This window comes from Pseudomonas sp. ERMR1:02, assembly GCF_002277815.1.
Lineage (GTDB): Bacteria > Pseudomonadota > Gammaproteobacteria > Pseudomonadales > Pseudomonadaceae > Aquipseudomonas.
Map to the genome: position 1 here is coordinate 1 of NZ_NKJI01000028.1, position 52,727 is coordinate 52,727.

70 protein-coding genes, 1 tRNA gene and 4 pseudogenes (1 of these 75 running past the window's edge) are annotated in these 52,727 nt (G+C 56.8%); 21 read left to right on the forward strand and 54 right to left on the reverse strand.

Annotation, left to right across the window (positions count from 1 at the left end; genetic code table 11):
- A partial coding sequence (locus CES87_RS32740; RefSeq protein ID WP_218196425.1) for a hypothetical protein occupies positions 1 to 183 on the forward strand: 183 nt, incomplete at its 5' end.
- Positions 184 to 1,144: 961 nt separating this feature from the next.
- Entirely contained in the window at positions 1,145 to 1,483 is a 339-nt protein-coding gene (locus CES87_RS29420) for a hypothetical protein (RefSeq protein WP_128608865.1), read from the forward strand.
- 268 nt (positions 1,484 to 1,751) lie between these two features.
- Here the strand turns inward: CES87_RS29420 and CES87_RS33815 are convergent.
- Positions 1,752 to 1,985, reverse strand: a pseudogene (locus CES87_RS33815) (hypothetical protein).
- A gap of 325 nt (positions 1,986 to 2,310) precedes the next feature.
- Between CES87_RS33815 and CES87_RS29430 the strand changes: the two are divergent.
- Positions 2,311 to 2,520 (forward strand): hypothetical protein, encoded by a 210-nt coding sequence (locus CES87_RS29430; protein ID WP_128608866.1) that lies wholly within the window; start codon positions 2,311 to 2,313, stop codon positions 2,518 to 2,520.
- A 161-nt stretch (positions 2,521 to 2,681) separates the two neighbouring features.
- On the opposite strand, the gene CES87_RS29435 is transcribed toward CES87_RS29430, so the two are convergent.
- Positions 2,682 to 3,500 (reverse strand): hypothetical protein, encoded by an 819-nt coding sequence (locus CES87_RS29435; RefSeq protein ID WP_128608867.1) that lies wholly within the window; start codon positions 3,498 to 3,500, stop codon positions 2,682 to 2,684.
- A gap of 197 nt (positions 3,501 to 3,697) precedes the next feature.
- On the opposite strand from CES87_RS29435, the gene CES87_RS29440 reads away from it, so the two are divergent.
- Entirely contained in the window at positions 3,698 to 4,042 is a 345-nt protein-coding gene (locus tag CES87_RS29440) for a hypothetical protein (protein ID WP_256591138.1), read from the forward strand.
- 175 nt (positions 4,043 to 4,217) lie between these two features.
- Here CES87_RS29440 and CES87_RS29445 read toward each other — a convergent pair whose 3' ends face one another.
- The 36 genes and pseudogenes from CES87_RS29445 to CES87_RS29620 all read right to left on the reverse strand — a co-directional run bounded on the left by CES87_RS29445 (position 4,218) and on the right by CES87_RS29620 (position 30,795).
- A complete protein-coding gene (locus CES87_RS29445) occupies positions 4,218 to 4,643 on the reverse strand; it encodes a cell wall hydrolase (protein WP_128608869.1) in 426 nt (141 codons plus the stop codon).
- 68 nt (positions 4,644 to 4,711) lie between these two features.
- Positions 4,712 to 5,122: a hypothetical protein gene (locus CES87_RS29450; RefSeq protein WP_128608870.1), complete on the reverse strand. Its 411-nt coding sequence runs from the start codon at positions 5,120 to 5,122 to the stop codon at positions 4,712 to 4,714.
- Positions 5,123 to 5,130: 8 nt separating this feature from the next.
- Positions 5,131 to 7,116 carry a hypothetical protein gene (locus CES87_RS29455; RefSeq protein WP_128608871.1) on the reverse strand — a complete coding sequence of 662 codons (1,986 nt, stop codon included), beginning with the start codon at positions 7,114 to 7,116 and terminating at the stop codon, positions 5,131 to 5,133.
- Positions 7,117 to 7,183: 67 nt separating this feature from the next.
- Positions 7,184 to 7,660 (reverse strand): hypothetical protein, encoded by a 477-nt coding sequence (locus CES87_RS29460; RefSeq protein ID WP_128608872.1) that lies wholly within the window; start codon positions 7,658 to 7,660, stop codon positions 7,184 to 7,186.
- Positions 7,661 to 7,693: 33 nt separating this feature from the next.
- Positions 7,694 to 10,755: pseudogene (locus CES87_RS29465) on the reverse strand (host specificity factor TipJ family phage tail protein).
- The gene (locus CES87_RS29470) at positions 10,752 to 11,135 is read right to left on the reverse strand and encodes a hypothetical protein (protein WP_128608873.1); all 384 of its coding nucleotides are present in this window, start codon (positions 11,133 to 11,135) and stop codon (positions 10,752 to 10,754) included. The pseudogene CES87_RS29465 and the gene CES87_RS29470 overlap by 4 nt, the downstream one beginning before the upstream one ends.
- Positions 11,098 to 11,262 carry a hypothetical protein gene (locus tag CES87_RS33820; protein ID WP_256591139.1) on the reverse strand — a complete coding sequence of 55 codons (165 nt, stop codon included), beginning with the start codon at positions 11,260 to 11,262 and terminating at the stop codon, positions 11,098 to 11,100. Before CES87_RS33820 ends, CES87_RS29470 begins: the two co-directional genes overlap by 38 nt.
- Positions 11,263 to 11,272: 10 nt before the next feature.
- The gene (locus CES87_RS29475) at positions 11,273 to 11,611 is read right to left on the reverse strand and encodes a DUF1833 family protein (protein ID WP_256591140.1); all 339 of its coding nucleotides are present in this window, start codon (positions 11,609 to 11,611) and stop codon (positions 11,273 to 11,275) included.
- Between the two features lie 105 nt (positions 11,612 to 11,716).
- The gene (locus CES87_RS29480) at positions 11,717 to 14,044 is read right to left on the reverse strand and encodes a phage tail tape measure protein (RefSeq protein WP_256591141.1); all 2,328 of its coding nucleotides are present in this window, start codon (positions 14,042 to 14,044) and stop codon (positions 11,717 to 11,719) included.
- Positions 14,045 to 14,307: 263 nt separating this feature from the next.
- Complete coding sequence (locus CES87_RS29490) at positions 14,308 to 14,775, reverse strand: phage tail assembly chaperone family protein, TAC (protein WP_128608874.1); 468 nt, start codon at positions 14,773 to 14,775, stop codon at positions 14,308 to 14,310.
- 10 nt (positions 14,776 to 14,785) lie between these two features.
- Positions 14,786 to 15,277 carry a phage tail tube protein gene (locus CES87_RS29495; RefSeq protein WP_128608875.1) on the reverse strand — a complete coding sequence of 164 codons (492 nt, stop codon included), beginning with the start codon at positions 15,275 to 15,277 and terminating at the stop codon, positions 14,786 to 14,788.
- Between the two features lie 63 nt (positions 15,278 to 15,340).
- Complete coding sequence (locus CES87_RS29500) at positions 15,341 to 15,709, reverse strand: DUF3168 domain-containing protein (protein WP_128608876.1); 369 nt, start codon at positions 15,707 to 15,709, stop codon at positions 15,341 to 15,343.
- The gene (locus CES87_RS29505) at positions 15,709 to 16,194 is read right to left on the reverse strand and encodes an HK97-gp10 family putative phage morphogenesis protein (RefSeq protein ID WP_128608877.1); all 486 of its coding nucleotides are present in this window, start codon (positions 16,192 to 16,194) and stop codon (positions 15,709 to 15,711) included. The genes CES87_RS29500 and CES87_RS29505 overlap by 1 nt, the downstream gene beginning before the upstream one ends.
- Entirely contained in the window at positions 16,187 to 16,525 is a 339-nt protein-coding gene (locus CES87_RS29510; protein ID WP_128608878.1) for a phage head closure protein, read from the reverse strand. Before CES87_RS29510 ends, CES87_RS29505 begins: the two co-directional genes overlap by 8 nt.
- On the reverse strand, positions 16,525 to 17,001 hold the full coding sequence (locus tag CES87_RS29515; protein ID WP_128608879.1) for a head-tail connector protein: 477 nt from the start codon (positions 16,999 to 17,001) through the stop codon (positions 16,525 to 16,527). The genes CES87_RS29510 and CES87_RS29515 overlap by 1 nt, the downstream gene beginning before the upstream one ends.
- Positions 17,002 to 17,003: 2 nt before the next feature.
- A complete protein-coding gene (locus CES87_RS29520; protein WP_128608880.1) occupies positions 17,004 to 17,231 on the reverse strand; it encodes a hypothetical protein in 228 nt (75 codons plus the stop codon).
- A 53-nt stretch (positions 17,232 to 17,284) separates the two neighbouring features.
- Entirely contained in the window at positions 17,285 to 18,535 is a 1,251-nt protein-coding gene (locus tag CES87_RS29525; RefSeq protein WP_128608881.1) for a phage major capsid protein, read from the reverse strand.
- A 9-nt stretch (positions 18,536 to 18,544) separates the two neighbouring features.
- Positions 18,545 to 19,252, reverse strand: coding sequence for an HK97 family phage prohead protease (locus CES87_RS29530; protein WP_128608882.1), 708 nt, complete (start codon positions 19,250 to 19,252; stop codon positions 18,545 to 18,547).
- Positions 19,249 to 20,586, reverse strand: a complete 1,338-nt coding sequence (locus CES87_RS29535) for a phage portal protein (protein ID WP_256591142.1) — start codon at positions 20,584 to 20,586, stop codon at positions 19,249 to 19,251. Before CES87_RS29535 ends, CES87_RS29530 begins: the two co-directional genes overlap by 4 nt.
- Positions 20,579 to 20,743, reverse strand: coding sequence for a hypothetical protein (locus CES87_RS32510; protein ID WP_178081504.1), 165 nt, complete (start codon positions 20,741 to 20,743; stop codon positions 20,579 to 20,581). The genes CES87_RS29535 and CES87_RS32510 overlap by 8 nt, the downstream gene beginning before the upstream one ends.
- A gap of 7 nt (positions 20,744 to 20,750) precedes the next feature.
- On the reverse strand, positions 20,751 to 22,478 hold the full coding sequence (locus CES87_RS29540; protein ID WP_128608883.1) for a terminase large subunit: 1,728 nt from the start codon (positions 22,476 to 22,478) through the stop codon (positions 20,751 to 20,753).
- Positions 22,478 to 22,963: a phage terminase small subunit P27 family gene (locus tag CES87_RS29545; protein ID WP_128608884.1), complete on the reverse strand. Its 486-nt coding sequence runs from the start codon at positions 22,961 to 22,963 to the stop codon at positions 22,478 to 22,480. Before CES87_RS29545 ends, CES87_RS29540 begins: the two co-directional genes overlap by 1 nt.
- 167 nt (positions 22,964 to 23,130) lie before the next feature.
- Positions 23,131 to 23,547, reverse strand: a complete 417-nt coding sequence (locus tag CES87_RS29550) for an HNH endonuclease (RefSeq protein ID WP_128608885.1) — start codon at positions 23,545 to 23,547, stop codon at positions 23,131 to 23,133.
- A complete protein-coding gene (locus tag CES87_RS29555) occupies positions 23,538 to 23,726 on the reverse strand; it encodes a hypothetical protein (protein ID WP_128608886.1) in 189 nt (62 codons plus the stop codon). Before CES87_RS29555 ends, CES87_RS29550 begins: the two co-directional genes overlap by 10 nt.
- A gap of 63 nt (positions 23,727 to 23,789) precedes the next feature.
- On the reverse strand, positions 23,790 to 23,984 hold the full coding sequence (locus CES87_RS29560; RefSeq protein ID WP_128608887.1) for a hypothetical protein: 195 nt from the start codon (positions 23,982 to 23,984) through the stop codon (positions 23,790 to 23,792).
- A gap of 3 nt (positions 23,985 to 23,987) precedes the next feature.
- Complete coding sequence (locus CES87_RS29565; protein WP_128608888.1) at positions 23,988 to 24,317, reverse strand: phage holin, lambda family; 330 nt, start codon at positions 24,315 to 24,317, stop codon at positions 23,988 to 23,990.
- Between the two features lie 87 nt (positions 24,318 to 24,404).
- Entirely contained in the window at positions 24,405 to 24,677 is a 273-nt protein-coding gene (locus tag CES87_RS29570) for a DUF2513 domain-containing protein (RefSeq protein ID WP_128608889.1), read from the reverse strand.
- A gap of 174 nt (positions 24,678 to 24,851) precedes the next feature.
- On the reverse strand, positions 24,852 to 25,547 hold the full coding sequence (locus tag CES87_RS29575) for a hypothetical protein (protein WP_128608890.1): 696 nt from the start codon (positions 25,545 to 25,547) through the stop codon (positions 24,852 to 24,854).
- 3 nt (positions 25,548 to 25,550) lie between these two features.
- On the reverse strand, positions 25,551 to 25,865 hold the full coding sequence (locus CES87_RS29580) for a hypothetical protein (RefSeq protein ID WP_128608891.1): 315 nt from the start codon (positions 25,863 to 25,865) through the stop codon (positions 25,551 to 25,553).
- Between the two features lie 2 nt (positions 25,866 to 25,867).
- Positions 25,868 to 27,148, reverse strand: a complete 1,281-nt coding sequence (locus CES87_RS29585) for a site-specific integrase (RefSeq protein ID WP_128608892.1) — start codon at positions 27,146 to 27,148, stop codon at positions 25,868 to 25,870.
- Complete coding sequence (locus tag CES87_RS29590; protein WP_128608893.1) at positions 27,145 to 27,576, reverse strand: VRR-NUC domain-containing protein; 432 nt, start codon at positions 27,574 to 27,576, stop codon at positions 27,145 to 27,147. The genes CES87_RS29585 and CES87_RS29590 overlap by 4 nt, the downstream gene beginning before the upstream one ends.
- 192 nt (positions 27,577 to 27,768) lie before the next feature.
- The gene (locus CES87_RS29600; protein ID WP_128608895.1) at positions 27,769 to 28,572 is read right to left on the reverse strand and encodes a replication protein P; all 804 of its coding nucleotides are present in this window, start codon (positions 28,570 to 28,572) and stop codon (positions 27,769 to 27,771) included.
- On the reverse strand, positions 28,569 to 29,318 hold the full coding sequence (locus CES87_RS29605; protein ID WP_128608896.1) for a DnaT-like ssDNA-binding domain-containing protein: 750 nt from the start codon (positions 29,316 to 29,318) through the stop codon (positions 28,569 to 28,571). The genes CES87_RS29600 and CES87_RS29605 overlap by 4 nt, the downstream gene beginning before the upstream one ends.
- Positions 29,318 to 30,022, reverse strand: coding sequence for a phage antirepressor KilAC domain-containing protein (locus CES87_RS29610; protein WP_128608897.1), 705 nt, complete (start codon positions 30,020 to 30,022; stop codon positions 29,318 to 29,320). The genes CES87_RS29605 and CES87_RS29610 overlap by 1 nt, the downstream gene beginning before the upstream one ends.
- A 71-nt stretch (positions 30,023 to 30,093) precedes the next feature.
- Complete coding sequence (locus tag CES87_RS29615) at positions 30,094 to 30,516, reverse strand: phage regulatory CII family protein (RefSeq protein WP_128608898.1); 423 nt, start codon at positions 30,514 to 30,516, stop codon at positions 30,094 to 30,096.
- 66 nt (positions 30,517 to 30,582) lie between these two features.
- Positions 30,583 to 30,795 (reverse strand): Cro/CI family transcriptional regulator, encoded by a 213-nt coding sequence (locus CES87_RS29620; RefSeq protein WP_128608899.1) that lies wholly within the window; start codon positions 30,793 to 30,795, stop codon positions 30,583 to 30,585.
- 87 nt (positions 30,796 to 30,882) lie between these two features.
- On the opposite strand from CES87_RS29620, the gene CES87_RS29625 reads away from it, so the two are divergent.
- The 4 genes from CES87_RS29625 (at position 30,883) to CES87_RS32515 (ending at position 32,945) form a co-directional block, all read left to right on the forward strand.
- Positions 30,883 to 31,539 carry a LexA family transcriptional regulator gene (locus CES87_RS29625; protein ID WP_128608935.1) on the forward strand — a complete coding sequence of 219 codons (657 nt, stop codon included), beginning with the start codon at positions 30,883 to 30,885 and terminating at the stop codon, positions 31,537 to 31,539.
- Between the two features lie 156 nt (positions 31,540 to 31,695).
- Positions 31,696 to 31,947 carry a DUF1654 domain-containing protein gene (locus CES87_RS29630; protein WP_128608900.1) on the forward strand — a complete coding sequence of 84 codons (252 nt, stop codon included), beginning with the start codon at positions 31,696 to 31,698 and terminating at the stop codon, positions 31,945 to 31,947.
- Between the two features lie 387 nt (positions 31,948 to 32,334).
- Positions 32,335 to 32,772, forward strand: a complete 438-nt coding sequence (locus CES87_RS29635; RefSeq protein ID WP_128608901.1) for a TerB family tellurite resistance protein — start codon at positions 32,335 to 32,337, stop codon at positions 32,770 to 32,772.
- Positions 32,773 to 32,774: 2 nt separating this feature from the next.
- Positions 32,775 to 32,945 (forward strand): hypothetical protein, encoded by a 171-nt coding sequence (locus tag CES87_RS32515; RefSeq protein WP_178081505.1) that lies wholly within the window; start codon positions 32,775 to 32,777, stop codon positions 32,943 to 32,945.
- Between the two features lie 107 nt (positions 32,946 to 33,052).
- Here the strand turns inward: CES87_RS32515 and CES87_RS29640 are convergent, their stop codons facing one another.
- Both CES87_RS29640 and CES87_RS29645 read right to left on the reverse strand, forming a co-directional pair.
- Positions 33,053 to 33,268 carry a hypothetical protein gene (locus CES87_RS29640; protein ID WP_128608902.1) on the reverse strand — a complete coding sequence of 72 codons (216 nt, stop codon included), beginning with the start codon at positions 33,266 to 33,268 and terminating at the stop codon, positions 33,053 to 33,055.
- Positions 33,269 to 33,633: 365 nt separating this feature from the next.
- Entirely contained in the window at positions 33,634 to 33,864 is a 231-nt protein-coding gene (locus CES87_RS29645) for a hypothetical protein (protein ID WP_128608903.1), read from the reverse strand.
- A gap of 523 nt (positions 33,865 to 34,387) precedes the next feature.
- Here CES87_RS29645 and CES87_RS29650 point away from each other — a divergent pair.
- From CES87_RS29650 to CES87_RS29660, 3 genes are all read left to right on the forward strand, one after another.
- Positions 34,388 to 34,657: a hypothetical protein gene (locus CES87_RS29650; RefSeq protein WP_128608904.1), complete on the forward strand. Its 270-nt coding sequence runs from the start codon at positions 34,388 to 34,390 to the stop codon at positions 34,655 to 34,657.
- Positions 34,654 to 34,968, forward strand: a complete 315-nt coding sequence (locus CES87_RS29655) for a hypothetical protein (protein WP_128608905.1) — start codon at positions 34,654 to 34,656, stop codon at positions 34,966 to 34,968. The genes CES87_RS29650 and CES87_RS29655 overlap by 4 nt, the downstream gene beginning before the upstream one ends.
- Before the next feature lie 81 nt (positions 34,969 to 35,049).
- Positions 35,050 to 35,370, forward strand: coding sequence for a hypothetical protein (locus CES87_RS29660; RefSeq protein WP_128608906.1), 321 nt, complete (start codon positions 35,050 to 35,052; stop codon positions 35,368 to 35,370).
- Here the strand turns inward: CES87_RS29660 and CES87_RS29665 are convergent, their stop codons facing one another.
- On the reverse strand, positions 35,371 to 35,745 hold the full coding sequence (locus CES87_RS29665; RefSeq protein WP_128608907.1) for a hypothetical protein: 375 nt from the start codon (positions 35,743 to 35,745) through the stop codon (positions 35,371 to 35,373).
- Positions 35,746 to 35,846: 101 nt separating this feature from the next.
- Here CES87_RS29665 and CES87_RS29670 point away from each other — a divergent pair, with 101 nt between their 5' ends.
- The 4 genes from CES87_RS29670 (at position 35,847) to CES87_RS29685 (ending at position 39,075) form a co-directional block, all read left to right on the forward strand.
- A complete protein-coding gene (locus tag CES87_RS29670) occupies positions 35,847 to 36,440 on the forward strand; it encodes a hypothetical protein (protein ID WP_128608908.1) in 594 nt (197 codons plus the stop codon).
- A gap of 81 nt (positions 36,441 to 36,521) precedes the next feature.
- Positions 36,522 to 36,830: a hypothetical protein gene (locus CES87_RS29675; RefSeq protein ID WP_178081506.1), complete on the forward strand. Its 309-nt coding sequence runs from the start codon at positions 36,522 to 36,524 to the stop codon at positions 36,828 to 36,830.
- A gap of 4 nt (positions 36,831 to 36,834) precedes the next feature.
- Positions 36,835 to 37,212 carry a hypothetical protein gene (locus tag CES87_RS29680; RefSeq protein ID WP_128608909.1) on the forward strand — a complete coding sequence of 126 codons (378 nt, stop codon included), beginning with the start codon at positions 36,835 to 36,837 and terminating at the stop codon, positions 37,210 to 37,212.
- Between the two features lie 57 nt (positions 37,213 to 37,269).
- Positions 37,270 to 39,075, forward strand: coding sequence for a DNA cytosine methyltransferase (locus CES87_RS29685; RefSeq protein WP_128608910.1), 1,806 nt, complete (start codon positions 37,270 to 37,272; stop codon positions 39,073 to 39,075).
- 316 nt (positions 39,076 to 39,391) lie between these two features.
- Here the strand turns inward: CES87_RS29685 and CES87_RS29690 are convergent, their stop codons facing one another.
- A complete protein-coding gene (locus CES87_RS29690; RefSeq protein ID WP_128608911.1) occupies positions 39,392 to 40,030 on the reverse strand; it encodes a hypothetical protein in 639 nt (212 codons plus the stop codon).
- Between the two features lie 109 nt (positions 40,031 to 40,139).
- Here CES87_RS29690 and CES87_RS29695 point away from each other — a divergent pair, with 109 nt between their 5' ends.
- The 3 genes from CES87_RS29695 to CES87_RS29700 all read left to right on the forward strand — a co-directional run bounded on the left by CES87_RS29695 (position 40,140) and on the right by CES87_RS29700 (position 42,258).
- Complete coding sequence (locus CES87_RS29695) at positions 40,140 to 40,577, forward strand: hypothetical protein (RefSeq protein ID WP_128608912.1); 438 nt, start codon at positions 40,140 to 40,142, stop codon at positions 40,575 to 40,577.
- A 212-nt stretch (positions 40,578 to 40,789) separates the two neighbouring features.
- Complete coding sequence (locus CES87_RS33830; protein ID WP_256591144.1) at positions 40,790 to 41,206, forward strand: hypothetical protein; 417 nt, start codon at positions 40,790 to 40,792, stop codon at positions 41,204 to 41,206.
- Positions 41,107 to 42,258: a tyrosine-type recombinase/integrase gene (locus CES87_RS29700; RefSeq protein WP_256591145.1), complete on the forward strand. Its 1,152-nt coding sequence runs from the start codon at positions 41,107 to 41,109 to the stop codon at positions 42,256 to 42,258. The genes CES87_RS33830 and CES87_RS29700 overlap by 100 nt, the downstream gene beginning before the upstream one ends.
- Positions 42,259 to 42,340: 82 nt before the next feature.
- On the opposite strand, the gene CES87_RS29705 is transcribed toward CES87_RS29700, so the two are convergent.
- The 9 genes and pseudogenes from CES87_RS29705 to thrS form a co-directional block, all read right to left on the reverse strand.
- Positions 42,341 to 42,417 (reverse strand) — tRNA-Pro (locus CES87_RS29705).
- Between the two features lie 89 nt (positions 42,418 to 42,506).
- Positions 42,507 to 42,863, reverse strand: a complete 357-nt coding sequence (locus tag CES87_RS29710; RefSeq protein ID WP_003179985.1) for a MerR family transcriptional regulator — start codon at positions 42,861 to 42,863, stop codon at positions 42,507 to 42,509.
- Positions 42,844 to 43,146 carry an integration host factor subunit alpha gene (gene ihfA / locus CES87_RS29715; protein ID WP_002553164.1) on the reverse strand — a complete coding sequence of 101 codons (303 nt, stop codon included), beginning with the start codon at positions 43,144 to 43,146 and terminating at the stop codon, positions 42,844 to 42,846. Before ihfA ends, CES87_RS29710 begins: the two co-directional genes overlap by 20 nt.
- Before the next feature lie 3 nt (positions 43,147 to 43,149).
- The gene (gene pheT, locus CES87_RS29720) at positions 43,150 to 45,531 is read right to left on the reverse strand and encodes a phenylalanine--tRNA ligase subunit beta (protein WP_128608914.1); all 2,382 of its coding nucleotides are present in this window, start codon (positions 45,529 to 45,531) and stop codon (positions 43,150 to 43,152) included.
- Positions 45,532 to 45,557: 26 nt separating this feature from the next.
- Positions 45,558 to 46,462 (reverse strand): annotated as a pseudogene (gene pheS, locus CES87_RS29725) (phenylalanine--tRNA ligase subunit alpha).
- A gap of 220 nt (positions 46,463 to 46,682) precedes the next feature.
- The gene (rplT, locus tag CES87_RS29730; RefSeq protein ID WP_007905879.1) at positions 46,683 to 47,039 is read right to left on the reverse strand and encodes a 50S ribosomal protein L20; all 357 of its coding nucleotides are present in this window, start codon (positions 47,037 to 47,039) and stop codon (positions 46,683 to 46,685) included.
- Between the two features lie 28 nt (positions 47,040 to 47,067).
- The gene (gene rpmI / locus CES87_RS29735) at positions 47,068 to 47,262 is read right to left on the reverse strand and encodes a 50S ribosomal protein L35 (protein WP_002553160.1); all 195 of its coding nucleotides are present in this window, start codon (positions 47,260 to 47,262) and stop codon (positions 47,068 to 47,070) included.
- Positions 47,263 to 47,322: 60 nt separating this feature from the next.
- A pseudogene (gene infC / locus CES87_RS29740) lies at positions 47,323 to 47,873 on the reverse strand (translation initiation factor IF-3).
- Positions 47,873 to 49,795: a threonine--tRNA ligase gene (gene thrS / locus CES87_RS29745; RefSeq protein WP_128608915.1), complete on the reverse strand. Its 1,923-nt coding sequence runs from the start codon at positions 49,793 to 49,795 to the stop codon at positions 47,873 to 47,875. The pseudogene infC and the gene thrS overlap by 1 nt, the downstream one beginning before the upstream one ends.
- Positions 49,796 to 50,167: 372 nt before the next feature.
- On the opposite strand from thrS, the gene CES87_RS29750 reads away from it, so the two are divergent.
- Positions 50,168 to 50,470, forward strand: a complete 303-nt coding sequence (locus tag CES87_RS29750) for a hypothetical protein (RefSeq protein WP_128608916.1) — start codon at positions 50,168 to 50,170, stop codon at positions 50,468 to 50,470.
- Positions 50,471 to 50,750: 280 nt separating this feature from the next.
- The gene (locus CES87_RS29755; protein WP_003179963.1) at positions 50,751 to 50,963 is read left to right on the forward strand and encodes a cold-shock protein; all 213 of its coding nucleotides are present in this window, start codon (positions 50,751 to 50,753) and stop codon (positions 50,961 to 50,963) included.
- A 71-nt stretch (positions 50,964 to 51,034) separates the two neighbouring features.
- On the opposite strand, the gene CES87_RS29760 is transcribed toward CES87_RS29755, so the two are convergent.
- Together CES87_RS29760 and CES87_RS29765 are read right to left on the reverse strand one after the other, a co-directional pair.
- Positions 51,035 to 51,355 carry an I78 family peptidase inhibitor gene (locus CES87_RS29760; RefSeq protein WP_128608917.1) on the reverse strand — a complete coding sequence of 107 codons (321 nt, stop codon included), beginning with the start codon at positions 51,353 to 51,355 and terminating at the stop codon, positions 51,035 to 51,037.
- 167 nt (positions 51,356 to 51,522) lie between these two features.
- On the reverse strand, positions 51,523 to 51,828 hold the full coding sequence (locus CES87_RS29765; protein ID WP_128608918.1) for a hypothetical protein: 306 nt from the start codon (positions 51,826 to 51,828) through the stop codon (positions 51,523 to 51,525).
- A gap of 132 nt (positions 51,829 to 51,960) precedes the next feature.
- Between CES87_RS29765 and CES87_RS29770 the strand changes: the two genes are divergently transcribed.
- Positions 51,961 to 52,170, forward strand: a complete 210-nt coding sequence (locus CES87_RS29770) for a hypothetical protein (RefSeq protein ID WP_128608919.1) — start codon at positions 51,961 to 51,963, stop codon at positions 52,168 to 52,170.
- 21 nt (positions 52,171 to 52,191) lie between these two features.
- On the opposite strand, the gene CES87_RS29775 is transcribed toward CES87_RS29770, so the two are convergent.
- Positions 52,192 to 52,727, reverse strand: partial view of a nucleoside hydrolase gene (locus CES87_RS29775; protein WP_128608920.1) — the 3' portion only. Its footprint extends 493 nt past the window's final position; only the last 536 of its 1,029 coding nucleotides appear in the window; its start codon lies off the right edge, out of view — the gene reads right to left on this strand; its stop codon occupies positions 52,192 to 52,194.

A 52,727-nucleotide genomic window follows, 5' to 3' on the forward strand; every position in this document is an offset into this window, starting at 1 on the left:
TGTTCGGGCTTACGGGTAGCAAATGGGAATCTGGAGAAAAATAAGATGGGATTAGTTAACTGGATGACGACCCTCACCGACAGGGAGGTTTATGCTTTTGTATGGGGCTTGGTTGTCGTATTAGTCCATGGCTGTACAGAGAGTGGAAAGCCTACAATGAAAAAGCAAAAGCATCTACGATGAAGTTTTATTAATTGCAAAGAGCAACATTTCTAACATCCTAAAAGCTTCTAATGAAACGTTCGAGTTTCTTCATCGCCTAAGAAAAAATCGCCGTCCACACCCGTTATAACTGGCACCATAAAATATCTGGAGGACGTCGATAGCAAGGTTATAAATCCGGCGTACAAATCCGCAGAAGAATTTCATGCCGCACTACTAAATTATGACAAGAGAAATATAAAGGAACTTAGGAAATATCTAAAGCGTGCGAAGGGAATGGAATTCAACACTGGAGAGTCGCTGAATGGCATGATTAGGAAATATGCAGTATTGGAGGAAACGGTTGCCGGTAGTCCTAAGATCCAATAGCACCAACAACGGTGGCCATAGGAAAGCTTAACCGTTAAAATTCACGCAATTCGAACGCTAGACAGGGTTAAAATCCCCCCGGCTCCACCATTAGAGACACCAACGAAGCCCGCCCAGTGCGGGTTCGCTGCATCTGGGTTTCAAATGTTGCTGAACATTGTTGTGGATTCATGTCGATTCATACAGGCTTCAGCGAAATTTCAGCAACGTCCTCGGTGGCGCCCTGCCTGGCGAAAGTCCAACACAAGATCACACCTCAGCAATGCAGCAGTATCCGAAGCTGCCGGCGGTTCGCCATTCAAGGGCACGAACAGCCCCACCATGTCAAGGTGACCTCGAAACCAACACAAGAATATGATTTACAAGGAAAAATGTAATATTTTCCGGACGTGAAAAACAGCCACATCCCCTATAAGAATCAACAACTTAGCGTTGTATATTCCTACAGTAGTCCCCTTCCCCGGCGTTCTGCCGACACTCATGTAGCGACAGCCCGGCCGAGCAGGTCGGAGAGCACCATGGCGGGCGGGTGGTTGCTGTGAATCTGGTGAAAGCATCTGTACAAGTGGCAGAATGCCGCTTCTAGGATACACAGCCGTCAGGGAGTCAAGTAATGCTCGGAGTTGAAGTTTTTGAAACCGCCTACCATGAGCTGGCCAGCAGATACGAAAGCCTGACTAAGGATGTGTATCTGGTCCCGGCCGATCAGATGAGGGAATGCTCCGATCTGCTAGGTCTCTGCCAAGTTGAATACGACGAAAAACTCTACTTCAACGACGAATCGGCGGACATAGAGATTTACGGTCGGGGAGACGCCGGAGGCGTAACCATAAATTTCCTCTTGAAAGGGAAGGCCGCAGCGCCGTGTTCATCAACGAAAATTGTCTTCCCGATGGAACTCGCGAAGATCTCATCTGGCTGTGGCGGTACAACTCACTGCATCATGAGCTGATGCATGCGCTTGATTTCAACAAGCAAAAAAATTTCAACACTGCTCGCCGGACACTGGACCTTGTTGGCGCCGAGGTTTTTGCTGATCACAAGACACTTATGCATCTTAAGTCCAAGAGCTCGTGCGGGTTCATGAAAATTGCGTTGCAGCAATACGCTATCAATACCCAGTCAATGGGCGAAAAAGGCGGAATCAGATCAGATATCTATGCCCGACTTACCAGAAAGATCGATAGTAAGACCATTGGTCACTGGGCGACAATGAAGATCTAAATAGCAAATACCCGGCACGCTGCGGTCGCAGCCTCCAGCAGCTTTTCAGATCCTACCCGCTGCCTTCTCTCAGCCAGCAGAGCTCGCACCTTCACATCCAGGCTGTCGGTCTTTCGCAGGCCGGCATCCGCTCAAAGTGGTATCGCTAATTCCGGCACACGACATGGCACCTGCACTTGGACCTCGACGCGAACGTACTGGATATGCGGCCGGGGTCGAGCAGCGCGGATCTGCGGAAGTCACCGACAACGTGCGCCGAGCCCTAGTCGCAATCAATCGCTATGAGGAATCAAGAGGACGCTTGCGGTGATTATGGCGCCAGAGTGACAATCGACAGGAACAGAATTACACCGCGATTCTAAAGGGGTAAGGCAAAGTAACAATAGTCAATGAATCCGGTCACTTGCTTACTCAGACTTACCCGGTTTCGACCTGCTTTACACGGTCATTGGTACAAAATTGGTACGAGCTTCATTCCCTCATCCGGTGCCCTGCCGACCGTTCGTCAGTTTGTTAAAGGTGCTACGCTCTTTCTCATCAGCTGAGGATTTGCCCGTGCCGAACTCCGATCTGCTCCCTTCCCTGCTCTTCAAGATTAACGAAAACCAACTCGCCCTCGAGGCAGCCATCATGGAGTTATCGAATTGGGTCGAGCAACGTGGCGCGGCCGATGTTGCCGACAACGTGCGCGGTGCCCTGGAAGCAATTGACCGCAATGAGGAGTTCATCAAGATGACGCTCGCGGTGATGATGGCGCCGGAGTGATCACCTCGAGCAGTCTCTTCGCCGTTATGTCTTCAGGCATGCCGCATTACTGATGATTCGGCGGGGCTATGGTCGTTGGCTGCTTTGCCGGATGTTGCGGCTGGCAAAATGCAGAATTGCTTGAGGCGCTTAGAAAGCCCTTGGCCAACGCGATGAGGCTTCTAGAATTTCATACTTTGCCTCTTCGAACTGCTTCGTAGATTCAAATTTACGAGCAAAAACCCACAGCTTTTCATGCCCCCTATGAACAGTGCTGCCATCCTCTCTAACAAATCAGGGCAGCTCTCAGGGTAGATATGAACTACGAGACCTTGCATATACAACCGGTAGAACTCAACTGAGCGCGTACCCTCTTCAAACTCTAGATCCATCTTCTGAAGAGTTGGAGTGTAATTATGGCAAAAACCCAATGTACTCATTTGATCCAAAACAATTGGATGATAGCCAAAGTGACCCGAATTTTTCTCTACTATCATTCGACCAATTCGTTCTAGGTCGACACCATTATTTGGCAAATAGGAAAATTCTTTAATGGTGGTTTTCAGCGACCGCCACAAAATACTGAGAAAAAACAATCTCAGCTTTTCGGAATTCACACCGTCTAAAAGACGAACTCCCATACTGGACCCTTGTTCAGGCGGGACGGCATAATCCGTCAACTTTAGTTTCTCGCGTCCTTCCCACCCGCTCCATATCAACTTATGCCTTCTCAGCTCCTCTATGCCAGCGGTATCAATCTCACTGAGAATTTTTTCACCATCTCGACTTACAAGCTGCTGATCGTACCAACTAGTAAAGCGCCGTATCGGGCGCGAGCCCCTTCCCGACTCGATAAACCTTTCCCCTTTTATTGAAGGAGATGTCAGAGACAAAGGGATCAAGTGTGATTTGGCGTAGGTGCCTTCTACCCCCAAGAGCGCGCATACCCCCGTTTTCGGTAAAGTATTAGCTTTCTTCTTCTTGCGATTTTCGCTTGCCATATTCACTGCCTAGCACGGAACAAAGCAGGATCATAAATGTTAATGGCAGAAAAATGGCAACTTGAGCATTGTATGCATGAGCTACGTGGATTAGACCGAACACCACCTCCGCCAATCTGCCCCCCCGTCGCTTCACTCTCGCGAAAATCCGAAACCTCGATTACTGTATATCCAAACAGTACAATCAAGGCGTGATCGTGGAACCGTACGAAATCGAAGATACCAGCGGCTGGCTCGGTTGCCCGACGCCGCTCGAAACCTGCCGGCATCAACTCCGCATGCTTGAGAACGAAGTCGAGGAACTGACCCTGCAACTGCGCCAGGCGCGGCAAAACATCTTCAAGCTGGTTGAGATGCACGCCGAAGCCATCAGGCAGCGGGATGATGCGATGGGGAGTTTGCGGGAAAGATCCGGGGAATCGGCGACCCTGTGCAAGCAACTGTACGATCTGGACATCTCAGCGAGACTTCATCAGCGTGAGTCTGAGCGACTACGCGGGATATTGGACGGGCTGATCGCTCAGCCGAAAACGGTTCCGTGAACACGCAGTGGTTATAATTAGCGTGACATCCAATACATCACTGCCACCACGCCGATCACCCAAGCAAGTGTTAGTAGAACCGAAAGGCCAGCGAGTTGCTTGTTCATGTAACGCCTTAATGTACTGGGTGCAAAGTATCGCCAAGAATAGCTCACAGCATTTAGCGCGGCCGGATTCACGGCACGTCTTTGAAAAAGACGTGCCCGCCCAGCTTGAGGGCCTGCTTCGCCTTCGCAGCCCAAGCCGGTGGCGTTTTCATGCTTGTCGCGTAGTAGTGCGTGGCGCCGCCGGTGGGATCCGGCACTTTCCCGTCGATCACCTGTTCAGCGGCGATTCTCGCCTGGGCGAGTTCGCGAAACGGGATCTGCTTGGCGCCAGCCAGGTAGGCGTAGTTCGGATCGTTCCTGTTCCAGCAACTGAACTGATACGGTTTCTGGCACACGCCGGAATAGCCTTCACCCCACCAGGACTTGGCCTTGCCGTCGTTCACCCGGTTACGGATGGTCCAGGCTACGGCGATCTGGCCGGCCAGGGATTCGCCGCGGGCCTCGCCCCACAACGTGCGAGCGAGGATGTCGCGGTCTTTCTCGGATACGGTCATGCTTTTCTCCAGGCATGAAAAAGCCCGCAACTGGGCGGGCGATAATAAATAAGAAGGGTCGGAGCGGACTAAGTGACAGCCACCTTGGCTACGCTGTAGCCCGTGGACTTCACCGATAGACCAGTTGGAGGGACATACCCCGACACGGTCATCCCGGTCCCGTCCAGGTTGGTCTTGTGGTTGAGATCCGCCAATGCCGCGGCGACTTTTGCCGATCCGGCCGACGTCATCGCAACAATGTAGCCAGGCACGCCGCCGTTGTAGTAACGCTGGGCCAGGTCAGCAGCCGCCGACAGGCTCGGCGAGAAGATATAGCCGCCGCGCCAGTTGTCGTAGGCGCCGCTCGCCAACGCCAGAGGCTTGCCTTGTGCCAGCAGCTGGTGATAGGCCTTCTTTGAGTTCGCTTGGTGGAACATCAGCCCGCTTACGCCGCTGGCCGGCAGATAACCCGGTGCCGCGATGCCGTAGCTTCTATCCATCCATAACGTCAGATTGCGCTCGCTGCCGCGAAGGGACATCCCCAAGCATTCGGGTAGGTCGCCGGATTGCCGGAGTACTGGGCTACCGTGGGCGTGATCGCCACACGCCCGTTGTCTTGGCCGTTGAAGAAGTGAATCGTCTGGTCGTGTCCGGGGTCGTAGCACTGCAATCCGAAGTAGTTGCCAATCACAATGTCTTCGAGCGCGGTGATTTCTCCATGCACCTCGAAAGACCCGGGGCGGATGCGCAGCATAAGATCCTCGCGCAGGATATAGCGCCGCGCCGTGGTCATGGTGTTGTGACCCATGACGCGGTTGGCCCACTTGATCACCATTTCATCCGCTTGGCCATTGCCGGTAACCAGCAAGCCGCCGTCAGCATAGACAGACCGCTCAAGCTGCTCGGCAGTTGGCGTGGTGGTGTTGTTGATTGGGTGGTTACCACCGGTGGATTGCACGGTACCGCCGCCGTCACCGTTGTTTACCGCCGTCACCTGGTAAGGGCCAATCCAGTCAGTAAAGCGCGCTGCCAAGACGGTCCAGGTTCCGGACAGGGTTAGGGTGCTGCTCACTTGCTCGGCGATTTCCCCGATGTCATTCAGCAGGTTCGGGCCATAGCGCCCGATCTTGATCCGCATCAGCTTGGTATCTGAGTATCGCCATACCACCGTCAGTTCGTCCGCCGTGGCCGAATAGAGCAGACCCTTGGTTTTGGCGGCGACCGGCTTCTCTGCCGGACGATAGCAGGCCGGGTCGAAGATCCAGCTGTAGGCCGGATAGGACTGGTTGTTCAGTACAATCGGCGTGCCGTCGATCTCAGCCAGCACGGCCTTGTCGTAAGTGATCGCGACAGTAATGCCGCCCTGTGCCTGCGTAGTCTGCCGGTAATAGCGCGTGACCAACGTGCCTTCGCCAGGCACTTCCTGCCAAGAGTCCAGGCGATTGATCAGTGGAACGGCCGTCCCGGTGGTGTTGTAAGTAGCCGCATCGGCGATTTCAAAGATCATGCCGTAGTTCGGGCCGCCACCAAAGGCGGTCGTGCCGTTGGCCACGTAGGCCAGGCGCACCAGCTTTCCGTCTTCCACGCCGGTGATCTTGGCGTCCAAGATGGCTCGGTTCAGCCGGGACTCTGCCGCGCTAACGGCGCCCGCACGGCTGTAGCTCGCCAGTGGGAAGTTGACACCGACGTTAACCTTGAGCGAGTCCAGTACGCGAGCGGGCGCCATCGGCAGATAACAGACCGGGTCGATCACCCAGCTGTAACCGGGCAGCGTAGGGCCGTTGAGGACCACAGCCGTGCCTGCGGTCTGGTCAAACACCGCTTTGTCGTAGGTGATGGAAATCAACAAACCATCTACCGTGGTCGTACGGTAGATCCGTGTCACGATCGTTCCGCTGATCGCGACCTCAACCCAGGGAGTGACACGCGTGATGACCTGAGTCGCCACGCCGGTGCTGCCATACGTCGCAGTATCGGCCGCCTCAAAAATCATGCCGTAGTCAGGGGCACCGAACGCCGTAGTGCCGTTGCCGTACCACGCAAAGCGCACGAACTTACCCGCTGGGTTCCCGATCACTTTGATGTCGAGGACCGCCTTACTTGCTACCGGTAACTCAGCGCTGACTGAGCCGGCACGGTTGGCCGACTTCAAGGGGAACGCTTTCCCGGCGTTGATCGTCAAGGCGCTGACGGCGGCGTTCATCGCTTGGCCGATAGCTACTGCAGTGCCTGCGTCATTGCGGTACCGAGTATCAAGGTTGTCACCACCCGAGACGGTGAAGAAGCGATTGTTTGTGCCAGTACCGTTGGTTGCGGCCAGGCCATCGGCAATAGTGAGATATACACCGACGCTGGCTAGAAACTCGGCGTAGATCTTTTTCAGGGTTGGTTTGCTGATGCCGTTAATAACGACAAAGTCAGCGTTCGAAAGGAACAGCTCGTTGGCGTTCAAAACCAGCTGCTCAAACAATTGAAGGTCGGAAGCTCCGCTCATTGCGTGCCCTCTATAAATGCAAAAACCCGCACAGGCGGGCTCAAAAAAGCAGGTGGATGAAGTGGAGTTACAGGGCTCCGGGCCAGCTCTTCGTGTACCAGGCGTCGAGCTGATCGCGTAGCTCAGCGTTCATCACAGTAATGTCCAGTCCGGCGAGCAGGCTAACGAACTCGGCCTCGTCGACGATCGGGATTTCGAACAGTTCAGCCGGCACTGAAAAGCGCCAGTGATCCACACCTACGAGATCCGGCCCGCTATAGATGTCGGTGAAGCGAACTTTCGTCGGTGTAAGCCCCATCGGGCTCTTGATCGGACACCGGAACCAGTCGATGTAGTTGACCCCCCATTTGAACCAGCCCTGGAACAGCCGGGCTTGCTTCGCATCCAGAACCCAGGACAGGGTGACCGCAGTGGGAAAGCTTCGGAATCTGATGCGCTGAATCGCCCTTCCGCTCACAAATTGCGATCGGGCAATCGGGCTGACCGTTCTGAAGCCGTATCCTTCCCGTAAGGGAAGCGGCAGGTTGTCAGGGTATGTGAGCATAAGCTCGTCGTCCTTTTGTTAGAGGCCCCCATATCAAGCAGGTGCCGCGCTGCCGTCGTAGGTGTAAACGCGGGCATCGTAGGGCATACCCTTCATTGCCACGTTGCCGTTGGATGGAGATGAGCTATTGACCAAAACTGGATAAGCCCACTTGCTCACCGGCCCGACCAGCAACTGAGGCAGCTCCAAGGTCATGCTGGTGTCCGGCGCGAAGTCGAGATCGGCGATCTGCAGGTGGTATTCGTCAACCGCGATGACTGGGAACGGGCCAGAGAGAGAACCATCAGGACGACTAATGCCGACCCGGTACGCCTCGGGTGCCGACCAGTCGATCGGCTCGGATGACTCCAGCAGGAAGCCGCCGGTAACCGCCTGCACGCTGAGCAGTAAAGCGCTTTGGCAGAGGCCCGGAGTATCGCTGGCGACGGCGCAGAAGCTCAGGTAGCCCGAATTCATGCCGGCCAGCTCGGTTTCCCATGTGTAGGTGTCCTGGCGAAACAGCTGATGCCCGCGACGACGCATACCGAACTGGTACGCACGGTTACGATCACCTACCCCGGGCAGTTTGATTTTCTCGACCTTCAGTCCAGCATCTCCCGGCCAGCGACATGGCACCGTTCCCATGCCCACGTCAGGTTCGAGTAATACTCAACGTCGACCCCGTCGAAGTCGTTGATCGATGGCAACGGACCGTCGATCTTCAGGGGCTTGGTCATGTTCTGCGGTGAGTAGGTCTGCGTCTTCGGCCCGTAGGTGATATCGAATGCCGCGCGCGGTTCGTCACGCACTAGGCTGACCAAGCCGTTTTTGATGGTCAGCTCGGCATAGCCGCACGCCAGCGCGTCGTTGATCCGATCCTTGGCGGTGCTGGTGTCGTCGATCACCTCGTCGTAATACTGGCCGGCAGCCTCGAATACCGTGTGCAAGCGATCCCACTCGGGCAGGTCGATATCGGCGTCGGTGTATCCGAGCGACTTCAGCACGTTCAGGCACCAGGGCACAATGCCGCGCGTGGGTTGCGGCGCAGTCCAGGCACCACCGGTGTAGACCGGCAGAATCCGGGTGCCGATCAGATTGGCCTGACTTTCTGACTGAGCCGACAGGCGATCACCGCCGCGGATCTGCATCGCCATCACGGTCATGCCAGGGTAAGTGGTCGGTCGGATCTGACGCAGGCTGCGCAGGCTGTACCAGCTGATATCGTCCTGCTTTTCCGAGTCGATGTTGCCGGGTTGGCTGACGAAACGTTTCTTGATTCGTGCTTCTGGTCGCATCGGGTAAGGCAGGGTCGCTCGGTAGGTAACCCCTTGCGCGTCCCGCGTGCCGCCCCAGTGCTCCTTGTCGAGCACCGTCCATGCCCCGGCCGCATCCATGTCCCTGTACTCGAAGGTGTGAAACGAGCGGATCTCATAAATCTGCCCTTCACGACCGATGCCGCACAGACCATTGGCGTGAAACACAGTCCATTCAAGCTCTGTGACCAGCTCGCCCTTGGGTGCGCAGCCAAACGGCCCGCGATAACCGCCCGCAAGATTCGACGGGTCAAGGGTGATCAGGCCGTTTACCGTCTGCATCAAATCAAACCCTGGCCATGCAGTATCAGTCGATCCGCTTGATGTTAGGCGCTCGACCGTAATGAGCGATGCGCTGAAGGCCGTGATGCGATAGCGAAGCCCGCGCGGCCCGATGGTTACCAAGCCAACCCCAAGAGAAAGACCAACTGCAGGCTGTCCTCCGTCATAGTTCAGGGTCATTTCTGCCGACTGCTCAGGCGTGCCCGAGGTAGCTGCCGTGCCGGTGGTATTGATCGGGCTGGAGCCGAGCACGTCAGCGCCGCCGGACGAGACCAGGGCCCGCCCGTTGTTGGCTCCTGTTTGCGTCAGCAGGACTTTGCCCGCCGAGGCGCTGGCTACGAACGGGGCGCCACCCTTGGCCGTGTTGATTGTAGAGACCAGCCCAGCCAGATCGGTCGTTGCCGTATTCAGCGCGACAGAATATGGGGTAGAGCCCAGCGAGACAGTGAAGGTCAGCGGCGTCACGTTGTAGTCGTAGCGCACCGGAATGCTTGAGCCGAGAATCGTCGAAGGCGTGCCGGCTGACGGCGGAACTGGGGCGACATACGGGTGTACGAACTAACCGAATACAACCCCGAGTTCGCGCCTTGAACCTCAATCAGCATGGCCGGAACTGGATTTAGCATCGACAGCGGCCCGCGAACTATGTCACGCCCAGCTCCCCCGTCCACGACGGTGTACTCGTATGGCGCCAATACGCGAATGATCAAGCCTGTTTGCCAGTCACTCGGAAAGGTGCCAGCCCCAAGAGGAATAGATATTGAATTCCCGCTGAACTGGTAAGCCGACGCGACCGCAGTCTGTGTCAGCGCGGTAGCTACGGTCATTTCCAAGCCGGCCGAACCGCTGGAACTGGCGCCGACCTCCTTGACGTTATACCAAAGCATAGAAGCGGTATTGCCTGACACATCAGCACCAGGCGGGTAGATATTGCAGATGGCGTCAGAGCCCAGCGAGATAATCGGAGTTTCGCCGACCTTGATGTCGCTGGTGGCGACCTGCACGCTGCCGGCCGAGACGTAGAGCAGCATTTCAGTCCACTGCTCACGCGGGGCTGCAAACCAGGTGCGCGGCTCAGCCAGATAAGCCGGGAACAGCTTTTGACGGCCTGCCAGGTTGCGCACCGGGTCGCCCAGCTTGACCTTGTTGCCCTTGGCGCTCGCCTCGTCGATCGGATCGCCCTGCGCGGTGGTGCCAGTCGATGGCATGCCCGCATTTTCGGCATCAGCATCTTGCCAACGGCCTTCACACCTTTGAACAGCAAGGCGGTGATAGTGAACGGGTCGGTGCCTTCGGCTCGCGCCAGATCTGGACGTTGTCCGACGGCTTGAATTTGACCTTGTGCCAGAGCGTAGGACAGATCATTTCATCGTTGATCACCACACTGATCGGCTGCACCGGAGCACGCTGGTAAGCCGACGTCTGCTGCTGCACCCAGGCTTCGATCGTCATCCGCTCGCGGGTGCTGAAGGTGGCCAGTGGTGCCGTGTTGGCCAGCTTGTTCGGGAAGAATTCGATCATCGGTAATACACCACTCGTTGATAGCACGACTCGAAGTCGCGTACTGGTCGAATGCGCGGCCCACCCGGATTGGTGTCGAGCACCTTCATCTGGCCATCCAGATGCACGACCACGCCGACGTGCTCCAGATAGTCACCGGCAAAGGCAGCCGCTATGACCCCAGGCTCTGGCGCGCACTCTTCCATGGAAGTCTTGATCTCCCAGTAGGCCCGGGTGTTTGCGCGTAGCCTGCCCCGCCCCACGCCACCCAGCGATGGCAGCAGCGGCAGGTCGAATACTTCATGCCGAACAGCAATGACCAGCCCATAACAGTCGAAGGCCAGCGGGCCGCGCGCGCCGTCCTTATAGGGGGCTGACAGGTACTTGCTGATAGGGCTCATATGTAGAGAAGTCCGGGGCAACGCTTGGGATCAGTTGCTCGCGCGGGTGCGCAGTGCCGAGCAGGTCGAACAGACCGCAAGTCAGGGTGGCGGTGACCGATTCGTACTGCCGGTTCAACAACGACATGCGATAGCGCTCAGCCGGGTAGGTCAGGTTGTCTTGCAGATAGCGGCGAAAAGTCAGGGCAATCCTGGCGTTCGCTGCCTTGGCTTTTCGATCTGGAGCTGTACCGCCCGGACGTGTTGTCCAGGGCGAGAATCAGGTTTTGGAATCCGCTGTTGTCCTGATTGGGCAGAGCGTGCTCCAAGGCCATGGCGGAGAACACGAGTACCCGAGAATCCTCGGTACCGCAGACGCGATCCTCATATCCGTCGCAGACCAGGATCGGGGTCGACCAGACAGGACAGGTCGCCTCGATGGTGTTGATCGGCAGCAGCCCACCCGAGGCGTAGCAGACATTTATTGGATTACTCATCTGCTGCTCCAGATATCAATATGCTGCGCATTCAAGCGCCTTGAGACTTCAGGCCGTACTTGGCCTGGTTGACGTCGTGGATATCTCCCTCGCCGCGAATGTTGGCTACGTAGATGTCGATGACGTCCTGCTCGGAGAGTTGCCGACGATTGACCTGGCCCGCGCGACTGGCGTCCTCGAACAGGTTAATGACGGGGCCGCTGTCGAGTTGTTGTTGCTGCGCCCCTTGCTCACCTGCTCGAGCGTCCGGTCTAGCTTGGCGCTGGTTCCTGCGGTGGTTACCCGCTCACCTTTCTGCAAAAGCCAAGTGCCCGTTTCAGGTACCGAGTCAATGCCGTCGTGCGCCATACCCGCGACAGAACTGATCGTGCTCATGAAGCTGCCGGCGGATCCCAGAGCTGAAGCTGCGGCGGCAGGTGCCGCGAAAGGCCCGACTATGGGAATGGCTGCTGTTGATGTGAAGGCGTTCAATGCGGCCATCGCCACTTGAGCCGTACCCCACTGGATGAGCATTCGCAGAGCGCTCTCAGCGAACATCGATGCCATGTCCGAGAATGAAAGCTTTCCGGTCGTAACGAAGTTGTACAGCGAGTCATTCATCCCGGCGAAAGCATCGGAAAACATGTCCTTGGTCTGGCCGGAGATATCCCGACTCTGATCCAGGTAGTTGTTCCAGGCATCACCCACACCATCCAGCCAATTGCTCTGGGCAGCGTCCAACTGGTTGTAATAGTCCTGCTGAATCACCATCCGCTCAGCCAAGGCCTCGCTGAGCATCTGGGTTTCTGTGTCGTAAAGCTCTTTGCTGATATCGCCGCTGTTATATTGCTGCTGCAATTCAGCCATCTGCTGATTGAAGTCTTGCTGAATCTGCAGATCTTGCTGCAAGCGCTCGCGAGCTTTATCACCCAGCCCGGCGCCAGCCAACTCCATGCCAAAGCCTTCGCGTGCAGTCTGGTTCGACGTATTCAACGTGGCCGCGTATGCCGCCGACTTAGCTGCATCTTCATTGGCGAGCTTGAGTTTTTGGAGACGATCCAGCTCTTCCGCCAGCCCCTTCAACCGCTCCTGCTGCAGCGTATTGATCCCGACCAACTTGCCAGACTCAATTTCAAACTGAAGCTTCGCGACCTCCGATGCGTTTTTCCGTTTATCCACCTCGGTGTTGATGAGAGCGATTTGTCGCTCATAACCCTCCTCTGATGAATCGAATGCTGCCTGGATCTTCTTTTGCGCGGCTTCGGCAGCTTTGGCGGCGGCCTGCATTTCAGCAGTAGGAGCTTTGAACGTGCCCGGTTTTACCGGCTCGCTGACTTTATTCAGCGCCTCAGATATCGCCTTCAGGTGGCCGCTGGCCTGTCCATTCGACCCGGCATCATCGATGCGCTTCCAGAGGTCGTTGTATTTTTTGTCCAGCCCATCCAGATCGTCACCGACGATCAAGGCGGTGCGCGATGAGTTTTCTCCTATCTTCTGAATCGCATCGATTGGACTGGATAAGTCCACGCCATCAAACGCAGACGTCACGATTGCAACCACACCAGCAATCGACTTGCCCACCAACTCGAAGGCGTAGGAAATCCCGACAGCTGTTTTTGCCGCAAGCTTAAGAACGGTGTTGAGACCATCGGACAGCAATGAAACAGAAGCGGTGTCCTGGCTCAGGTCGAAAAGAATGTCGGCATAGTCACTCAGCGCCGGCATCAGCGATGCTGCTACTTGATTCTTGATGCCGGTGAGAGACTGCTCAGCGAGCCATCCGGCAGCAGCCAGGCCCTGAGTAGCCTTGATGGTTTTCTCATCCATGATCGCGCCGGCTTGCTGCGCGGTATCACCTAAAATTTTGAAGGCGTCACCGTTGTCCCGCAGCAGGGGCAGCAGCAGTGTCGCGTCGTTTGCCAACGCCTCCATCTGTTGCGTCATCTCAGCTTGGCTGAGCCCTGCCTTTTGCAGGCTGCTCGTGAATAGCTGCAATGCCTGGGGGCCAGAGAGATTGCGAAACTGCTCAGCGGTCACGCCCACTTGTGGCGCGATCGTTTTGAAGAAGTCCTGCAGCTCGCCCCCGCCGTTGAGCAGAAAGTCGCCGACCTTGTCGTTCACATCCTTGAAGATATCCGCGAGCTTATCTTGCTCGATGCCGACGGTTTTGGCGCCAATGGCGAACTTCTGAAATTCGGTTGTTCCGGTTCCGGCAAGACCTGCAAGACGCGTGATTTCGCTTGCCGCCTGGACAGTCGAAACAGTGAACGCTGCAAGCGCCACTGCGCCGGCGGCAAAACCGGCACCGATTGCGATGCCGGCGGCCTGGGCATTTTTCTCGACGGTCTTGCGCCATTTTTCCGAACTACGTTCGGCCTGACCCATGCCGGAAACAAAACCGCCTACCTTGGCGATGAGGTCAAGCGTAAGGGTGCCGAGGGATCGTGATGCCATTGCATGGCTCCAGAGCTTCCCGCGAATGCGGGGATATAGTCGCTACGCCCAGGACTCCATTGCCTGTTCAAGTGTGATCGGCTTCTGGGAATCGTGGGGCATGAAGTCAAAAATGCTGAATGGCTCTGGGCGCTTTTTCGGATCGCGGTCTTTGTTCGCCAAGATGGAGGCCAAAAGAGCGAACCCACGCTCTACCCGCATGCCCACATGCAGCGAACCGCGCAGCTCCCTGAACTTCGCCCATGAACGAAACTCGCGTAGGCTTAGCCTTTCCTTGGCCTCCGCGATGGTTTGGCCACCGATCCCGCAGAGGACGAGCTCGTGCCAGAACTCTTCGAGGTCGGTGAGCTCGTCGTCTTTCCCAGGTTGTTCACCTCATGAATAACGGCCAACAACGAAACAGTCAGCCCGCCATCAAGCGCGCCCAAGCGCTTGGTGCTTTCCGGATCTTTGGCGAGCTCAGCAGGGTCCAGTGGGCCATGAACGATGTCAGCCACGGTGAATACCGGGTTTCCATCTTCATCGCAGATGCTCGCCGCGATGCGCCCTGCCACGCTGTCCTGTTTGCCGTTGATCGCAAGCACATCACTGACTGCGGCCTGGTATCCCAATGGGCGGACAAATACCGTCGCAGTGAATTCGTTTTTGCCTTGTTTCCAGGAAATCGACTTTTCCACCGGGCGCCCTGTGAAGGCACCGGCCTGTTTAAGGTTTTCAATGCTGAGTTTCATGTCTTAAACCTTAAGTTGATTTGCGGATCCAGGCGGAACCGCCGGAGCGCTGAATGGTGGCAGCTGTGGTGACCACAGTATTGGCGGCAAAGTCGAACGGAAAGTCGCTGACATAGCCGTCGAAGAGGAACCAGGTGCGGGTCGTTGGAAGAACGAAATCATCCCCAGCGACGTTCAGCGTCGGAGGCGCAATACCATCAGACCAGCCGACTACCCAACTCACATTGCCGATGTCGTCGTCTTCCGACAGCTGATGCAGGCGTACGTGAGAAGCGTTGCGCGGATCGGCGTTCAACGTCAGGGTTGCTTGGCCCGGAGTACGCAAGCCGCGCAGGTACTTGCGAACCTTGTCGCTGAGACAGGTATCTTCGATCTGGTCAGCAGGGTTACCACCCGGGCTGAACGCCGTCGCGCACTGAATCTCGATCACTTCGAGAGTGGACGGATCAGCAACAGTTGGCACCAGCGCATAAATTTGCGTGCCTTGGGTCAAAATCGACATGGCTTTCTCCAAATGTCGGGCATAAAAAAACCCGCACATGGCGGGCCTGGGATGGGGATTGATCTATCTGGGTACAAGCCAGTCGATGTCGAAGCTCGACCAGTAAAGCTTTGTCGCCGTGTCTTTGCTCTCGCCGCCCCAGCGGACGACGTAGGCCTTCAGTTCAATGGCGCGGGCTATGGCGTCGGTGACGGACCGGGCAGAGGTTGCGGTAACGGCATACACGTCGACCTGCAAAGTGAATCCGTCGATGTCAGCGCGCCCTGCTAGGTAGTTTTCCGGGCTGCCAGTGATCAGTTGCCAAACAGCATACGGCTTGGCCACACCCTCTGGCGCCTCGCCGAATGGATACAGACGGTGAGGTGTAACCCCGAGCAGCGCCTGGGTGCCTGCATCTGCTGCACACACAGCGAAGATTGGTGCTGCTGGCATCAGCTTCTCCCTGCAGCCTTGGCCGCGCGTTTAATCGCACGATCAATGGCTTTTTCATATTCAGTAGTGAAAGTGTCTATCACCTCGCTGATGTTGTCGGCCAGCGCTCTTCGCGCGAAGGGCTGTGCGCGCATGTTTGCTGTGCCGAACTCAATCAAACGCCAGTGTGGCGTCGGCGAGTTGGCCGATGTGTCACCGCCGTTTTTCAGCACAGCGCCATGCTGAACGCCAATCCTGAAACCGAGATCGCCCGCTGATTTGAACAGCCGGCCATTCCACCGCAATGCGACGTTGTCCGCGATAGATCGACCCGTTACAGGATCATCGATGTTCCGGGCGCCCTCTTTCATCTTGCCGGCAACCACCTGTGCTGCCTTGCGCAGTGCCGACCTGCCTCCCTTGCGCTTCAGGTCGTAACTAATAGCTTCGAGTTTTCCGATCAACGAATCCATGCCGACCAGGCTGAACTCGATGTTGTCAGCCATCGTTCACCCCCTTCGCCACCAGAATGGTGATGTACTCAAGGCCCGACTCCGGGTCAGGCAGGGGCTGGCCTTGGATTTCGTAAATGTCGCCGCGATGAAGGATTCGCATCGTAGACAAAACTCCGGCGCGGTACCGGATCACTACGCGACCTGAAGCCTCAGACTGGCCCGCCTGAGCCGCAATCAAATCACGTGCGCTCAGCGGTTCAACGGAGGCCGGCACTTTCTCCCAGACGGTCTCCCATCCCGGCAGCATCTCGCCGGTACCGGGATCTTGAACCAGCCCAGGTGATTGAAAGGTGATCCGGTGACGCAATCGGCCGGCGCGCATCAGGCACCCATCCCGACGCGATCTGGCGTCAGCAGAGCCTTGGAGGCTTGCGGCAATTCCGTAGCAATGGTGCCCGTGACGACCTCTTCCCGGTTGGCGAATAGGTGACCAAGCTTCAACAGGCAGGCAGATTGAATACTGGGCTTGATGACCATCCCCCGTGCTACTCGGGTGGCCGCATCCAACGCCTGGGAGAGCGAGAAATTCGCATCAGCCATCGCTTCACACCGCAATAACTGATCATCAATCAAAGCGGCATCGGCCATGGCCACATCATATTGCTGACGTGCCACGCTTCGCACATCTGGCACCTGCATGCGGGCAGCATCAAGAGCGGCCTGATCAGCAAAGAACGAGCGCTGGAGATATGCCATTGCGGCACTCTCGGCACCGTCCAGTTGCGACTGAACGAGATCCTGATCTTCTGGTTCTGCCAGAAGGTGCTTCATCGCCAGTTCGATGCTGATCACGCTCATGATTACTCGGCCTTTTTCTTAGTGCTGGGCTTGGGTGCCGACTTGTTTTCTGGATCCGGAGCCGATTTGTTTTCGGGAGACTCTGCGGCTTTGACGGTGTAGTCCTCGACCAGCCCATTGCGAAGCAACTCGCGAGCGTCCAATTCCGAGGCTTCAATATCCGATCGCGGCGGAGCATAAGCACCGCGCCACTCGAAGCCCTTGATGGTTTTCAGTTTGATGTCGGTCATCAGATCAATAAGCCCGGTTACCCGGGCTCTCCTTCAGCAAGTGCCCATGGGCCTTATGGCGTTGGGTCAGTGAAAGGGCCGTGGACGAACGACTGCGGACGGTACACCGCCAGCGCAAGTCGCTCTTCAGCACGAATGGTCACCATGTTTTTGGTGAAGTTGTCGGCGTCTTCGGTCGAAACCTCGACGTTAGCGTCTTCACGGTCGAACACCTGGGCAGCCATATCGAAGGCGCCAACCATGAACTCGCCTTGCGGCATGGCATTGGTATCAACAACCGGCAAGCGCCACATGCGAGGCTGGCCACCTTCCTGCACATTGACCCAGATGTAGCTGCCGGTGCTGTCCTTAGCCAGCTCCATATCGGCCCAGTCGACCGGGTTCAGTACGATTGCACTGGCGCGGTATTCGGCGATGCGAACCTGCAAGATGGCCCGGCGCAGTAAGTCGATTTTGGTGTCGCCGGACTTGCGCAGCGCTTCGTTGAACGGTGTGGCTTGAGGGATCAGGCCCAGCAGGTTCTGACCAGTGCCGTTACCGGCGAGGATCTGGTTTTCCTCGACGTACTTCAGGCCGTAAATCGCGCGACCGTCGATGTAGCTTTGCAGCAGAGGTACATCGGCCAGTACCTGCTTGGATGCACGGAACCAGTGCGCGATGGTCTTAACAGTGGTGGTGATCAGCTCGTACGACAGGTCGGACTGAGGTTTCGCCAGGGTCTCGCCAACCGGCGCCGCCATGTTCTGGAAGCCCGACTCCCGCACGTACTCGATTGCGTTGGAGTTGGTTCGACCAGGCATGATCAGATCACGAATGGTGAACGGACGATCCGGGCCTTGAATGATGCCAGGCACGCGAGTCGGCTCGATGGCAACGCCAACACCACCGGTGCCGGTGGTTGCGCTGGTAATACTGGTAACGGCCTTCAAGCGCATCCGAGCAACACCGCGACCTTTTTCCGCCAAGCCTTTGAAGTCGTCGCCTTCGGTGAACTGCTCGCCGATGGACTTGACGCCTTCGTCGTTCGCCGCGCCGCGGCGGCTCAGCTTCTGCTCGACTTCGTTCAGACGGTCTTGCAGGCCAAGGCCATCTTTCACCAGGCCATCGAGAATGGTCTTGGTGTCGTCGAGGATTTTGCCGTGACTTTTGATTTCTTCGCCGGCTTTCTCGGCAAAGGTTTTGATGTCCTGATCGCGCTTTTGCAGCGCGTCCATCACATCTTTCAGTTCCAGTTGATCATCAGCACGCTCTTTGCGCTGAAATTGGCGATGCTCGCTGCGAGCTTCGTTACTCAGGTAATTCATGGTGAATCCTCAAAACGATGGGAGAGACAGGCCTTGGCTCAACTGCGCGTGCAGTGCCTTGGCAACTTGGGTTCCAGCCTGGTCGCCCACGGACTCACTCCGGAGCAGATGCTGCAGACCGCGATTGGCAATCACCGCGGACTGAGTTTTCGAGAAACCTGCCTCGCGCAGGAGCAACTCAAATTCAGGGAGCGAAGGTAAGCCGCCATGGGCCAGCTTCGACTTAATGGTGTCGGTGCGGGCTTCGTCATTTGCGGGCACCGTCACAATGGAAATCTCGACCAGGTCCAATTTGGTCAGGGTTCGAATCCGGGTCTTCTCGTCGAAGCTGGATTCGCGAACGTAATAGCCGATCGACAGCCCGGTGATGGCCCGGGACTTCATGCCCCTGTAGGCGATTCGCGCGTAGGGCGCATCGGCCATCCAGAGCTCGCCATCGCCGAAAAGGCCCTTGGCGTCTTCTTTCAGCGACTCAAGAGACCAGGAGCCGATGGGCTCGGCCGTGCGGTGCTGCCAGAGCACAGGAAGCGTTCTACCTTTCGCCTTGAGTTCGGCGATGGAGTCGAGAAAGGCGCCCGGGGCGACCACCTCGTTGTAGCTGTCGATCACGCCGAACACGGAACCGTAGCCAGAAAAAAGGCCGTCATCGCTGACAGCCTTCACGTCGTAGTCGAATGAGCGGTATTTCACCGCCACCGATTGGTCTTTTCGCTTCATTCTGAATTACCTTTCGGCTTGTCATTGAGCCAGTCCAGCAGAGCCGAGCGCGCTTGCTGAGCATCGCCGGCATCACCACCGAGCTTGTCGATGGGCAGCATGTTCGACTGGACAGTGAGTTTCGCGGCGTTTCCACCCATGGGCGCCAGGTTCTCTTTGATCCGGCAGTCGTCGCGGGTGTAGATACCGTTCTGTGTCATCGAGCTGTAGAACGCCGCACGGGCAGCACTGTCAGCGCGGAGCAAACCTTCGGGGTTAAACTTGGCGTAGAAGCGTCGGCGCTCACCAGGACGAAGCAGGCGGCGATTGATGCTCTGCTCGATGCGTTTCATCCAGGGCAACAGCGTGAAGCTGAGAAAGCCCAGCATCTGCTGCTCCATGCCCGTTCCCCAGCTCGTACTGTTGGAGGTGTGGCCCACCATCCAAGGCGGTGTGCGGAACCAACGGCAGATCTCTTCGACATTGAAGCCGCGGGTTTGCAACATCTGGGCGTCTTCTGGAGTCAGGGATACCTGCTGATACTTCATCCCAGCTTCCAGAACCATCGTCTTTCCGGTGTTCACAGCGCCGGCGAATTTGGCCGCCATGTCCTCACGAATGTCTTCGCGCTGCGCCTTGTTCAATATCTGGTCGGTGGAAAGCACCCCGCCCAACTTCATTCCATTGGCGAACATCTTGCTGGCCGATTCGTCAGCGGCCATCGCGGCACCGAACACATTGCGGCCCATGGCCAATGGGCTGAGCCCGCACAGTGGATCAGTGCCGAAACCGCGGGTGTGCATCATTTGTTCATCGAGCAGGGTGTGCGACTTGCCCAGGCTATCAATGAAGCGATATTCGATCTCACCGCTGCTTAACCGCCGTGGGGGCGATACAGCTTGCGGCAAGATGAACTCCAGAGAAGAGAGCTCGGCCCCCACCCAATGTGGCTCGTTGAAACTGTTTCCGTTGAGCAGGAGACTCGCGACCACGCACTCCCAGAACTCGACCGGTGTCTGATCAGCATTCGGTTGCTGGCTGATAACGCGATGAACCGGATGGGTCGTAGCTACCACTGGCACGCCGTTTTTATCTTCGTAAAGCGCGATCGGAAGCGTGGCCAGCGTTTCGGCAATCAGACGAACGCAGGCCCATACCGTGGACAGTTGCAGCGCTGTTTGTTGGCTTACAGTCTTTCCGGAGGCTGAATCAGTACCGTAGAAGCCGTTCCAGAAAGCTTTATCACCCAGGCCTATTCGACGACCGATCCAGCCAGCCAGCGACGACTTGACCAAGCTTGGCTCTGCCGACTTGAACATAGCCTGACGCAGCACAGATTTGAGTGGTTTAGTCACCGGTCAGCCCCTTGCGGATGAAGCCAGCAACGCCAAGGAACGACACAGCGGCAGCCACAAGAGACCATCCGAGACCAGCCAAAACGTAGATGCCAGCAACGAACAGGCACAGCGCGGCCGCGGCCGTCACGATAAAGAGGATCAGGCCTGTATCCATGGGTGAGTTATCCAACAATGATTGGTTTCGAAAAGAAGTCGCTGATGTTGCCGCTGTTATCGTTGACCAGAATCAGCGCTCTGCCGATGGTCATAATCAAGGCGACGGCGCCGTCAATCTTGTTGTCATCGCCTTGCTTGATCGGTCGGACGACGTCGTCATTACCTGGCATGTTTTTGCCGATCACGTTAGCGATACACCAGGTCATGATCGGATTGCCGTCATGGTGGAACCTGCCCGCGGTAATTGCAGCTTCAAGTTCTTTCATTGCGTCAGACATGTTGGTGTAGTTCTGCGTGATCGTGACCGGATTGAAACCCTCGTCGTCGAGGTCGTGGCTCAGACCGGTCGCACCGTGCGGATCGATTGGGCACTCACGAATTGGTGCCTGATGGTTGGCTTCCTTCGTGTCTTCGAAGATCTCGCGGTAATCGATCTCGGCGCCGTCGGTGACCTCCAGATGTTTGGAGTTGATCCAGGCTTGGAACCGTTCGGACATGCGCTTGTTATCGCTGTCATACGCGGTGTCATAGGGCACCCAGAACTTAGGGGCGATACTGTAGTAGTGAGTTTTCCCATCAATCACACGCCAGAAAAGACGTGCCCGGGAGTTCATGTCCAACTTGCGCGCCAGGTCGAAGCCTGCAATCCACTCTTGACCCTCGAACTGCTCAAGGGTGAGCGTGGTGTCCTCGCATGATTTCCAGTCTTCCATGTTGAAGAAGCCGGATTTAGCGCTGACCCATAGGTTCAGGTGCTTCGTTTTGAACGTGTTCGTAAAGCGTGCAGAGCGGATCGCCCTCGCCTGCTGGCTCTCTAGGTACTCCTGGAACACCGAAACCCCGTGGTTCGGGTTGGCCTTGGCCAGCATCTTCGGATCGGTCCAGTCATCACCATCGTCGAGCGTCCATATCCAGCCGAACAGCTCATCATCTGGCACAGTGCCTTCGAGCATTTCGATGACTTGGCGGCGCTTGTCATAGCATGGGCCCTCGATGTCGGCGCCGGCGGTGGTGATGATGAACATCAGCGGCTGCCGCCGGGCGCCCATGCCGGTGAGCATGGTGTCGTACTGGGCTGAGGTTGGGTGCTCGTGGTATTCGTCGACGATGGCGCAGCTGGGGGAAGCGCCGTCGCCCGGGTTGCCAATCAACGGTTCGAACCGGCTGAAGTCGGACGGGATATTCATGTTCGAGGCGTTGACCTCGATGCCCGCAGCCTGCATCAGCATCGGCGACTTGCTCACCATCAGCTTTGCCGGACGGAAGACTTCCCACGCCTGCTTCTCAGTGGTCGCGCCAGAGTAGACCTCGGCTCCGAACTCGCCGTCGGCTACGAACATGCTGATACCCACCCCACCGGCCACCACGGACTTACCGTTCTTTCGCGGCACTTCCCAATAGCTTTCGCGGAAACGGCGGTGCCCGCCCTTCTTCTTGACCCAGGCAAACGTGACGGCCAGGCCGAAGAGCTGCCACGGCTCCAGGCTGATCAGCTGTCGCTTGAATGCCCATTCGCCCTTGGTGTGCGGCAGGAGCTGGATCAGCTTCAACTTCTTCTCGGCCTTGGCCGGATCAAACTTGTAGCGATACCCGCGTTTACGGCTGGCTGCCAAGTCATCGAAGTGACGCTGCACTGCCTGGTGAATGTAACGGCAGGCCGGGACCTTTCCACGGAGCAATGACCGACCCCATGCCATCGCCTTATCGACGTTGGGATGGGCAGATTTGGTCATCAGCTACTCAGTAGTTTGGCGAATTCGTTGGTTTCTTTCTCCTTGTTGCCGCCTATCAAACGCGTGCGGCTGGCCGGATCAAGGCCGAGCATCGACCCGAAGGTCACCATCTGGCGCATCGTTTCGTTGGCAGCGGTCAGCGCAGGATTCTTCATCGGGCCGCCAGTAGCTCCGGTGACGACGATGCCGTGCGCTTTGATCGACTCTTGCGCATAACGCCAATTGTCATAGGCACAGCAGAATGCTTCGACGTTATGTAGATCCGTGATCGCGACGACGTTCTCGCGCAGAAGCTCTGGGACAATCATGTTCCACATGATGGCGGCCCGAGGACTAAACCACTCCGGCGGGTCGATCTGGGTGATCTTGGAAAACTGGGGCTCGGCCTTGTTCAGGGCGCGCTTACCAGGATTTCCGGCCAGTGCTTTTTTGGCCGTAGGCTTGGGTTTGCGACCACGGCCGGCGACCGTGGCGGTGCCTCCCATCGCGCAACTCCTGGATTTTTAATTTCGCGGGTGTGAAAAAACGATTGAGGGCGCGGTCTAGAAAAAATATCCCCCAGACTTTCGACCCTCCCCCTCCCCCATGAGTGAAAATTCCTCTCATTTCTGTCATTTTCGACCATTTTGATGAAAATCCGTGAGATTCGTTCTCATTTCGGTAATTTACCGGGGATTTCCGTATCCTGCCGCACCGCATTGCCCCATCCGCCGTCCTCAGCCGCCGTCTTGCGGCTGTGGCAGGGACGACACAAGCCTTGCCAGTTGGACCGGACCCAGAATGCGTCCTTGTCGCCTTTGTGCGGGATGATGTGGTCGAGGTCAGTAGCAACCACCACCAAGCCTTGACGCTCGCACTCAGCACACAGCGGATGCTTGGCCAGGTAGGACTTGCGGGCCTGCTGCCACTTGTAGCTGTACCCACGCTGACTGCTGGTCTCTCGCTGCTTCTCGCGCTGCTTCACCTCGAACTGCTTGCCCAAATCCGCATGGGCCTCACAGTATCGAGGGTTACGAGTCAGGACGTTGCAGCCCTGCGCATTGCATGGCTTCTGCGGCCTCAGCGGCATGGCATGCCATCCATATAGGTCTCCGGCATGGCATCAGGGTCAACATCATCCTCGTCCGCCATCGCCTGGATTAGAAGCAGTTGCTGCTCTGCCATCCTGTTGAGGATCGCTGTCTGCTGCTTCTGCTCTGCTAGCACTTGGATCAGCAGGCTTTCCAAGGAGTTCTGCTGCTCGCTCATATGCCACCCTCGTCCACTTGGTGATCCACTTTCTGCGAGCTTCACAGCCTGCGCAGCCCATGCCTACTTTCTCAGCTTCTTCTGGACGATAACGCGAGCGATCATCACCAGTAGACCCAGTGCGCCATAGGCAATCGGTGGTAGCAAAGCCTGCAGCGAAGGCATCAGCTGCTCAGCGATCCCCAGCACAGCAACTGCGCCGCCCGCCTGAACGCTGGTCATCGAGAGCGCGTCCTTCCAGTTGTCGATCAGTTGCATCGGTCACTCCTGCCGCTTGGGCAATTTGAAGTCAGTGAATCGGTCGGCCAAGGCAGCCACCTTCTTCACCCCCAGAGTGCCGATGATGGCGCCGAGGGCTGCTGCCAGACTTGATGGAAGGTTGAAGTATTCGAGCAACGGAAATGCACCGGCTGTAATCGCGCCGCAGAGGCAAGATTCCAGCAGCGCCTGACGCCGGCCTCCACCGCCGTAGATAACGCGTAGGAAGGCGATCCAGCACGATAGCGCCGCGGCATAGAACATCGGGGAATGCTGACTCAGCCAGGCGAGTACAAGTAGCCAGGTGTCTGGTTTGTCGGGCATGTTCGGCATCTCAGATCTTCCCTGACGGGAGCGCAATAAAAAGCCCGCTCAGTGGCGGGCATGGAAGTAGTGACAAAAGCGATTGATCTATCAATTTCAGAGCTGGGCATCTCGGATGCGATCAAGAAGGTTGTGACCTTCCCAAGTCAGACCGCGCACATTCCCCGTGCGATCTTCATCCCCATCTACGAAACCGCTAATTATCAATAAGTTAAGGTGCTTAAAGGCAAGGGCGAATTGTGCTTCGCAGTCTTGCTTGATTTGGAAGTTTTCGACGTATTCGGGAAACATCGCATAAAAATTTCCGCTGTCGCTGAGATCCTCGATTCTCTTCAAAATCAGTCGAATCAGGTTCATATCACGCCGCATATAGACATCCTTGCTAGTAGATAATGGCAAGAAGCCATTTTATCAGGTCCTTCAAAGCAAGAAAGCAAAAAGCCCGACACGATGGCTGGGCTTTTTATGGTCACTCCTCAACACGCGCAGGAATGACAGGATAGGATTAATTTCGCTCATCCGCTCACTGATGTCAACAACCACTCACGCGGCCTTTTCGATGAGCAACCCTTCCGCCTCAAGAATCTCCCCGGCATGTGCAAGTGCTTCGTTGACCAAATCGTCTGCTGCCTGATTAATCGACTGACGCCACCGACGCCGGGTTGACTCGGGCGCGCCGTCGTTATCCCAGGTGTTCATGTCGTAGAAGCTGTCCTTTAACACGATCATATCGGCGGATCGGGATTCATCCTTCTTGGCCTTGGCTTTCCCAGCAGCCACAGCCGCTTTCACCATGACTTCGCGGCGCCATGCCGGGGCATCCAGCGGAATCTCGACAGATACCGAACTCACAACTTTTGGCCGAGCGCCCTTCAATTGCGGGATCGCCCAGGCAGTGACTGCCTTATAGAGGAACAACTTCGGCGCCGGGGTGGTGATGATGGTTTGCAGCGCTGCCAGTGCTTGCACTTTGCGGCCCTTGTGCGTGCTGTATTTGGCGACCAGGGCATCCCAATGCTTCGGCTCCAGCCCATGATGCAGCCTGGCCGAAACCCAGCAATCCACCTGCGTGCGGTCAATGCTACTGACACCGCGGGAACGAACCAGTGTCGCCAGATCCCCGCCCTCTTCCTCGTCGGCAGAGTTGTACAGCTTCTGCCATGCCTGTTTGCTAGTGTTGTCGATGGCTTCAGCTGTCAGGGCCGAAACAACTGCATTCAGAATGCCTGGATAGATCATTGTTCAATCCCCCTTGTAAGACGAGCGACCGGCGCCGCGGTTATTGCTCTGCTGATACTGCTCAACGGTGTCGTTCGCCGCCGGAGCCAGGGTTGCGAGGTGACGCTCCCGGCGCAGCAGTATGCCCAACTGCACCACCAGGTCTTCCACCGGCAGCGGCTCCAACGTCACCGCATTTACCTGGCCGGAGGCGTGGCAACCGATGCAGTCGAGCTGGTGAAAAACACCCTGGATAACACCTTTACCAGCGCACGATGGGCAGTCGGTGAGCGGGATCAGGCAGCGCACAAAGGCGGGGCCGTGAGTCCTTTTATCCATTTTTAAACCTCGCCTATGGTTGATTCGTGAATGGCCTCGCAGGCCTTGTTTTCTGCGGCTTCCAGTGCATTACAGGAATCTCCGAATCTAAAGCCGGTCAATCCGTGAATCAGGGCGAAACCCTTCTGGTCTAGATGGGCGTGCCACTGCTTCAGGGCATCCCGCTTGCGCCCCATCACGTCCGACTGGATGTACACCTTCACGTTGTGCCCCATGGCGTGGTTGATCAGCAGCTCACCGATCAGGTGGTCGATGCCGAGGTCAGCCCAACCGGTACGGGCAACCTTGCGCAGGTCATGACTGGTCCACTCGCCCTGCCCCAGCCGAGCGAACACGGCACTGGCCTGACCTTCACTCAACGCCTTTCCGTTGCGTGCCGGGAACATGAACTGGCCGTCGTAGCCCTTGGCGTACTGGCCTTCCCGGTAACTGACGAGCAGTGCGCAAACTTGTTCGGTCAATGGCAGGTGATGCTCCACGCCGGTCTTGGTGTGCTCGGCTGGAATGAACCACTCGCGCTCAGCCAGGCTGATGTGCGACCAGCGCGCCTGCCGGGTTTCGCCGATGCGCGTGCCGTGGCAGAGCATCATCAGGGCGAGCATGGCATCCAGCGGCGCCGACACCATGACGGCCGTCAGTTGCTCCAGCAGGCCCGACAGCTGCACCCCACGCAGGCGCGACGGCTTGATCCCGACCTTGGCTTTCGAGAAGTCGTTGAACTTGATGGTCGCCATCGGGTTGGCCGAGATCAGCCCCAGCTTGAACGCCTGCCGGAAGGCCAGGGCCAGCAGCTGGAACACCGAGCGCACGTAGTCGATGGAAATGCTTTCCTGCAGTGGCCACATGAGCTGGCTGTCGAGGGTCGCCTTGTCGATGCCGGTCAGTGGCAGGTCACCCAGGCGCGGCATCAGGTGACATTTGATTGCAGAAGCACCGGTCTTCTTGCGCTTGCTGGAGAGGTTGCGGTCGCGGGACATGCGCTCTGCGTACCAAGACAGCAACTCACCGACGGTGACCCACTTCGACAGATTGGCGCCGGCGCCGGCCTCCAGACGCAGGCGGATGGCCGGCAGCGCTGCAACGACCTGCTTGGCGTTGAGGTCGGGAAAGGCGCCAATACGCTTCCACTCGCCCTTCACCACTAGATACCAGGACGCACGCTCGCGAGCCTGGGTGAAACGCAGGTACAGACCGCGATTTTCGATGTCGCGCAGATCCCGCACGTCCCCGGCAGCCTGCCGCTTGATCTCGGCGTCGGTGATCTTCACGGCAGCACTGCTCACGCCGCCACCACTGTAGGAGTGAGTCGCAGGTAGGCGCGGATCTGCTCCATCGTGTCGAAGTGGCCACGGCAGACCACCGCGAGGTAGCCCTGCTCATTGAGCTTGCGAATCCGCTCATGCTGGCTCGGCGAAATGGCGGCATCATTCGGCGGTGTGGCCTTGAACTCGATGTACAGGCCAAAAAACCCGCCGCGCGCCATGGTCAGCACCAGGTCGGGAATACCGGCCACTACGCCCTGCTGTTTCAGCTTTGCGGCCACGGACTTGAGGCGGTGCCCGCCGTTGGGGACGTGATAGATCAGGTCAGCAATTTCCGGCATCCGGATGCGCAGCTCGGCCATCAACGCGGCCTGCTCCTGTCCCTCACGGTCGACTGACTTGGCGCGCACTGGCTTCTGTTTGAATACCCTGAGTTTGGCTGGCGTCATACTTGCTCTCCGGTAAATCGGTCAATCACTTCAAAGGTCGTAGGCCACATCCGTGCACCGTAGGTTTTGGCCATCTCGGCGCATCTGAAAACTGCGACAGCTCGGTCTTGCTCATAGGCGAGATCCAACTTGTAGCCGCAGCAGTGGACGGCGAAGCGGTATTCGGCAGGGTCTGTGGGAGCGAGATACGGGTTAGGCATGCTTGGTGCCTCCAACAACTCGAGCGGAAGGCTTCAACCCAAAACGTCGCAACAGCTGCTCACGGGCTGACTGACCATCCGCAGGAATGCCCATGCGCGACACCTGGGCCAGCGCAACGCGCTCGGTCAGTTCGGATGCCCACTCAACTGCCGATTTCTGGCTGTCGTGCCCGATGCCGATGACGATGTCTTCCAGCGGAAGACCGGCGACCAGCCGGCGGATGGTGATTTCGTAGGCCCTATCGAAGACCTCGCTGGCTTTCTCGGGCTGCAGGTCGCCCAGATTGTGCATCTCGCACTGCAATGCCGCGTGCCGGATGGCCGGGTGAGACCAGACGCGGGCACCGAAACGGCTCGGGTGCGCATTCTCCAAGGCCTCACGAAACGCCCGGTCACTGGAAGGTATGCCTAACATTTCCGGGGTTGGCATACACAGCTTGATGAATTTGCCCACGCTAGGGATGAAATCGGTCCCCAGCTCGCGGCACCGCTCGACACCGAACTGGATTTGCTCAAGCTGCGTGATCTTGGCAACGATGAAAGCTTTGACCCAGCTGCGCCGGGCGGCCTGCAGAGAGGGATCATCTGGCCAGGCTTGCTTCCAGGCGGGGAAAATACTGCGAAGCTCCTTGAACAATGCGTTAACGACCTCGACCGTACCGGATGGCAAGGATTCCGGCATAGGCATTGGCGCTGGTGACTGGTAGTTACCAACGGCAGAACGGAGGTCTTCGGTTGCACCTGCCAACTTCAGCAGCTGACCTGCGCTGCGCGGAGCCGTTGACTTGGCGCTCATAGACCACCCCCGAAGTCATCAGCCCAACTGGTGTCATCAAAGTCAGGTCCGTTGGACTGGCGCGCCGGAAACTGGCGAACGTTCGAAGCGGCAGCTCGAGCATTGTCGGTGAGCACCCACTTGACCAGCATCTGCACCCATTCGGCCTGGGTGTTCACCTGTCCACGCGATTCGTAGTGCGCGGTGAATGCGCGGCGCACCTCATCGGTGAACATGGTAAGGACCACGCCAGAATGGGTGGCATAGGTCTTCAACAATTTGGCGTCAGGCTGCCAGTCGAGGGTCATCTCGCTTGGCATGCGAGGATCAACTTGCTCACGCGCAGAGAGAGGTTCTTTATTCTTCTCTACATCTTCTTTAGGTAACGCACCGCTAACGTTCGCAGCGTTACTTTTACCGTTACTCGCCTTGTGGTTTGCCACTCGCTTTGCCGTGAGAAGCCTGTTTTTAGCGGTCTTGCCATTGTGGCGGTCGAAGTGAGGAAGACTAATCACCCCTTCCTCCTCGATCATCCAGTCCACCAATTTCATGTATTCACAGAAATCGATAACGCCTACCAAGCGATCAAGTAACTTTTTACTAACGCTGGGAGCGTTACCGTTTTGGGTTTGTTGATCGAACCAGCCCCAGACGCGCATCAGCTTTCCGACCACAGCATCAGGATCGATGCCGGCAAAGTCAGCGATCTGGCAGACCTCAGGTTTGTCCAGGGTGGTGAGTTCGAATTTGATCCAGTCGCCGGCCATTACGCGGCCTCCTGCAGAAGTTCAGCGAGGCGGGTTAGGCCTTTAGGGGTGACCATTGGGTCGAATGCAGCTCGCTCAATCCCGGTTTCTGGATCAGGCTTCAAGGCTGTGACTTTGTGGGTCATGTGGCCGGAGGAAATGCGTGGCTGGTAGGCAACCCAGCGCTTTCCTCCGTGGCGCCGGAAGATCCAGCGGTGCTGTTCCAGCCAGGCGAACAGGCGCGCCGGAGCCAAACCGAGCTGCTTGGCTGCATCAGTGATGCAGATCGCGCCACCAGCTGCAGCGAGCCTATTGATAGCGGCGACCTTCGGGGCCTGAACTGAAATCAGACGCTGAAGCTCGCCGTTCTTGTCTGCGAGATCTGCGGCAAGTCGGAGGGCTTCTGGTAGGGATTGCGGGATCGAGACAACCTGTCGCGACACGTTTTCTAGTTCGCCCAAACGTGTCACGACACGATGGCGAAGCGAAATGCTGTAACCGGTCAAAAGGGTTTCAGTCAGGACGCGATCAAGATGGAATTCTGCGGTGTAATCCCGCCCATCCTTCACCTCCCGGAGATGGCGCAGATCTGCGCCATCATCTGCAAGCGCCTTGCGCATCACGCGAATGTCACGGATGACATCCTTATGCTGCTTGCCAGTGAGGTCTGCGATCTCACGGCTCGACATGGTGACCGTATTGCTTGGAGCGACGATCGTGTTCATAATGTCCCCACAAGTGTTTTACTGCTGTTGAAAAAGCCGACCTCGAACGTCGGCTTTTTTGTGTCTGCGATTCAGGCGACCTTCACCGACTGTTCCATCACGTCCAATTCGTGGCGGACATGCCCGATTTCTTTGCGGATTGCCTGCTTCTCGATTTGACTGACGTGACCGTCGTGGAGAGCCGAATGCACCGCGATGGTCAGGTCAGCGATTTCCTTGCTGACATGCATCATCGAAGCCGTGAGTGCCTCCGGGGCCGGGGCTTCCTTTTTCACCAGGTCGAAACCGAAGTGATCAGCCAAGGCGGTGAGCGGACGCATGTCGCCGGTGTGCAGCAAGATCCCGAAAAGGTGCTCGATGGTCAGGTGATGCGCATCGTTGTCGGGGTTGGCACGCTGCAGCAGGCTGACGTGGGGAACTCCCATCTGGCCGGACAGTACCTTCGCTTCGTTGTCCAGGACCGCGCTTTGGCAAGCCCGCAGAAATTCGTCCATTCGTAAAACCTCTGTTTTGTTTCCGTGGCTGCATGCCACAACGGGTTGCAAAATGTTTCTCACTGGCTAAGCGGCGCTAACCGATGGTTTAGGTTCGGCGCAGAGTTCGCGGGCGGTGATCAACCCATTGGTCAGCTCTTCTGCCTTGAACGCAGTTTTCGCGCTCATTGAGTAAGCACCAGTGACCCAGTAGGAAACCGCAGCTTGAGTAACCCCCAGCGCCAGAGCTGTTTTGGTTTGCCCGCCGAAGTGCTCGACGAGCCTTTCGATAGGGGTCATAGAGAGCCCTCCTGATAAGCACGCTTATATCGTAGGGAGAAGGAGGCTTATTTGCAAGAGCATAAGGGAACTTATAAATTTACGGGCATGACGACATTAGCCGAACGCATGAAGCTCGCACGCAAGCATGCAAACCTGACTCAGAAAGCACTGGCCGAAAAGGCTGGCGTTGAGCAACCCGTGATCTCGCAATTGGAGACGGGAAAGAATCAGCAAAGCGCCCATCTTGCGAAACTTGCACATCTCTGCGGCGTCAGCGCAATTTGGCTGTCTGACGGGATTGGGTCGATGACCGATAAATTATCGGGCGACTCAAATGTGAGAATGGCCAACCAGCCCGCAGCGCTTTATCGCTACCCTGTAATCAGCTGGGTTTCTGCTGGCTCTTGGGAGGAGGCAGTGCAGCCCTACCCCGATGGGTTTTCTGACCGTTACGAGCTTTCTGACTATGACTCCAAAGGTCCGGCGTTTTGGCTTGAAGTAAAAGGCGACTCAATGACGGCGCCTACCGGTACAAGTGTTCCTGAAGGAATGCTGATTCTGGTAGACACTGAGGCCGACGTTAAGCCAGGGAAGCTGGTGATTGCCAAGCTACCAGCCAGCAATGAAGCCACCTTCAAGAAGCTTGTAGATGACGGTGGAGTGAGATATTTAAAGCCGTTGAACCCGGCTTACAAGATGGTTGAGCTAGATGAAAGCTGCAAGATCATCGGCGTTGCAGTGCGTATGACCGGGAAGCTGTAAAGGCCCAGACTTACGAAGCAACGTAACAACACAAGCCCGCCCAGTGTGGGCTTTTTCTTGTCCGCCCCTCAAAGAGTACAAATGTACTCTTGTCGTATTGCCGTTTTCCTACGAATCAAATACTGTTTATTCATACAGTTAACCAAGGAGGACTACATGAACCAGAGCGCAACCAACATTACTTTCGTACCCAATTCCTACGAGCACGTGGGTCGTCGAATTCAGAAAATGGTTTCAGACCCCAAGGTGCAGAAGCATCAGGCAGTAAGGATTACCAGGCGAGAAGACGAGGCGCCCGAAGCGTGGGAGCGAGTACTCCAGGAGCTGGATGAAACTGATGGGATTACGGTTGAGCGCTTGGATCAGGATTGCGTGCATATCGAATGGAGGAGCTATATCGACTTCTGAATTAAGCCCGCGCAATGCGGGCTTTTTATCGCCCCCAAGAAATTTTATAAGCCTGCTTATTGACGACCATTAATAAGCATGCTTATATTTATCTCAAGCCAACGCATAACCGGCCCAGCAGCGAAAGCCGCGCCGCTCTTTAACAGTCAGCGCAACAAACAACAGACCGCATTGCCTCTACCGGCGACCGGCGTGCAGACAGGCCCGAAAGCCTGCCAACGACAGGAACAACCTGGACGGCTGCTCGATGGTGAAACGCCTTAACCGTGTGAATGACCCGGCAAGCAATGCGCCCCGCCCCTTCCGGCGGCAATTGGACGGACAGCATCACTGATGCACCTTGGCGACAGGGTGCAGCGGGATGTAACCCAACCCAGAGGAATAGCCATGTTCGGCAAATTGTTTGGCAAGAAATCCAGCGAAGCCCGTCAGGCCCTGGCCGTGATGACCAACCGCGATCTGATGCAGGCTTCAGTCTACGGCGTCTTCTACGTCGCTTCCGCTGATGGCGAAATCGAAAAAGAAGAGCTCGAAAAGATCGAGAAGCTGATCAACAACTCCCCCGCCCTGAAAGGCTTCGGCGCCGAGCTTAGCAACACCATCGACCGCGCCAAGGCTGACTTCAACGAAGGTGGCCCGCGCATCATCCGTCAGAACGCAGAGAAGGAACTGAAGGACCTGGCTCACAGCGTCGACGACGCGGCGACCGTACTGAACTTCATGCTGACCGTGGCCGAGGCTGACGGCGAGATCGAAGACGCCGAGATGGTGGTGTTGGAGAAGGCCGCCAAGATCATGAACCTCAACCTCAAAGACTACCTGTAGCCATGTTCGGCAGGTTCAGCAACAAAGCACGCTCGCTGGCCGCCTACGGGCTTGCTGGCGGAATCGTATTCGTCGATTCGGCTAGCCGCATCCTTTCAATGGTTGGTGACCTGGTACTGGTCGCACTGCTGTTGATGGTGCTGATGGTCGGCAAAACGAAGGACAAACCGTAGGCATTACTTCTGCCCATTCATTGAGTGGGCAGCGGGATGCAGGCAAATCTTTAACGTGCAGCGCGGCCCATCACTTCAATGAGCCGCAGCGAAGCATTTCGATGGAGTCAGCTGTTTTTTGAGTTCAGCTTGCGAAGCTCCTCATAGGTAGCCGACTGCACAAACCAGAAACCGGAGACGATGCACCAGCTCAGGGTTCCGACGACAAATGTGCCAAGAGCGGCTAGAAAACTCTTGCTCAGCATGATCGCCGCCGCGATCCAGATGACCGCGAGTGCAATGTAGAGGACGGTGTTGTTTACGCTGATAACGAAATCTTTCATGGGCATTCCTTTAGTTTGATTTCCTCTGGCGTCCTATAGGCGGTGCCAGTGACGGGATCATATTGCCATCGCCACATACTTCGCTAGCACTTAGATCATCTCTCAACCCGTCGCGAAAGCATCACTGAAGCACCTTCTTACGAGGGTGCTTTGGGATGATCAAGAGGATGTCTACATGTACCAGCCACAAAGCAGAACAGCTGAGTTGCCGAGGGTTGAAACCCCTACTCTTTCAGCACGAATAGAGGCGGCGTTCATGACCCTGGCCCAGCAAGGCGAGCCAGGTCTTCGGACCAAGATGACGCTAATGCACCCAAGCACTGAGCTTGATAAGGAAAGTTGCTTGAAGTACTCGACGATCGTGCTCAGTCGGACAATAGCTGCTTCATTACAAGCTTTGCCTCTTCAGGATCTTGAGACGACTTCGAAAGAGTTAGCTGAATATCTCTCTTCAGAATTCGAATGTCCGTGACCCCATACCAGAAGCCATCCACCAACTCGATTGCGTCACCGACTTTGATCGGCTGATCAGTCTCATAGTGCGTTGGATTCATGTCGTCAGAGTCATGCTTGAACTTCAGTTTGAACTTGCGCATTCGCCGTAAGCCCTCCTTTGCAGGCTGTGTTGTGTGAGAGCACTCAGCCTAGCGCAAAGCCCGTCACCTGGGCAGTGGTGAGCTGGCCGCCGGCCTTGCGACCAAACCGGAAAGAAATTGCACCTAACTGGAATAGTTTTTCCACCTCAAGCGCGGAGGGTTTGCACCAATGCAGCATTAACCGCTTCACCCGCGTGGCGCAGTAAGCCTGAAGGCTGTGCCCATCACCCTGGCAGGCAGCGGACATCTTGGCCGTCGGTGTCACCGCGCACCGGCCGAGCAATCGGTAGGCCTACCCCAAAGTTCAAGGTCACCGCTAATGATTCAAACCCAGGCTGTCGCCAGTAGCGGGTCTGGGAGGCTCTCACGTAGGGAGGTCTTCGTGACGCCAACCAAAGCCCGGTTCCGATCGGGCTTTTTTTCGCCTGCCTTTATCCGCCAGCACTATCCCCTGCGCCCAACGGCAACCAGCAGAAGGCCAGAGTGCTGACGGATACACGCAACCCACCCCGAGGAATCAGCCATGCAATCACTCATGCAGCAGCGCATCGACGGGCTTCAGGCTCTGCGTCTTCGCGCAGTTATCGCAACGTCCGAGTTCTACTCAATGATCGGCAAGGAATCGCCTGTGCAGCAGGTTCGCTTTCAGGTGAAGACGGTCGGGCCAAAGGCGTACCACATCGTCGATCGGGTCACCGGCAAAACCTGCGGCTTCCGCTTCGAATACGTTCGCGCCGTCGACTACGCTAAACAGCTCGAGGAAAAGGCCAACCGGCCCGGAGGTGCGCAGTGATCGGCGTACCTATGCCCAACCCGCGAGACTCAATCATCGCAAACCTGAACCAGCAGTTGGATCAGTTCTTCGGCGCCGGCCGCACCGTGCAGGAAGTCAAAGCTGGCGTCAGCGGCGAGGTCAGTCTTTCCGGCGCCAACGGCCACAGCGAACGCCTGCGTAAAGAGCGAGACAAGCTCGCACCTATGCTCAAGGCCTTGGCAGAGACGGGCATCACCTCCAGCGCAGCGGCAACCCAAACCCGTATCCGGCAAAAGCGCATCGAGCTGATCGCCAGAGAGAACGGCTTCAAGTTCGCCTCGCCCAAATGAAACGAATGATCAACCGGGCGCACCTGCGCCGACGACAGACCTGGCTGGACTTGCCGGCAAGCGGAATTGAAGAGGTAGGCCATGACCAAGAGCAACGCAGATATTCAGCGGGACAAGCGCGCCAAGGAGAAAGCCTTGCTGGACCGGATCGGCGCCGAGAAGCGCACGTTGATTGTGTCGAAGGCGCTTGCTGATGCACTTCAGGTGCTGGGCGAGCGCCACGACTTCGAGGAATGGCAGGAGACGGTGTCGACATTCATCCTGAATCTTGCGGCGGCGCCGGCCGGAGACTCTGCCCGGTTCGCAACCATGTCGCGACACGAAATCACGATCAGCGAAAACATGTCGCGTAAGTTGGAGATCGCCTACAACCGAGAGATGCTACGTGTCATTCCCGACTAGTCAGAATGCTGCCGGAATACCTAATGCCAATCCACCTAAGGTGATTAGACCTTGAATCACGGTGACAACATTGGCGGATCGCTCGATGAATGGCCATAAAGATGATTTCTTTATAGCCTCAAGCTTCTCCTCCTCCGCCGCGTCTTTCCTTTCCTGAAGAGTTCGAATGACCGTGATGATCTCATGCACGGGAGTATCAGCAGGAAGCCCAAGGCTTTGTACCAGCCCCACAGGATCACGCTGCACTATTGCCTGCTTGCAGTTGATTAGATCGTTGTTGCTGAAAATAAGCTCGGCATCAGTTCCGTGAGGAACGGAAACAGCAGTGTCCACGTTCTGAAAAGTATTTCCAAAAACATCCATTTTAAAAACCATGACTTCCTCCCAGTTATAGAGCTGTACGTTCTGTAATACCCCATACCAATTCAATTTGCCATCATCCGGTCACGGAGGGCGGCGCCTGACTGGAGAAATCCATGATCGAAGTCACCGAAATGCAGCTCAGCCTGCTTTGGCACACCCTAGGGCTTCGCCCAGACGATGGCCGTCACCGCGAGATTAGCCGGAACTACTTCCTGACCAGCCCGGGCTATGACGACGCGAACAATCTCGATGTGCTGGTTGAAGCCGGCCTAATGCGCAGAGGCAAGGCTCCGGCTTTCTGCGCTGACGATGAGGTGGTCTATCGCGCGACCGACGAGGGCGAGTTGTTTGCTTTGCGGAAGATGCCGCCGTTGCCGCCTCCGCCCAAACGCACCAAGTTTGATGCCTATCTTGATGAGTGCGAGTGCTACGACGGGTTCGCCCACTTCCTCGGCATCAATCAGCCGAAGTTCCAGCAACGTGGCGAGTGGGGGAAATGGGAATACAGAATGGTGCGCTATCCGCGTGGCAGCGCTTATCGCCATTCCAGATCCTCTTACTGGTCGCCATACGAATCGCTGGAGATAGCTGGTGAGTGGGCTCAGACCATGAAGGCGGCAAAGGCTAGCTATAAGGTCGCGCTGAAGGAATTTCGCCAGCGTCCGCGCCATCCATTGAGCGACTTCGACCGGGCCTATCTGGCCTGATCCTCCGGCGCCAACCCCAGCGCCTCACAACTTCAACGAATCACGCCAGCCGGCGAGGCAGGCGCCTGCCTGGAGAACACCATGGGAATTCCTGCGAACGCTTTAAAGGAAGACGAGCTTTTCCATTACGCCGCCCTGGAGCCAGGCGCAGCCGATGAACTCGCTCGCCGCATAGCCGTGGGCGAAATAGACCCAAACGCAGGCCTGGAAGATCTTCGAGATGACATTCGCTTGCTCGAAAGCCAAGCGGATGACGCCGAGGACGAAGCGAATCTGCTTCGCACCTATATGTCGGACGCCTGCGAATTCATTCGGCGCGCAATGAGTCCGGAGGAAAAGCAATTTTCAGTAAACGAGCTGCTTCAAAAAGCTCTCGACCGCCTGGAGTGATCCCATGAGCACATTTGCCGTATTCGGAATGAGTGAAAACTGGGCTCGCGAAGAGGCCAAAGAAAACACCAACACCTACAAGATGGACAACGGAAAGATGGTCGAGCGGACCATAGTGGAGTGGGAGCAGGCGGTAGAGGCCGAGGTAGCGAGAATCATGGCCGGCAAAAAATGCGTTCGCCTATCTCCGATGTTCGATGCCCCCCAGTACGCCCAGAAGTTTATGGAAATGGCGAGATCGAGCATCGTTTGTCGCGACTTGAAGATCCGGACAAAGGCAGTGCTGGTCGACGCAAAGAACAAGCCGATCCTGAATGCCAAAACCGGTGTGCCCAAGGTCGGGTTTGCTGACTGGGCTCCAGAAAAATCGCACGCCGCCTGATCCGTCCCACCTCTCAATCACTCACTCTCGAATCGCGCCAGCCGGCGAGGATGCCCTATGTCTGCACACCAGAAATTACCCCTGCTCATCCATGGTCAGCAAAGCATCGGCCTGCCGTTCGAAAAGGAACTGGTGGTGGACCTGTTCGCCGGCGGTGGTGGTGCCAGCACCGGCATTGCCCGCGCGTACCGGGAGCCGGATGTTGCGGTAAACCACAACCCGATCGCCCTGGCCGTGCACCGCGCCAACCACCCGAAGACGGCGCACTACGTAGCCGATGTGTACGAGGTGGACCCGCGCGAAGCCACCGGGGGGCAGCCAGTCGCAATCATCTGGGCGTCACCGGACTGCCGCCACCACAGCAAAGCCAAGGGTGGCGCGCCGCGTGATCGAGGTGTTCGCGGGCTGGCATGGGTAGTGATCCGCTGGCTGTTCATCACCAGGTCTCGCCTGCTGTTTCTGGAGAACGTCGAAGAGTTCTGCGACTGGGGGCCGATCAATGATGAAGGCCAGCCGATCAAGGCCGAGCGCGGGCGGACCTTCAAGGCGTTCATCGCAGCAATCAGCACCGGGCTTCCGGCCGATCACCCGGATATGCCGGAGATCATGCAGGCCATCGGTGAGTTCGTACCGATGGAAGCATTGGTTCGCGGCCTGGGCTACAACGTCGAGTGGCGCGAGCGCATCGCGGCAAACTCCGGAACGCCGACCATCCGCAAGCGTCTGTACCTAGTCGCGCGTCGCGACGGCAAGCCGATTGTTTGGCCGGTGCCGAAGCACCATAAAACGCCGACAGGGAAACAGCAACCATGGCGCTCTGCGGCAGAGTGCATCGACTGGACCAACCTGGGTCGGACGATTTTCCGAGACAAGCCGATGGCCAAGAACACTATGCGCCGCGTAGCCAAAGGGTGCTGGCGGCATGTGATGACCAGCGCGAAGCCGTTCATTGTCCCCATGCGAGGAACATCGGAGGCACACACAAGCACCCACGGTACCGACGAGGCTCTGTCGACCATCAGCGCTGGCGGCACGCACCACGCACTCGTGCAACCGGTAGCCGCGCCATTCCTCACCGAATGCGCCAACGGATCATCGCAGCGTAACTTCGACGTGCAGGAGCCATTGCGCACACAGGTAGCACAGGTCAAGGGTGGCCACTTCGCGATGGCTGCGGCGAACATGGTCACCCTGCGCAAAGGCTCAGTCGGAGCTGAAGTAACCGAGCCGCTCAATGTGGTGGCCACCAGCACCGGTCACCACGCGGTATCAGCCGCGTTCTTCGAACAGGCGAATGGCGGTTTCTACAAAGGCGACGGCCGATCGGCTTACGACCCTACCTCGACCATCTGCCAGTCCGGTGCCAACCAGCGCCTGGTGAACGCCTACCTGGTGAAGTACTACGGCAACGAAAAGGACGGGATATCGCTCGCCGAGCCGATGCACACGCTGCCAACGAAAGACCGTGTTGCGCTGGTCGAGGTTGTGCAGGTGCCGAACACGTTGACGCCGGAGCAACTTGAAGGCGCCCGCCGCTGTGCCGCTTTCATGCATGAGTACCTGCCGGAGCATTTCAAAGACCCGGCCGAGATGGTCATGGTCGGAGGCTACGTGCTGGTGGATATCACCCTGCGCATGCTGCAACCGCCAGAGCTCAAGGCGGCTCAAGGATTCGACAAGGACTACATCATCGACCGCGGGCTATTCGTCGACCCTGCCACCGGTGCCGAAGAATGGCGCGACATCAACAAGACCGACCAAGTGAGGTTAATCGGCAACAGCGTCTGTCCGGACGAAGCCGAGGCACTGGTCGCCGCCAACGCCGCCGACATCATCGAGCTTTACCAGCGCCTCGCCGCATAACTCTACCCCACTCCACCGCCCGGGCAAGATCCGGCATAGGACGCCCCATGCCCACAGAGAGCAAACGCGCCCAGCTTACGCCGAGCCTGGCAGCCGGTGCCGACCTACTCGTCACCCGCCGTCCGCCAAAAGATCGCAGCAGACCGTGGCCACCAGTGCAAGCGACCCACGTGACTGAGGCACTGCTGCAGTTCTGGTGGGTACCGCTCCAAAACCGACGCAGAGGCCAGCACGAAGAGTTACGTTGCCTTGAATCCCATATCGGCCGTAGTGTGCCAACTGGCTGGTCGTACATTGTGCCTAGAAGCCCTCCCTCTTAGGTAATCGCAAAGCCCACCCCATCCTCGGCGAAGTGCTTAAACAACGCGAAATGCTGCGCGCCTTGCCTTCCATTAACTTTTTCATAACTTATCGAGAGTTTGTATTCCTGATTAACAGGGAGACCTAAAGTATTCCTGAATTCTTGGGGGATATCCTTTGCTAATGGATTAACAACTATGCCGTGCATTTCTTGACCCGCACCAAAGAACTGCGCCGTTACGTTGCGGCAGTACGCTCCTCGGTTTACTACATGAAACCAATCCACTTCCAAACCGTATAGATTGCCTGGCCCTTTGTATGTAACTTCCAGCAGCGGCTCCAGTGAGCGCTCATGGTTTTCCAAGGAGATTTTCTGAGCTTCTACCAGAGCCGTCTGCTGTTGCACAGATGCTTTCAGTTCTACCGCCTGCATCCTAAGGGCCTCTGAGCTGAGGCGAAGCTCGGTACCCTGTTGCATGAATCCCAGAATCAACCAAAAAAAAGCTATGGGACCAAATGCCCCGGCTAGAAAGTCTCCAAAATTATTTAGCGCCATTGTTTGAAGCTCTGGCAAGCGTCCGAAAACAAACCATGTAAACCCTACTAAATAAATTGCCGTAATTACTGAACCAATCCAAGCAAGTCGGTTACGCATACATCCCTCATGCAATAGCTGAAAAGGGACCGATCATATTCGATGCAGAAATGATCAGCTACCTCCCTCCCCCTTCAAAGTCAGCCGCTATAGCGGCAAAGGAACAGTCATGTCTAAAGAACAGCTCGCGGCAGAACTAAACGGCATCCAATATCCGGCGCATCGCTCGATCACTAAAGATCAGATCGCTTCGGCCAAGGCTGCCGGGCTGGTGATTGTCTTCGGCGCCAGCGATGACCTTATGGAGCTCGAAGGCGCTATCCGCGACGAGTTCGGCTGCTACGACGGCGGAACTGCGCTGATCGATGCCCAAGGCTTGCTACCCGACAGGGAAAACATCGAAGACGACGATGAGCTTCAGGCTTACTTTAAGCGAAAGCCTTTGGCACAGAAAATCGAGGCACTTTGGTGCAAGGAAGACGGTTATTCGTGGACCTACTCGACCGATATTCCGCACTCCACGTTCGACGTATTGGACGGCGAGGACCACTATTGCCGCGGCATTGTATTTGCCCTGGCGGATCTCGGCTCGCAGGTGACGCCATGATCGCCCTCGCCTGGTTCGCCTACGTGTACTGCTACAAGGGGCCATGGCGCTAAGGGTTCACCCCGCCAGTCACCTCAGGGGAGAAAGCGTGTACGCAACTGGCGAGGCGAACCAATAAACCGTAGCTCACCCGCTTAGCTCGCCTGACACCCCTCATCTGATTTCACAATCCACTTACCAGCCCGCCGATAAGCGGCGGGCGAGGAAGCCCTATGTCTAATCGAAGCGCGGCCCAAGTCGCGCCCGTCCCTCCCCGTTTTATCCGAGCCATGGATGCACCTGGTTACCTCGGCATGTGCCGGGACGTATTCAACAAAACTGTCCGGCCGAACGTTCGCGAATTTCCCATCGGAAAACAGGGCGTTGGCTTCGACCGGATTGAGCTCGACCAGTGGGCGGATGCCTACATCGAAGCCATGGCAATTGAAAAGGCCGCAAATCAGGACAACAATCGCCCTCGCAGCGAGCGCCAGGGCAAGAAACAAGGAGAATTGCCATGGCCCAAAAAGCAATCACAGGCCTCCAGCAAATGCCGAACGGCATCTGGAAGATTGACAAAAAGTACAGAGGAGAACGAATTCAAGAGAGTACTGGCACTTGTAACCGCGCCGAAGCAGAGCAGTACCTGATTCACAAGCTGGAGCAGCTTCGCCAGCAGAAGGTGTATGGCGTTCGGCGGGTCAGGACGTGGCGGGAGGCGGCAACTCGCTTCCTGCTCGAAGTGAAGGACCAGGCTTCGATCCACATTTCGGCTACTTACATGGAGCAGCTCGACCCGTACATTGGCGAAATGCCGCTCACACACATCGACGACGACGCGCTCGCCCCTTACATCCAGTCGAAGCTACACCCGGCTGAAGGCAGGCCCGTCACAAACCGTACGGTGAACATCGCGCTGCAAAGGGTGATTCGAGTGTTGAACCTTTGTGCGCGGAAGTGGCGGGATGAAGAGCGCCGGCCATTGCTCGATGTTGTGCCGATGATCTCTCTGCTGGACGAGAAAACGAACAGCCGGAAGCCCTACCCCCTTTCGTGGGAAGAGCAGTCGATCCTGTTCGCCGAACTCCCGGCGCACCTTCAGACCATGGCCATGTTCAAGGTCAACACGGGGTGCCGGGAGCAGGAAGTTTGCAAGCTTCAGTGGAATTGGGAGATTGCGGTACCGGAACTGGGAACGAGCGTGTTCCTGATCCCGGCAGGATTTGGCGGGAGAAGCGCCAGGTCTGGGGTGAAGAACCGAGACGAGCGTCTGGTCGTTTTGAATGACGTGGCCAAATCGGTGATCGAGAAGCAGCGCGGCAATCATCCGCTCTACGTGTTCCCGTTTGGCAAGCCTGATGGCGAGGGGAATGAAACGACGGTTCACCGCATGAATGACTCGGCCTGGAAGAAGGCAAGGATCCGCGCGGCGAAGAAGTGGCAGGAGAAGTTCTTGCGGCCGGCACATGATGGCTTTGCCAGGATCCGTATTCACGACTTGAAGCACACCTTTGGGAGAAGGCTACGCGCGGCAGGCGTGACTGAGGAGGATCGGAAAGCACTGCTCGGCCACAAGAACGGAAGCATCACCAGTCACTACTCGGCGGCGGAACTGGATCAACTCATTGCGGCGGCAAATAAGGTATCAGCAACCGATTCGCGCGCACCAGCGCTGACGATTCTGAAAAGGAGGGAAGCGTGAACAAAAAGGCCAGGGTCACTCGAAAAGTCACTATGGCAGAAACGACAAAGCCGCTCGAAAGCGGCTAAGTCATTGAATAATATGGTCGGGACGGAGTGATTCGAACACTCGACCCCTAGCACCCCATGCTAGTGCGCTACCGGACTGCGCTACGCCCCGACTAGGCGTGAAACTTGTTCCTCTTCTCGAGGAACGCTCAAGAATATATCGCAAGCTTTTGAAAACTGGAAGTATTTAAAAGCAGGAATTTATTTCTTGAGGACCACCAGAACATCTTCCAGCTCAGCGATCATCTGGCGAATCATTTGTTTGTATTGAGTGGTGTCGTCTTTGGCCTCGTCACCGGACAAACGCAAGCGTGCGCCGCCGATGGTGAAACCCTGATCATAAAGAAGCGCGCGGATCTGCCGGATCATCAGCACGTCTTGGCGCTGATAATACCGGCGGTTTCCGCGGCGTTTGACGGGGTTGAGTTGAGGAAACTCCTGCTCCCAATAGCGCAGCACGTGCGGTTTTACCGCACACAACTCGCTGACTTCACCAATGGTGAAGTAGCGTTTGCCTGGGATGACGGGAAGCTCGTCGTTATGACTTGGTTCCAGCATAAGCCTCAACTCGGGCCTTCAACTTCTGCCCTGGACGAAAGGTGACGACACGGCGAGCCGTGATCGGGATTTCTTCACCGGTTTTCGGATTGCGGCCAGGCCGCTGGCGTTTGTCCCGCAGGTCGAAATTGCCGAAACCGGACAATTTGACCTGCTCGTTGTCTTCAAGAGCGTGCCTGATTTCCTCGAAAAACAGTTCGACCAATTCCTTGGCTTCCCGCTTGTTCAGGCCCAGCTCTTCATACAGACGTTCCGCCATCTCAGCTTTCGTCAAAGCCCCCATACGTCACTTCCTTAACGTGGCGTCCAACCTTTGTTCGAGCGAGGTGAGGATGTTTTGCGTCGTGGAATTCACCTCATCGTCATTAAGAGTGCGCGATGGATGCTGCCAGGTCAAGCCGACTGCGAGGCTTTTTCTATCAGGATCAATGCCTTTACCCTGATACACGTCAAATAGCCTGAGGTCTGTCAGCCATTCGCCTGCATTTTCACGGATTACGTCCAGTACGGCCGAGGCCGCTACGTCTTTACGCGCAATCAGTGCCAGGTCACGACGCACTTCAGGAAAGCGCGATAACTCGTGGAATTTAGGCATTTTGCCCGATGTCACTTCCGCCAGAACCAGCTCGAAAACGAATACAGGACGATCCAGACCCAGGGTTTTCGACAGTTCCGGGTGGATGGCGCCGACGAAACCAACCAGATGCCCCTCACGCTCAATGCGCGCGGTTTGACCCGGATGCAGCGCTGGGTGCTTGCCCGGTACGAAAGTGAACGCATCCAGAGCACCGGCAAAGCCCAGCACCGCTTCAACATCAGCCTTGACGTCGAAGAAGTCGACAACATCGCGACCTTGCGCCCAGCCTTCCGGCAGACGACTACCGCAAACCACACCCGCCAGCATTGGCTCTTGCTTCAACCCGTCGAGCTGACCGACGAAGCGAAGGCCACTCTCGAACAGGCGGACGCGATCCTGTTGACGGTTCAGGTTGTGCTGAAGCGCCTTGACCAGACCTGGCCACAGCGACGAACGCATGGCAGCCATGTCGTTGGAAATCGGGTTAGCCAGCAACAGCGGTTCGACACCCGGATTAAACAACTCGAATTGTTTCGGATCGATGAAACTATAGGTGATCGCTTCCTGATAACCACGGGCGACCAGCAAACGGCGCAGCTCAGGCAGATCGCTGCGCGCTTCAGCCTTGGCTTGAGGCGCCAGACGCGCTTGCGGGTAACGAACCGGCAGGCGGTTGTAGCCATACAGTCGGGCCAGCTCTTCGATCAGGTCGACTTCCAGGCTGATGTCGAAGCGATGGCTTGGCACTTCTACGCGCCACTGCCCTGCTCCGTCGGCGGTGATGGTCAGGCCCAAAGCGCTGAGCAGACGCTCGACTTCGGCCGAATCCATTTCCATGCCCAGCATTTGGGTGATGCGCTGGGCACGCAGGGTCACCGGCGCGATCGACGGCAAGTGCTGTTCGCTGACAGTTTCGATGATTGGGCCGGCTTCGCCACCGGTGATTTCCAGCAGCAGGCCAGTGGCGCGCTCCATGGCTTCACGGGCCAGTTGCCAGTCCACGCCGCGCTCATAGCGGTGCGAAGCATCGGTGTGCAGGCCATAGGAACGGGCCTTGCCAGCGACAGCGATCTGATCGAAGAACGCACTTTCAAGGAAAATATCGCGCGTGGTCGCGGTGTTGACGCCGCTGTGCTCGCCCCCCATGACGCCGGCAATTGCCAGGGCGCGGGTATGGTCGGCGATCACCAGCGTATCGCTACGCAGGCTGACTTCCTGACCGTCGAGCAGAACCAGTTTTTCGCCCTCTTCGGCCATGCGCACGCGGATACCACCGTTGATTTCGGCGAGATCGAACGCATGCAGAGGTTGACCCAGCTCCAGCATCACGTAGTTAGTAATATCGACTGCGGCATCGATGCTGCGCACGTCGGCACGACGCAGGCGCTCGACCATCCACAGCGGAGTTGGCCTGGACAGGTCCACGTTACGGATAACACGACCCAGGTAACGCGGGCAGGCAGCAGGTGCCAACACTTCGACCGAACGCACTTCATCGTGAACGGCTGGAACGCAAGCAACTACTGGACGGGACACAGGAGCGGCGTACAGCGCGCCGACTTCACGGGCCAGGCCCGCCAGGGACAGGCAGTCACCACGGTTCGGGGTCAGGTCGACCTCGATGCTGGCATCGTCCAGGTTCAGGTATTCACGAATGTCCTGACCCACTGGCGCATCAGCCGGCAGCTCCATCAGACCATCGTTGCCCTCACCTACCTGCAACTCGGCTTGCGAGCACAGCATGCCGTTTGACTCGACGCCACGCAGTTTGGCTTTCTTGATTTTGAAGTCGCCCGGCAGTTCGGCACCGATGATGGCGAACGGGATTTTCAGGCCCGGGCGCACATTTGGCGCTCCGCAAACGACCTGAAAAGTCTCCGAGCCATTGCTGACCTGGCAAACGCGCAGCTTGTCGGCGTCCGGATGCTGTTCGGTGCTCAGCACCTCGCCCACGATCACGCCACTGAATACGCCGGCGGCCGGCGTAACGCTATCGACCTCAAGACCGGCCATCGACAGACGAGCAACCAGCTCATCGCGACTTACCTGCGGGCTAACCCAGCCACGCAGCCATTGTTCACTGAATTTCATCCTGCTCTCCTAAGAATTCGTTACGACTAGCGAAATTGCGCGAGGAACCGCAAGTCGTTGTCGAAGAACAGACGCAAGTCGTTCACGCCGTAACGCAGCATGGCCAGACGCTCAACGCCCATGCCGAAGGCAAAGCCCGAAAATTCTTCCGGGTCGATCCCGGACATGCGCAGCACGTTCGGGTGAACCATGCCGCAACCCATGACTTCCAGCCAGCCAGTCTGTTTGCAGACGCGGCAGCCTTTACCGCTGCACATCACGCATTCCATGTCGACTTCGGCCGATGGCTCGGTGAACGGGAAGTACGAAGGGCGGAAACGCACGGCCAGTTCTTTTTCGAAGAACACGCGCAGGAACTCTTCGATCGTCCCTTTCAGGTCGGCGAAGTTGATGTCGCGGTCGACCAGCAGGCCTTCGACCTGGTGGAACATCGGCGAGTGGGTGATATCGGAGTCGCTGCGGTACACACGGCCTGGGCAGACGATGCGGATCGGCGGCTGTTTCGATTCCATGGTGCGGACCTGTACCGGGGAGGTATGGGTGCGCAACAGCATGTTGGCATTGAAATAGAAGGTGTCATGCATCGACCGGGCCGGGTGATGGCCTGGATGTTGAGCGCCTCGAAGTTGTGGTAGTCGTCTTCGACCTCAGGGCCTTCGGCGATGCCGTAGCCAATGTGGGTGAAGAACTGCTCAATACGTTCCAGAGTCCGGGTAACCGGGTGCAGGCCGCCTGAGGTCTGGCCGCGGCCAGGCAGGGTCACGTCAATGGATTCGGCGGCGAGTTTGGCCGCAAGATCGGCCTCCTCAAACAACGCCTTGCGCGCATTGAGAACCTCTGTGACACGCTCCTTGGCAACGTTGATCAGCGCGCCGACTTGCGGACGCTCTTCTGCCGGCAAATTCCCCAGGGTCTTCATCACCTGAGTCAATTCACCCTTTTTGCCAAGGTAGTGAACCCGGATTTGCTCCAGGGCATTGATATCTTCAGCGCTTTGCACAGCCTCTAGTGCTTGAGAGACGAGCGCGTCCAGGTTTTCCATGTACAGACTCCAGATACAAAATAGGGGAAGAGCTTGAAGGCTCTTCCCCTATTTATGACGTTTAACACCTGACCCCACAGAGGTGAGGCCGGGTGACTGTCGGGGGTACTTAAGCCAAGGTGGCTTTAGCTTTCTCGACAATCGCAGCAAACGCCGCTTTTTCGTTCACTGCCAGATCAGCCAGAACCTTACGGTCGATCTCGATGGACGCTTTTTTCAGGCCGGCGATGAAACGGCTGTAGGACAGACCGTTGATACGAGCACCAGCGTTGATACGAGCGATCCACAGAGCGCGGAACTGACGTTTTTTCTGACGACGGTCACGGTAGGCGTATTGGCCTGCCTTGATTACCGCTTGCTTGGCAACACGGAATACGCGCGAGCGAGCGCCGTAGTAGCCTTTAGCAAGTTTCAGAATTTTTTTGTGACGTTTACGGGCAATGACGCCACGCTTTACACGAGCCATGAGTTACTTCCTCTATTCTTGACTAAAATTAACGAAGGCGCAGCATGCGCTCGACTTTTGCCACGTCAGACGGATGCAGCAAGCTGCTACCGCGCAGTTGACGCTTACGCTTGGTCGACATTTTGGTCAGGATGTGGCTCTTGAAAGCGTGCTTGTGCTTGATACCGTTAGCAGTTTTCAGAAACCGCTTAGCAGCACCACTTTTGGTCTTCATTTTTGGCATGTTCGGATACTCCGCATTCAGTTGATAAACATAATCAGAAGGCCTGCCGTGCCCTGTTGATTACTTCTTCTTTTTCGGGGCGATGACCATGATCAGCTGGCGTCCTTCCATCTTAGGATGCTGTTCGACCGAACCGTACTCGAGCAAGTCACCTTCAACTCGCTTGAGGAGTTCCATCCCCAGCTCCTGGTGGGCCATCTCACGGCCGCGGAATCGCAAGGATACCTTGGCCCTGTCCCCGTCACTCAGGAAACGTACCAGGTTGCGCAGTTTTACCTGGTAATCCCCTTCCTCCGTCCCTGGACGAAACTTGATTTCTTTAACCTGAATCTGCTTCTGGTTTTTCTTGGCCGCGGCAACCTGCTTCTTCTTCTCGAAGATCGATTTGCCGTAGTCCATCAGTTTGCAAACAGGGGTACTGCATCGGCGGAAATTTCCACCAGATCCAGTTTGGCCTCTTCAGCCTTAAGAAGCGCGTCTTCAATTGACACAATCCCAAGCTGTTCACCTTCAGCCCCAATTAACCGAACCTCGCGTGCCGAGATATTCTCGTTGATCGGGGCTTTCGGTGCAGCTCGTTTATCTTGTCTCATTTCACGCTTAATAATAATTACTCCGAATCTGGGCGACCACGCCGGGAAACCGCTTGCGCGAGAAACTCAGCGAACTGGGCGACGGGCATCGAGCCCAGGTCAGCACCTTCACGAGTACGCACAGCGACAGTCTGCATCTCGACTTCCCGATCTCCGATAACCAAGAGATAGGGAACCTTGAGCAAAGTATGCTCGCGGATTTTAAAGCCGATCTTTTCATTTCTCAAGTCAGACTTGGCACGAAATCCGCTTTCGTTGAGAGTTTTTTCAACCTCGGCGGCAAAATCGGCCTGTTTGTCAGTGATGTTCATGATCACTGCCTGGGTCGGAGCGAGCCACGCAGGGAACGCACCCTCGTAGTTCTCGATCAGGATTCCGACGAAACGTTCGAAGGATCCGAGGATCGCCCGGTGCAACATTACCGGGTGCTTGCGACTGTTGTCTTCGGAGACGTATTCGGCTCCCAGACGGACAGGCAGGTTAAAATCGAGCTGCAGGGTACCACACTGCCAGACGCGACCAAGGCAATCTTTCAGCGAAAACTCGATCTTCGGACCGTAGAACGCACCCTCGCCGGGCTGCAGATCGTACGGCAGGCCAGCGCTATCAAGGGCTGCAGCCAGTGCCGCTTCGGCGCGGTCCCACAATTCATCGGAACCGACGCGTTTTTCCGGACGAGTGGACAGCTTCATTTCGACATCTTTGAAGCCGAAATCGGCGTAGACGTCCATGGTCAGCTTGATGAACGCAGCGGACTCGGCCTGCATCTGCTCTTCGGTGCAGAAGATGTGAGCGTCATCCTGAGTGAACGCCCGTACGCGCATGATGCCGTGCAACGCACCCGATGGCTCGTTACGGTGACAGGCACCGAATTCAGCAAGACGCATCGGCAGCTCGCGGTAGCTCTTCAGGCCTTGATTGAACACCTGCACGTGGCAAGGGCAGTTCATTGGCTTGATGGCGTAGTCGCGGTTTTCCGACTGTGTGGTGAACATGTTGTCGGCGTAGTTGGCCCAGTGCCCGGATTTTTCCCACAGGCTGCGGTCAACGACTTGAGGCGTCTTGATCTCAAGGTAACCGTTGTCACGCTGCACCTTGCGCATGTATTGCTCGAGCACTTGATACAGGGTCCAGCCGTTCGGGTGCCAGAACACCATGCCCGGCGACTCTTCCTGGGTATGGAACAGTCCCAGGCGCTTGCCGATCTTGCGGTGATCGCGCTTCTCGGCTTCTTCGATGCGCTGGATGTAGGCTGCCAGTTGCTTCTTGTCAGCCCAAGCAGTGCCGTAAACGCGCTGCAATTGCTCGTTCTTGGCATCGCCGCGCCAGTAAGCGCCGGACAACTTGGTCAGTTTGAAGGATTTCAGGAAGCGAGTGTTCGGCACGTGCGGACCGCGGCACATGTCGACGTATTCTTCGTGATAGTACAGACCCATGGCCTGTTCGTTCGGCATGTCCTCAACCAGACGCAGTTTGTAGTCTTCGCCGCGGGCCTTGAACACTTCGATCACTTCGGCGCGCGGAGTGACTTTCTTGATTACGTCGTAATCTTTCTCGATCAGCTGCTGCATGCGCTGCTCGATGGCGGCCAGATCGTCCGGAGTGAAGGGACGCTCGAAGGCGATGTCGTAATAGAAACCTTCGTCGATGACCGGACCGATGACCATTTTGGCCGTCGGATACAACTGCTTGACCGCATGACCAACCAGGTGGGCGCAAGAGTGGCGAATGATCTCCAGCCCCTCTTCATCCTTTGGCGTGATGATTTGCAGCGTAACGTCGCTGTCGATGATGTCGCTGGCGTCAGCCAGCTTGCCATTGACCTTGCCGGCCACGGTGGCCTTGGCCAGACCGGCACCGATGGATGCGGCGACCTCGGCGATGGATACCGGGTGATCGAATGAACGTTGACTGCCGTCGGGAAGAGTAATAGTTGGCATGGCGCCTCCTCTCCTAGTGGTGACCCCTACCAAAGGTCACGTGGGTTGGGATGAGCCAGTACAAGATCCGATCCAGGCCATTCAATGACGAACGCCTGCCTTACAGCGGCAGGAGCCTTGCGGCCAACCGGAAACCGAACCAGAGTGACTGGGATTCAAATCAGGATTATTCGGGCATTTGCCACAGCCGGGACTGAAGGTCGACCGGCGCCTGCTAACGCCCGAGCGCAGCATGCTAGCACAGATGAACGGTCGTGGCGGCGCGCAGGGTTCTGCCAGGGCAAATCCGGCGTTTTTATGCCAGAGTGCTGAACTTGATCCCCGCTTTACCCCTCAGATAACAAGACATTGACCCACAAGGAGCATCCTGGCATGCGTCTGAATCGTTTGTTCGCAGTAGTCGCACCCATCGTATTGTTGCTGCCGCTGGCCGCCCACGCCGATTGGCCGAAGGGTGTGCGCGAGAAGTACATGGCGCAGTGCGTTCCTGCGGCCGCACAACAGATCGGTGAGGCCGCGGCCAAAGCCCACTGTGCTTGCGGCGCCGACGCAATAAAAACGTACCCGGCCAAAGACCTTCAGTCGTTGATGGATAACCAGGCCAGCGACGCCCTGAAGCAACAGGCGCTGACTCAAATTTCCAGATGCAAGGCCACTAACCCGGCGAAAAATTAAGCCCGCAAAGCGTTTTGCGCCGGTAAAAAGCACCTGAAAACCGCTTTTTCCGACAAATTATGCAGGTTTTACAGCTTTTTTTATCGTCTTTACTTTCGGCTGAAAGCCTTTTAAAACGGGGCTTTCAGCCAGATCAGGCAACAAAGAATGTGCGACTGTAGGGCAAACAGCACCTGCGGGGGGCTCCCAAAGCGAACATTTCGACTATGATACTCCGGTGTGCCCAGTTGGCCTGAGCAGCACAGTACTACTGAAAATATATGTTTCTTGGAGATACACCATGTCTAATCGCCAAACCGGCACCGTTAAATGGTTCAACGATGAAAAAGGCTTCGGCTTCATCACTCCTCAAGGTGGCGGTGACGACCTGTTCGTACACTTCAAAGCTATCGAAAGCGACGGTTTCAAAAGCCTGAAAGAAGGCCAGACCGTTTCCTTCGTGGCTGAGAAAGGCCAAAAGGGTATGCAAGCTGCTCAAGTTCGCCCAGAGTAATTTCCAGGCGCACTAAAAAAACCCCGTCCATGTGACGGGGTTTTTTATGAGCGACGCAAAAGCCTGAGCAATCAGCCGCAGTTGACGCGAGTGACGACCCGATTGGCATCGGTGTTGAGGTTCAGACGGTCGGAGCGGTACTCCATCGTTACCATGTCGGTAGGCAGGAGGAACCGTGCGTTCTGTGCGCCGGCACGTGTACGCGCCTGCTCCAGCAGTTCGGGCGACGCCTGTTTGCCAATGGTGAATTCCGCCGCTTTGGCCTCGCAACGGCTGTAACCTGTGTCAGTCGTCGTTACAGGGTCTGTTGCCGACTCGTTGGTGGCAGTGCTGCAACCTGACAACATGGCAACGGCTAACAAAGTACCCAATGACGCGAACTTCCAAGGCATGGAGCCTCCTTTTTCGAGAGTTAAGCTGAGATCGTGCGACCGCCATTCCAGCGTTCGGTTTCACGAGGAGAACAGGCGACCTGTCTTTTCGCCGCAGACAAAGGGCAAGTTTGCCTGAGCATCGGCCTGCCCTTCATCCCTCAATCGTGACTGAATATGAACAGCGCTCAATAGACGTCGATATAGTCGAAGGCCGGTTTCGGCCAATTCTGCTTCAGCGCATTGAAGATCTGCATGACCCAGACCTCGTCACTGGCCGCGACCCGTCCGACATACCCGGAACCCTTGGCCCAGGTTTCCAGGCGAAAAAGCAACCCGTCGATCTCGGTGCCGCCCACGACCCCCGATGAAATATAGGCGATGCCGCCCTTGGTCACACGCAATTGCGTGTGTTCATCGTCGCTGGCAGACGCCAACAGCTGGCGCACGGCTTCAAGCGTCAAGCCGTCAGGGGTGTTCAAATCGATCTGCACAGCGCAATCCTTGAAAAGTCATCAAAGACCAAGTGTCGCATAGCACTGCACTCATTTCTAAGTCGGAGTGCCAAAAGCGCCGCAAAATGGTTAACTCCTCGCTCAGACCTCTCCGACTGCACGAGCCTCATCATGACCACCGTAAGCATCGAAGCCGACATCAAAGCCAAGTGGTCAGAGGGTCACAGCTCCTACAGCCCCGGCAGTCCGGAAGAGCTCGCAATCATCGGTATCGATCTTTTGGTCAAGGAACTGGGTACCGAGGCAGCCCAATCCTTCATCGAGCAGATATTCGAGAAATACCCGACAAACCACGGTGCCGGGCATTCGGAACCAGCGTAAAGGCACCTGCGGGTGTGAGGACTACTTCAGGAGAGCCAGACGCTCTGTCAGCAGATCGAAGAAGCCCTGGGCGTCGCCGTTTTCAACCCAGAACGCATTCTTCGGTGCCTTGAGCCCGTCGTTCCAGTCGACGATGGTCTGGCCGAACGTCGGACCTTCGCCACTATCAACTACCACACTCACCTCACGACCGCTGAACAGCTGCGGCTTGAGCAGATAGGCGATAACCGTTGCATCATGCACCGGACCACCCGGGATGCCGTAGTGCTCCATATCGGCCTTGATGTAGTCATTCAGAATATCGACCACCAACTTGCTTGCGTTGTTGTTCAACGCGGCGATTTTCTGCAGGCGCGCGTCGCTGGTGAGGATCTTGTGTGTCACGTCCAACGGAAGGTAGGTCAGTTTCACGCCACTCTTGAGCACCACCTCGGCCGCTTGCGGATCGGCGAACAGGTTGAACTCTGCCAGCGGCGTAATGTTGCCACCGTTGAAGTGCGCACCACCCATCATCACCACTTCCTTGATGCCCTGAACGATTTTCGGCTCTTGGATCA

Bases quoted from the DNA above. Each gene is read 5' to 3' on its own strand.
- CES87_RS29420 (WP_128608865.1), top strand. From the start codon at position 1,145: ATGCTCGGAGTTGAAGTTTTTGAAACCGCCTACCATGAGCTGGCCAGC.
- CES87_RS29435 (WP_128608867.1), bottom strand. From the start codon at position 3,500: ATGGCAAGCGAAAATCGCAAGAAGAAGAAAGCTAATACTTTACCGAAA.
- CES87_RS29445 (WP_128608869.1), bottom strand. From the start codon at position 4,643: ATGACCGTATCCGAGAAAGACCGCGACATCCTCGCTCGCACGTTGTGG.
- CES87_RS29450 (WP_128608870.1), bottom strand. From the start codon at position 5,122: ATGGATAGAAGCTACGGCATCGCGGCACCGGGTTATCTGCCGGCCAGC.
- CES87_RS29455 (WP_128608871.1), bottom strand. From the start codon at position 7,116: ATGAGCGGAGCTTCCGACCTTCAATTGTTTGAGCAGCTGGTTTTGAAC.
- CES87_RS29460 (WP_128608872.1), bottom strand. From the start codon at position 7,660: ATGCTCACATACCCTGACAACCTGCCGCTTCCCTTACGGGAAGGATAC.
- CES87_RS29470 (WP_128608873.1), bottom strand. From the start codon at position 11,135: ATGAGCCCTATCAGCAAGTACCTGTCAGCCCCCTATAAGGACGGCGCG.
- CES87_RS33820 (WP_256591139.1), bottom strand. From the start codon at position 11,262: ATGTCGTTGTTGAACCGGCAGTACGAATCGGTCACCGCCACCCTGACT.
- CES87_RS29475 (WP_256591140.1), bottom strand. From the start codon at position 11,611: ATGAGTAATCCAATAAATGTCTGCTACGCCTCGGGTGGGCTGCTGCCG.
- CES87_RS29480 (WP_256591141.1), bottom strand. From the start codon at position 14,044: ATGGCATCACGATCCCTCGGCACCCTTACGCTTGACCTCATCGCCAAG.
- CES87_RS29490 (WP_128608874.1), bottom strand. From the start codon at position 14,775: ATGAAACTCAGCATTGAAAACCTTAAACAGGCCGGTGCCTTCACAGGG.
- CES87_RS29495 (WP_128608875.1), bottom strand. From the start codon at position 15,277: ATGTCGATTTTGACCCAAGGCACGCAAATTTATGCGCTGGTGCCAACT.
- CES87_RS29500 (WP_128608876.1), bottom strand. From the start codon at position 15,709: ATGCCAGCAGCACCAATCTTCGCTGTGTGTGCAGCAGATGCAGGCACC.
- CES87_RS29505 (WP_128608877.1), bottom strand. From the start codon at position 16,194: ATGGCTGACAACATCGAGTTCAGCCTGGTCGGCATGGATTCGTTGATC.
- CES87_RS29510 (WP_128608878.1), bottom strand. From the start codon at position 16,525: ATGCGCGCCGGCCGATTGCGTCACCGGATCACCTTTCAATCACCTGGG.
- CES87_RS29515 (WP_128608879.1), bottom strand. From the start codon at position 17,001: ATGAGCGTGATCAGCATCGAACTGGCGATGAAGCACCTTCTGGCAGAA.
- CES87_RS29520 (WP_128608880.1), bottom strand. From the start codon at position 17,231: ATGACCGACATCAAACTGAAAACCATCAAGGGCTTCGAGTGGCGCGGT.
- CES87_RS29525 (WP_128608881.1), bottom strand. From the start codon at position 18,535: ATGAATTACCTGAGTAACGAAGCTCGCAGCGAGCATCGCCAATTTCAG.
- CES87_RS29530 (WP_128608882.1), bottom strand. From the start codon at position 19,252: ATGAAGCGAAAAGACCAATCGGTGGCGGTGAAATACCGCTCATTCGAC.
- CES87_RS32510 (WP_178081504.1), bottom strand. From the start codon at position 20,743: ATGGATACAGGCCTGATCCTCTTTATCGTGACGGCCGCGGCCGCGCTG.
- CES87_RS29540 (WP_128608883.1), bottom strand. From the start codon at position 22,478: ATGACCAAATCTGCCCATCCCAACGTCGATAAGGCGATGGCATGGGGT.
- CES87_RS29545 (WP_128608884.1), bottom strand. From the start codon at position 22,963: ATGGGAGGCACCGCCACGGTCGCCGGCCGTGGTCGCAAACCCAAGCCT.
- CES87_RS29550 (WP_128608885.1), bottom strand. From the start codon at position 23,547: ATGCCGCTGAGGCCGCAGAAGCCATGCAATGCGCAGGGCTGCAACGTC.
- CES87_RS29555 (WP_128608886.1), bottom strand. From the start codon at position 23,726: ATGAGCGAGCAGCAGAACTCCTTGGAAAGCCTGCTGATCCAAGTGCTA.
- CES87_RS29560 (WP_128608887.1), bottom strand. From the start codon at position 23,984: ATGCAACTGATCGACAACTGGAAGGACGCGCTCTCGATGACCAGCGTT.
- CES87_RS29565 (WP_128608888.1), bottom strand. From the start codon at position 24,317: ATGCCGAACATGCCCGACAAACCAGACACCTGGCTACTTGTACTCGCC.
- CES87_RS29570 (WP_128608889.1), bottom strand. From the start codon at position 24,677: ATGCGGCGTGATATGAACCTGATTCGACTGATTTTGAAGAGAATCGAG.
- CES87_RS29575 (WP_128608890.1), bottom strand. From the start codon at position 25,547: ATGATCTATCCAGGCATTCTGAATGCAGTTGTTTCGGCCCTGACAGCT.
- CES87_RS29580 (WP_128608891.1), bottom strand. From the start codon at position 25,865: ATGGATAAAAGGACTCACGGCCCCGCCTTTGTGCGCTGCCTGATCCCG.
- CES87_RS29590 (WP_128608893.1), bottom strand. From the start codon at position 27,576: ATGACGCCAGCCAAACTCAGGGTATTCAAACAGAAGCCAGTGCGCGCC.
- CES87_RS29600 (WP_128608895.1), bottom strand. From the start codon at position 28,572: ATGAGCGCCAAGTCAACGGCTCCGCGCAGCGCAGGTCAGCTGCTGAAG.
- CES87_RS29605 (WP_128608896.1), bottom strand. From the start codon at position 29,318: ATGGCCGGCGACTGGATCAAATTCGAACTCACCACCCTGGACAAACCT.
- CES87_RS29610 (WP_128608897.1), bottom strand. From the start codon at position 30,022: ATGAACACGATCGTCGCTCCAAGCAATACGGTCACCATGTCGAGCCGT.
- CES87_RS29615 (WP_128608898.1), bottom strand. From the start codon at position 30,516: ATGGACGAATTTCTGCGGGCTTGCCAAAGCGCGGTCCTGGACAACGAA.
- CES87_RS29620 (WP_128608899.1), bottom strand. From the start codon at position 30,795: ATGACCCCTATCGAAAGGCTCGTCGAGCACTTCGGCGGGCAAACCAAA.
- CES87_RS29625 (WP_128608935.1), top strand. From the start codon at position 30,883: ATGACGACATTAGCCGAACGCATGAAGCTCGCACGCAAGCATGCAAAC.
- CES87_RS29630 (WP_128608900.1), top strand. From the start codon at position 31,696: ATGAACCAGAGCGCAACCAACATTACTTTCGTACCCAATTCCTACGAG.
- CES87_RS29635 (WP_128608901.1), top strand. From the start codon at position 32,335: ATGTTCGGCAAATTGTTTGGCAAGAAATCCAGCGAAGCCCGTCAGGCC.
- CES87_RS32515 (WP_178081505.1), top strand. From the start codon at position 32,775: ATGTTCGGCAGGTTCAGCAACAAAGCACGCTCGCTGGCCGCCTACGGG.
- CES87_RS29640 (WP_128608902.1), bottom strand. From the start codon at position 33,268: ATGAAAGATTTCGTTATCAGCGTAAACAACACCGTCCTCTACATTGCA.
- CES87_RS29645 (WP_128608903.1), bottom strand. From the start codon at position 33,864: ATGCGCAAGTTCAAACTGAAGTTCAAGCATGACTCTGACGACATGAAT.
- CES87_RS29650 (WP_128608904.1), top strand. From the start codon at position 34,388: ATGCAATCACTCATGCAGCAGCGCATCGACGGGCTTCAGGCTCTGCGT.
- CES87_RS29660 (WP_128608906.1), top strand. From the start codon at position 35,050: ATGACCAAGAGCAACGCAGATATTCAGCGGGACAAGCGCGCCAAGGAG.
- CES87_RS29665 (WP_128608907.1), bottom strand. From the start codon at position 35,745: ATGGTTTTTAAAATGGATGTTTTTGGAAATACTTTTCAGAACGTGGAC.
- CES87_RS29670 (WP_128608908.1), top strand. From the start codon at position 35,847: ATGATCGAAGTCACCGAAATGCAGCTCAGCCTGCTTTGGCACACCCTA.
- CES87_RS29675 (WP_178081506.1), top strand. From the start codon at position 36,522: ATGGGAATTCCTGCGAACGCTTTAAAGGAAGACGAGCTTTTCCATTAC.
- CES87_RS29680 (WP_128608909.1), top strand. From the start codon at position 36,835: ATGAGCACATTTGCCGTATTCGGAATGAGTGAAAACTGGGCTCGCGAA.
- CES87_RS29685 (WP_128608910.1), top strand. From the start codon at position 37,270: ATGTCTGCACACCAGAAATTACCCCTGCTCATCCATGGTCAGCAAAGC.
- CES87_RS29690 (WP_128608911.1), bottom strand. From the start codon at position 40,030: ATGCGTAACCGACTTGCTTGGATTGGTTCAGTAATTACGGCAATTTAT.
- CES87_RS29695 (WP_128608912.1), top strand. From the start codon at position 40,140: ATGTCTAAAGAACAGCTCGCGGCAGAACTAAACGGCATCCAATATCCG.
- CES87_RS33830 (WP_256591144.1), top strand. From the start codon at position 40,790: ATGTCTAATCGAAGCGCGGCCCAAGTCGCGCCCGTCCCTCCCCGTTTT.
- CES87_RS29700 (WP_256591145.1), top strand. From the start codon at position 41,107: ATGCCGAACGGCATCTGGAAGATTGACAAAAAGTACAGAGGAGAACGA.
- CES87_RS29710 (WP_003179985.1), bottom strand. From the start codon at position 42,863: ATGCTGGAACCAAGTCATAACGACGAGCTTCCCGTCATCCCAGGCAAA.
- ihfA (WP_002553164.1), bottom strand. From the start codon at position 43,146: ATGGGGGCTTTGACGAAAGCTGAGATGGCGGAACGTCTGTATGAAGAG.
- pheT (WP_128608914.1), bottom strand. From the start codon at position 45,531: ATGAAATTCAGTGAACAATGGCTGCGTGGCTGGGTTAGCCCGCAGGTA.
- rplT (WP_007905879.1), bottom strand. From the start codon at position 47,039: ATGGCTCGTGTAAAGCGTGGCGTCATTGCCCGTAAACGTCACAAAAAA.
- rpmI (WP_002553160.1), bottom strand. From the start codon at position 47,262: ATGCCAAAAATGAAGACCAAAAGTGGTGCTGCTAAGCGGTTTCTGAAA.
- thrS (WP_128608915.1), bottom strand. From the start codon at position 49,795: ATGCCAACTATTACTCTTCCCGACGGCAGTCAACGTTCATTCGATCAC.
- CES87_RS29750 (WP_128608916.1), top strand. From the start codon at position 50,168: ATGCGTCTGAATCGTTTGTTCGCAGTAGTCGCACCCATCGTATTGTTG.
- CES87_RS29755 (WP_003179963.1), top strand. From the start codon at position 50,751: ATGTCTAATCGCCAAACCGGCACCGTTAAATGGTTCAACGATGAAAAA.
- CES87_RS29760 (WP_128608917.1), bottom strand. From the start codon at position 51,355: ATGCCTTGGAAGTTCGCGTCATTGGGTACTTTGTTAGCCGTTGCCATG.
- CES87_RS29770 (WP_128608919.1), top strand. From the start codon at position 51,961: ATGACCACCGTAAGCATCGAAGCCGACATCAAAGCCAAGTGGTCAGAG.